Here is a 57,671-nt window from a genome sequence, read left to right as displayed (position 1 = left end):
ATTTCTCCAAACAGTTTCCCTTCAGACGGCATTCCTGTAGGTACATCAACACTTACCTTAACTCCAGAAATTGCATTAAGTTTCTGCACCAAAGCAGCAAACTCACCTTCCAATGCTCTCTTAAGTCCTATACCGAGTATAGCATCTATAATAATATCGCTTTCTTTAAAGCTAATATCATCTGCACTTTTGAGGTAAAACAGACTGATCTCTTGCTCCTGCAAAGCAATAAGATTCTCATCAAACTCAGGAGTAGACTTTTCTGCAAAATCGACAACAACAACTTGTAAATTCTCGTAATGATCCTGCCACAATAATCTTGCTATGGCCAAACCATCACCTCCATTATTTCCTTTTCCACAGAAAATAGTGATATCAAGCTTTTTATCCTGATACCGTTCTGTAAATGTTTTTACAAAAACCGAGGATGCCCGCTCCATTAATTCTATGGAAGGAATAGGTTCGTTTTCTATTGTATATTGGTCTGCAAGTTTAGTTTGCGCTGCATTGATCAATTTAAGCATACCTGTTTTTCATCTGATGTTTAGTGTCCAAAATATCTTCAATGAGTTGGACAATATTAAGTTATAAAATATTTATTAAGAAATAAATAGATTTTGATGAATATTATATGCTGTGAGGTATGATTTAGTATCTACTATTTCTGCTTAATTTATAAGCACAGTCTGGTTAACTGATCTTAAAAAATAGATAAAACTAATAATCAAAGAGGTCTTTTAAAGGAATATCTAAGGCTTTTGCTATCGCCGTAGCTGTAATTAATGTTATATTTACTTCACCTCGCTCTATATTTCCAACCTGATTTTTAGAAATATCCGCAGCAACTTCCAATTGCCATTGCGATAACTTCCTATCCTTTCTTAGATTCCTAAGATGAGTACCAAATCTTTTCAGAACATTTATATCTCTATTACTAATCACATATCTAATATGCCTTTCGTTTAAACATTTTATAACCAAATACATTGGGTATTTTGTTTTATTATTAATATCTTAGTTTGAAAATCAATTACTAACTATTAATTAAACCTTAAAAACAATGAAAAAAAGATTACTCATTTTATTATTCACACTAGCTTTCATCGGGAGTTATGCGGCCGAAAATGTAATAAAAATTGTTGTATTAGGCTCCTCTACAGCAGCGGGGTCTGGAGCAACTTCTGGTCAGGGATGGGTTTCAAGATATACAGCCTATCTAAAAAATTTACATCCCCACAATGAAGTTGTTAATTTAGCTGTAGGCGGATATACAACCTATGATATAATGCCTGATAATTATTCAGTTCCTCCCGACAGACGTCAACCTAAAACAAACAATAATATAACTAAAGCCCTCAGTTATAATCCCGACGTAATTATTGTTAATATGCCTAGTAATGATGTTGGGAATGGATATCCTACCAACGAAATAATGAGCAATTACACTGTATTAAAATCCCTAGCAGATGCACAAAATATTCCTATTTATTTTACATCTACACAGCCCAGGAATTTTACAGATAATGCAAAAAGACAGCAACAGGTAGAGATCAAAAATGCTACCCAAATTAATTATCCTGACACCTATATTGATTTTTGGACAGAAATTGCTGAAACGGACGGAAGGATTAAAGCAGAATACGATTCAAGCGATGGAGTCCATTTAAATAATGCAGGCCATGAAATATTGTACAACAAAGTCATAAGTACTACTAGTATTTTAACTTATGCAAAACCATATATCCCTTCCTCTTATTCATCTGCAGGAAAAATAATGATTGATTTTGGCACAAGTACAAACTCTACTACTTCTACAACGGATAATTACTGGAATAATATCACCAGTGTATCTTCGGGCTTTGCTTCTCCTTTACAGAACCAAAATGGAGAAATCACTCCATTTACAATACATGTCCATGCACCATTTACAAACACCAATATTAATGGAACGCTCTCAGGACCAGTAGACTATCCAGAAAACGCAATAAAAGACAGTTTTTACGGATATACAACAGGTGTTTTTTCTGGAGGTTCATCATACGAAAAATCAGGAGTCACCTTAAGTAATCTGGATACCGATAAATCTTATTCATTAACATTTTATGCCAGTAGAATTGCTACGGCTTCGGACAACAGAGAAACCAAATATACTGTCAAAGGAAAAACTGAACAATCGGTAATACTGAACATTCTGAATAACACTTCCAATATTGTTTCAGTACACAATATGGAGCCTGATAATAATGGTAATATTATTATTGAGGTAACCGCAAGTGACAACAACACCCATGTTAATAGATTTTATTACTTAGGAATACTCGATATAGAATACAAGCCAAAAACAGTTTTACCTGCTACAGGGCAAATACTGATTGATTTTGGCTCAAGCGCAAACTCCACTATTTCTACAGCCAATAATCACTGGAATAATATTAATAGTGTATCCTCAACAGCGGCAACTCCTTTGCAGAATAAGACTGGAGAATCCACTCCTTATACTATTAATATCCATGCTCCATTTTCAGGCACTAATAATAATGGAGATCAAAACGGAACAACGGATTACCCTGCAAATGCAACAAAAGATAGCTTTTACGGTTTTACAACAGGTACATTTGGTACTAATACTAGATATGACAAATCGGGTATTACATTAAATAATCTGGATACTGACAATTATTATTCATTGACTTTTTATGCTAGTAGAATAGACAACAATGCCAGCGACAATAGAGAAACTAAATATACTATTAAGGGAAAAACCGAGCAATCTGTAATATTAAACATACTAAACAACACGTTTGGTACAGTAGCAGTACAAAACATAGAACCTGATAATGAGGGCAAAATTATTATAGAAGTAACTGCTAGTGATAATAATACCCATACCAACAAATTTTATTATTTAGGGGTATTGGATATAGAGTACAAACCAAAAACAACACCGGTTACATTGGTTGATTACACATTAGTTAAACATTTAGATTATATAGATGTCAATTGGTCAACATTATCAGAAAATAGAAACTCACATTTTGAAATATATCGAGCTGGCTCTGATCACCAATTTCTCTTACTTTCGACCATTCCTGCGGTGACTTATACCGGATTCAAGACTTATAATTACCAAGATAATGATCCATTAACGGGAATTAACTATTACTTTTTACGACAAGTAGATACAGATGGTAAATATAAAGATTACGCTCCAAAATCTATAAATTTCAGCTCTAACACTAATAATGAGTTTAATGTTTATGTCTTGACAGAAAGTGAGGATATTATCGTGAATGCTTACGAAGAAAAGGAAAACAAAAAAGCAGAAATAAGCATATATAATTCTAACGGACGTTTATTAACAAAAAAAGAAACTATTCTAAAAAAAGGGAATAATCAAATTAATGTCGGCAAGATAAATCACACTGGAGTTTATATTGCCATTTTGAAAAAAGAAAATAAGATGCTTTCATGTAAATTCTTGATAAATTTTTAATAAAAAACACCAAGAGGGTGTCTAAAAAGCTAGTATTACCGTCGTCGTATGTTCGCTGAGCTTTTTAGATTCTGTGTTAATAAACAAGACAATTTTATGTTTTTTTTTTGTAATTTTGAGTTTTAGGCGGTCTTGTACCAGCCTGTTTAGGGTAGTCCTTGTTGACTGCCCTAATTTCTTTGTATAGTATGACTTTGCTTTTGGACACCCCTTTTCCAATACTATTCGCAATTACTATTATCTGTGACATTCAATATTGGATCTGTACAAAATCTTTCTCACTTAACCTCTAAGTAATTCTATGATTATATCTCTTTCTCTCCACCAAATTACTTTCGTACAGGCAGTTGTTCGCCTCCCATAAGCGGATCTGTGATACTCGGACCTCCTGTTTCTATATGTCCTGCATACCTATAAACAAAACCTGGATTATCTTTAGACCGGATTTCAAAGTCGTACCACCCACCAGATTTTTTCAATTCCCATACCTGTTTCTCTGCTTTTCCTGTGTTAAAAACCCGCATTTCATATCCATAGGATTTATCTTCTATTAACAATGTAACATCTTTTGATATTTTATCTAAAACAAATCCCCGTTTTCCATCGCCTGTATCGACCTGGATATGTATACCAACATTTTTATCGCCCACAAAAGACCTGTAAAATCCATTAGGCCCATATACTTCCAAATCGTAATTCCCTTGAAACTGATGGATGGCCCAGGTATATACCAGAGGCTCGCCCTGCTTAACCGTAAAATTCCATGTTCGACCTGCTTGTACATCATTACCATAAACACTTCTTGCTTGCACCATAAAGGGAACGCCTATTACTTTGGTTTTGGGTAAATTTCCTCCAATTTCAAAACGTATCAGCAATTCTCCTTTATCTTTATCCAGAACTGCGTTTACATTTAGATCATAAGGCAGGGCACAGGCTTCTTTTATTCCTTTTTCCTGATGAGGAATCCACTCTTTAAAATCATTACCGGGAATCGCATTTTTTATAAGCTGGTAATTCCCGGGCAGGCCCTTCGATTTTGCACTATAAATACGTTTAATGTCTTCATTCCGGTTAACAAAATCCAGCTGAGGTTTGGTATTGTTTTCTACCGGTCTAAATATAGAGGTTAAATTACCACAGACAAGCCTTCTCCACGGACTTATATTTTCTTCGACAATCTTTTTCCCTGTTTTCTTTTCTAAAAAATGCTCCAGAAATTGCAGACTTGATGTATGATCGAACACTTCCGAGTTTACCCACCCTCCTTTTGTCCACGGGGAGGCGACAACCATAGGCACCCTAAATCCTAATCCTATGGGGCTATCTAAAGTTGCCTCTGGATTATTAGTTCTGATCTTTTCCTGTTCTGCTGTTACATATTCTGCTGCTGTATCCATTCCTTCAGGTAATTTCCCTGTATCTGGACGGGAACTATGCGCAGGCACAAATGGGAGTACATGATCAAAATAACCATCATTTTCATCATAGGTAAGAATAAAAATGGTTTTCTTCCATACTTCTGGATTGGCGGTTAAAATATCTAATGTTTCTGAGACATACCACGCACCATACCAGGGAGACCCCGGATGGTCTGAAAAACGGCATGGTGCCACTAACCAGGAAACAGTTGGTAGTTGACCTGCCTGTACATCTTTTCTAAACTGGTAAAATATATCTCCCTTCGGAACTTTGATAATTTGGTCCTTACCACCTTCGGTATAAGGCATATCTTCTAATGTGTGATAGTCCGGATCTCCTATATTGGTGGTAAACGCCCGTTTATGGATTTCTTTATCAAACTCACTTAATGTATTAAAGTTTTCTTCCGGATACTTTTCATCTTCCTTTCGTAAACGCAATAACTCATTTTCCAATTTTCCCCGCTGCTCATCTTCTTGTGTCATTGTCTTCAGTTTAACTTCTATTTCGCCTATGCGTTTGCGAATATACTTTCTGTGTGCAGGGTGAAATCTAACGTTATATTGTTTATAAAACTCCAGATTATTATCTGTAAAATTTGCCAACCAATCGTCTTCTTCAGAGGTAAGACCTACAGGGACACTCAGTTCGTTCTGATAAACTCTCCAGTCAATTCCTGCCTTCTGTAATCGTTCGGGAAATGTTTTCCATGAAAGATCTTTGTAATTTATTTGCCAGTTATCTACATGTGCAATGGACTCCGGATGATGCGGGTTTTCCCTTATAGCTCCCGACCAAAAGTAGGAGCGATTGGCACTGGTACCGGTGAGCGATGAACAGAAATGCTGATCGCAAACGGTAAAGGCATCAGCAAATGCATAATAAAATGGTAAATCCCTACGATCATAATACCCCATGGTTAAAGGCATATGCTGATACTCTTTTTTAGGTTTCTTAGCTTCTAACCAGGTATTCATTTTCCCCTCGTTTCTGGCCAAAACCATATCTTTCCAGGTATGGGGCAGAGAGCCCATCCATGTTGCTTTCGTATTTTCTATATCTAAATGGAAAGGTGCATAATGTTCGCCCTTTTTATTTGATTGTATCCACACAGGCAACCCACCAGGTTGTATTATCCGTCTGGGATCATTAAAGCCCCGCACTCCTTTCAGCATGCCAAAGCAATGGTCAAACGAACGATTTTCCTGCATTAAAAACACAACATGCTCTGCATCTAAGTAGGTTGAGCCTGCCGGGGCATTAATAGCCAATGCTCTTTGGATTGACTCGGGTAGTATTTGAAATGCAGCAGTTGTTCCTGCCAATAATGAAGCTTTTTTAAGAAATTCCCTTCGTGTGTCCATCATGTTTTGGATTTGAAGGTTAAGATAAGCATACTTCAAATATATTCTGATATGAAATATATACAGATATGCTAACTAAGGAATCTTCCAACCATAAATCTATATCATTAGTTGTTCTATAATAACCCTAGCTACACCGCCAATCATAATGTATTTAACATCGTTATCATTCCGGCATTTCCAGAATCCAAGAAGTTCTTCGTCAAAAACATCCATTAAATTTCATCTGAATAGGAAATAGTTTTATGGGTAACTTTTGCTTTTCTGAACATCATATCCATTCTCATCAATCGGGTCATGATTAGGAAACGTTCTGTATAAGACCTTTTCAAGGCTTTTCTAAGTAAATCCAATTCTGCTTTTTCATAATCAGCATCGGAATCATTCGATATACTTATTTTTTGCCTTTCATGGTTATAAAAATTCAAATAATTTTCATGAGTACATCAATACAATCATTATGCATAACTACTGATTATTAGGCTAACGAGCTATATCAACCATCTCTTTCTTCAGAAATTTTCCGGTAAAGCTATCTTTACAATTAGCCAAACCTTCCGGAGTACCGGTAAACACTATATTTCCACCTCCAGAACCTCCTTCAGGGCCTAAATCAATAACATAATCTGCTACTTTAATAACGTCCAGATTGTGTTCTATAATTAAGACTGTATTTCCTTTATCTACCAAGAGGTTAATTACGCCCAACAGCACATTAATATCTTCGAAATGCAAACCTGTAGTGGGCTCATCCAGGATATAAAACGTATTTCCGGTGTCTTTTTTAGACAATTCAGTAGCCAGTTTTACACGTTGTGCCTCGCCTCCCGATAAAGTTGTGGATGACTGACCTAAAGTGATATAACCTAAACCAACATCTTTTAAGGTTTTTATCTTACGATAGATGGACGGTATGTTTTCAAAAAAATTAACCGCATCATCAATACTCATATCCAGTACATCAGAAATAGATTTGCCTCTATACCTTACTTCCAGAGTTTCTCTGTTATAACGCTTACCACCACACTCTTCACAAGGCACCTGCACATCCGGCAAGAAATTCATTTCGATCACTTTCATTCCAGCACCCTGACAAGTTTCGCACCTTCCTCCTTTTACGTTAAATGAAAAACGCCCGGGCTTATACCCTCTAATCTGCGATTCGGGCAAGGCTACAAAAAGATTTCTGATATCAGAAAATACTCCTGTATAAGTAGATGGGTTAGATCGTGGCGTACGACCAATCGGAGTTTGATCAATCTCAATAACCTTATCTATATGTTCCAAACCTTCTATTTTTTGATAAGGCAGGGGTTGCTTTTTTGCTCTAAAGAAATGCTTATTTAATATAGGGTACAGGGTTTCACCAATCAACGTTGACTTACCGCTTCCAGAAACTCCGGTTACACAAATCAATTTTCCTAAAGGAAAATCAACACTTACATCTTTCAGGTTATTTGCCGTTGCCCCTTTTAAGGTTAATATCTTACCATTTCCTTCCCTCCTTTTTTCAGGAATCTCAATTCCTTTTTCTCCGTTCAGATAAGACGCTGTAAGTGTATGTGTTTGCAAAATCTCTTGAGGACTTCCCTGTGCCACTACTTTTCCTCCCTGTACACCGGCAGATGGCCCCATGTCTATTACATAATCTGCTTCCAGAATCATGTCTTTATCATGTTCTACCACTAAAACGGTATTACTCAAGTCACGTAAATCTTTTAATGCTTTAATTAACCTGTCGTTATCACGTTGATGGAGACCAATAGAAGGTTCATCTAAAATATACATGACATTCATTAGCTGGGAGCCAATCTGTGTAGCTAAGCGAATACGCTGTGCCTCGCCACCTGAAAGAGTCTTTGCCGTTCTGTCCAAAGTAAGATACTCTAATCCCACATCCAGTAAAAACCCAATTCTTGATCTGATCTCTTTCAGAATTTCTTTAGCTATGATATTCTGTCTTTCACTTAATCTATCTTCAATATTTTCAAACCAACTGTACAGATTTTTAATATCCATAGAAGATAGTTCAAAAATATTTTTCTGATCGACTTTGAAATGCAACGATTCTTTTTTCAACCTGGCACCTTCACATACAGGACAGGTTTTTACTACTCTAAAACCATCTAAATCGGAACCAGATTCTTCTTTTTTCTCACTCTGTTCTTCCAATAGCTTAATAATACCATCAAACTCTATCTGGTAGTTTTCTACATTCCATTTATTATAAGCCACTGGAACAGTAATCAGTTCATCCGTTCCATGTAATAAAATCCGGATAGCTTCTTCACTCAACTTTTCTATAGGTTGAGACATGGAGAAATTATATTTTTTAGAAAGTGCTTTGATAACCTGAAATATCCATGTTTCCCGATATTCGCCCAAAGGTGCCAAACCACCATTTAAAATACTTAATTTTTTATTAGGGATAACAGATTCTTCATCTATATCAAATACATACCCCAATCCATCGCATTCCGGACAGGCACCGTAAGGTGAATTGAATGAAAATGTATTCGGTTGAGGCTCGTCATAAGATATTCCTGTAGAAGGACACATCAAAAATCTGGAGAAATGGAAAACGTTATTTTCTTTATCTGAGATTTTGATTACTCCTTTTGCTATTTTGAGTGCCTGTTGTATAGACGAGTATATCCTCTTTTTATCATCCTGAGATACTATCAGACGATCTACAACGGTTTCAATATCGTGTATCTTATACCTGTCTACCTGCATCTTCGGTACCACATCCATAATCTCTCCATCTACACGCACTTTTAAAAACCCCTGTTTTCTGATTTGCTCAAAAAGCTCCCGATAATGTCCTTTACGACCTTTTACCACCGGAGCTAAAACATTAATGGGCTTGCCATCAAATTGTTCTAATATCTGATTAAGAATCTGATCTTCTGACATCTTAACCATTTTCTCTCCTGTATTATAAGAATAAGCATCTGCTACACGGGCGTATAACAAACGCATAAAATCATAAATCTCTGTAATGGTCCCCACAGTTGAACGTGGGTTCTTCGAAGTAGTTTTCTGCTCTATAGCTATTACAGGACTCAGTCCTGATATTTTATCCACATCCGGCCGCTCTAATCCGCCCATAAACTGTCGCGAATAGGCAGAAAAGGTTTCCATATACCGACGCTGTCCCTCAGCATAAATAGTATCAAAGGCTAATGAGGATTTTCCCGAACCACTTAATCCGGTAACTACAACCAATTGGTTCCTGGGGAAGGAAATATCAATATTTTTTAAGTTGTGAACCCTCGCACCATAAACTTCCACATCTTTTTGTTCTCCTAAATCAATTGGTTTCTTACTCATATAAGCCTAATACCTTTATAAATAGCGACGTCTAAAATTAAGCTGCAAAATTAACAAAAAAGACCTTAGCATTTTTATGTATCCCATTGATTTTATGTCATCTTATCCACACCGCTTAAATCCTGACCATTTCGCATTTTTTAAGGTAAAACTCATCTATATCAGCACCAATACCGGGCAAATCATCTATATCCAAATTATAATTTTGATAACGGGCTCCGCCTATAACCGGATCTTCCAAATGCCCAATTAAACAGGTATCTAAATCATAATACTTTACATTCTGATGAGCGTATGCAAAATGCAGCTTGGCACTTAAAGCCAGTCTGGTTTCTAACATACCACCTATCATACAAGGTATATTAGCTTGCTTTGCTACATCGTGAATGCGAATAGCTTCGGCTATCCCTCCTGATTTTACCAGCTTAATATTAATACTATCACAAGCTTGTGCAGCAATTAGTCTTCGGGCATCATGATGATTATAACAACTCTCATCTGCCATAATTTTTATAGAAGTCTGCTTTCTCAGTTCTGGCAAAAAATCATCATTCCATGTACGCATAGGTTGCTCACAAAATTGAATATTGTAATCTTCCATTCTTTTCAGTGCAAAAACAGCATCTTCAAAATTCCATCCCTGATTAGCGTCTAAGCGGATTAATATGTTATGGCCTACGGTTTCCCTTATTTTCTCTACACGTTTTATATCCTCTTTGGCATCTTTTCCCAATTTTATCTTCAGGCACCTGGCACCGCTTTCACAGAAATCCCATGCTTTATCCACCATAGCTGCAACCGTATCAATACCAATAGTTATATCGGTTTCTATTTCTCTTTTATTCCCTCCTAAATATTTATACAAAGGCTGGTTTACTCGTTTGGCATTTAAATCGTAAAGAGCCATATCAAAGGCACTTTTAATAGTTGTATTACCGGCAATCGCCTTATCCAGTTCTTGTAACCGGGCGCTAATATCTAAGACATCTTTCCCTTTCCATAATTCAGCGAAATCTTTAGCAACGGATATACAGGTGTCCTGGGTTTCACCTACAATAAACGGAAATGCAGAACATTCGCCAACTCCATAAATCCCCTCATCACTATATAAACGGATATAAACATTCTGCGCATAGTCCATGGTGCCCGTAGCAATGGCAAAAGGCTCCATTTTAACACTTAATCTATAAATCTCGGTATGTGTAATTTTCATGTATAAATTGGCTCTAAGAGTATTTCTTACAACACAAGATACATAAATATGCAGATTATTTTAGGTGGTATTAGTTTCTCGGAATTAATAAATCTGGAGACGAGAAACCGAAGGTTGACCGTCCATGATCAACAGTTCTACGTTTAACCGTTCATCATTCATAATAGAAGTCAGGAAACCAAAGGCAGATAGGCTATCTCCCTCACTGGGTCACATGAGCTTGTCGAAATATAATGCGCTGGGTGAATAAATTCTGTAAAACCCACTTATTCAATTTCAGGTAGCGGCAACAAGATTCGGGTAAAAAAAAGGGACCGTCTCAAAAAGACAATCCCTTTTCCTTACATTCTTAATTTGGCTGATAAGCCAATAACTTTCTTGGTGCATTAATCTTATAACCATATTTGGCGGGCTTTTCTATTACTTCTTTCATAGAAACCAAACTATAAACGTACGCTGCCGTTTCTCTGTTTAATTTCAGGTGGAAGTAATTATCTTTTTTTTGGCTAAAAATAGATTTTTTTAAACTGCCTTCACCAACATTATAAGCTGCTGCAACCAATGTCCAGTTATTGAATATCTTGTACAAATCTCTTAAATACTTTGCCGCAGCAATAGTAGAAAGACGCAAATTATTTCTTTGGTCTTCTGCTGAATTAACCTTAAGTCCGTACAATCTTGCTGTTTGCGGCATAAACTGCCAAACCCCTGTAGCTCCTCTGGGCGAAACGAGACCATGTCTTAACTCCGTTTCTACCAATGGAATGTACTTGAAGTCTTCAGGAATCCCATATTCTTCCAATATAGGTTCTATTATAGGGAAGTACTTCTGCGCTCTGTAATGCAATTTCAGGGTTTGTCTCTTTGAAAAAGAGTTTGCTTTGAGCGCCCGGCTTAACCGGTATTCTATTTTCTTATCTCCCAAGGGGAGCATTTCTTCTGCGAAACTAAACAGGTCTTCTTCATCTTCCTTAACCTGCGTTTCTACATCTTCAATATGCGTTTTTTGTTCCTTATTGAAGTCTGTGGAGTAGCTGTAACCTAACATTTTCATCACGATACACACAATCAACATCAAGCTACAAGTAACTACGCTTTTTTTAATCATAATTCTTGTTTTTAACACCACTTAGCCAAAAAAGTCTGCAAGTATACCAACTATACTTCACATTATCAAATAGTTATAAAATTGTGACATTTCAAACTTCTTTTATGAGTCCTTTAAAACATGAATATTACATGCCTGTAAAACTTAAAAACCCGGTATTTTTAGTACCTTTGCAAATCACAAAAAAGCATAAAAAACTGTAAGATGCCATTCAATAACAACAGGAAAAGTCGAGAGGACAAGTCCGGAAAAGAAGACAAGAAACCTTTCAAAAAATTTAGTTCAGATAAGTCAGGTTCTCCAAAAAAGACAGGATTCAGTAAAGACGACAAAAGCTTTGGTAAGAGAAGATTTGACAATGATTCTGATTCTTCATCTTCTAACAGGCGACGCAATGATTGGGACTCTGAGAAAAAGGGTAACAGATATGGTAATGAAAACACCACATTTGGTTCTGACAGAAAAACAGACAAGCCTTTCAGAGAAAAATCAGACGATTACAGAAAAAGAAAACAGGATAGCCCACGAGGCAAAAGACCCCCTTCTGAAAGAGCTCCTATACAGGACGAACAGGTAAAACTAAGACCTAAAAAGCAAAGCTTTGACAAAAAAGAGTCCGAACTGATTAGACTCAACAGATATATAGCCAATTCCGGAATATGCTCCAGAAGAAAAGCAGATGAATTGATTACTTCTGGAGAAGTTAAAGTTAACGGTATAGTTGTTTCTGAACTTGGCGCAAAAGTTAATCCCGCAAAAGACGAGGTAAAATACAACGGAAAAGTCCTGAAAAGAGAGAAAATGGTTTATGTTTTACTAAACAAACCTAAGGATTTTATAACCACTACAGAAGACCCGCAAGAACGCAAAACGGTAATGGAACTGGTTAAAGACGCTACCAACGAAAGAATTTATCCCGTTGGTCGTCTGGATAGAAACACAACTGGTTTATTATTATTGACCAATGATGGCGAATTAGCGGAAAAACTGTCTCACCCCAGAAATAATATCACTAAAATTTATAATGTAGAGCTAAGCAAAAACCTGACACAAGGTGATTTTAATAAAATTGCTTTCGGGGTTGAGCTTGAAGATGGCTTTATAAAACCAGACTCCCTGAGCTATGTTGCAGGAGCTTCAAAGAAAGAAATCGGAATTCAAATCCATAGTGGAAAAAATAGGATTGTAAGAAGAATTTTCGAAAGTCTTGACTATGAGGTAGTGAAACTTGACCGGGTTATATACGCTAATTTAACCAAGAAAGATTTACCAAGGGGAAGATGGAGGCATCTTACTGATTTCGAAATCGTTAAACTCAAACATTTCACAAAATAACATTACTTCATCTATCAATAAAAAAAGCGATTTTATATAAAATCGCTTTTTTTATGCCTTTATTTCCCTTCTTAAATTTTAGACTGTTTTTAAATATGTTCTAAATTCTTTAACCAGACACTCTAAATCCGTTTTTTACCCCTAAAAAAAACACAAACAACCTATTGTTTATCAAACATTTACAAGCTAAATTTACAGCAATTCAACCTCAATCAAAAAAATACAATTATGAAAAAACTCTTACCTAAAAAACTTCTGTTTTTTACTATTATTTATGCTCTGTGTTCTTTGGGAGCTAGAGCACAGATTTATGTTGATGCAAGTCGTTCTGACGATACGGGAAATGGCGACACTCCTGGAACAGCAAAAAAAACCATTCAGGCTGCAGTTGATATAGCTTCGCCGAATACCTCCATTATTATAGCCAAAGGCACTTACAACGAAAACATTATCATTAATAAAAATGGCATATCCTTAATTGGCGCAGGATCTGGAGCCAATGGAAATGCAGTACCCGGTATGTTCGATCCGGCAAATCATACGATAATCTCGGGAGGCGGAAACATTGGTGTTTCTATTCAGGGAGCAGTAACAAGCATTTCTATTAAAGATCTTGTTATAACAGGGTTTGTAAAATATGGCGTACAATTCCTAACATCAGGCACTAAAGACATCACAATATCCGGAGTACAATTTCAAAATAATGGTTCTACCGATACTGATGCTGGAATTTATATAAATGGCGGCACAGAAAATGTAAGCATTACAAACTGTAGTTTTGTAGGCAACAAACCGCGTAGTATAACCATTTGGAATGGTTTTAAAAAGGGTATAATTTTAGAAAACAATTACATAGAAATGTCTAATGCAGGCGCATTAGTAGGTATTGATTTACAAAATGGCACTGCATCAGGCGTAAAAGTAAGAAACAACACCATCATCGGAACTGATTATGGTGACAGTGCTATTGGCTTAATTGGCCTCAAATCTGGAGCAGGAGCCAATGTTATATCCAATAATACAATCAACATCGCTAAAAGATTTGGTATTGAAGTAAAAAACCCTGCGGGCACCGGAGAAGATGATGAAAATAGCGATGGTGCTATTATTGTGTCAAATAATAATATAACAAGAAGTGGGAACCTAGGTCCCGAAGCAAGAGATTTAGCAGGCATAGCCGTATTTAGAAGAAGCATTTTACCCAATAACACGGATGAAAATATAGATGTACCTTCCGGTGTAGTTATTAAGGGGAACAATATTAATGGTTTTGTACAAACAAATGGAGGTGCCACCGAAGAAGGATTTGGTATTGTTGCAGAAGGGGTAAGAATAACCATTAAGAATAACAAAGTTTCTGATTGCGATGTTGCAATACAAAGACAAGGAGGCAATCCATCAAACTATTATAAAAATGGTATCGGGCAAGCCGATGCAAATGCTGGCGAAGCAAACCAATCTGCCACTGATAACTATTTCAACAGAGGTAATTCACCTTTTTCTAGTGCTATTGTTATTGCTGAAAACACAACAAATGATGGATTTACCCCTATAACATTTAGAGAACAGTTCCCTATAGCAGGCACTTATTTAAATGATTATCAATACGTATTCAACACCAATTTACGAACAAACTATGCATCAATAGGTCTAGCTGTAGAGGCCGCTGAAGCGGGAAACACCCTACAATTATCCGAAAACACTTTTGATGAATTAGTGACAATTAATAAACCCTTAACCATTGACGGTTTGGATAATACAAAAGCAAAAGTCACTTATACAGGTCCAGCTATAACTACTAATGGTAATGGTATCCCTACTATATTTACCGTAAAAGCTAAAAATGTAACTATAAAAAACATCAGCTTTACCGTCAACTTAGATAAATTACATTCGGCTATTCATTCTTATGATGATGTTAGCGGCATAAACATAATTAATAATAATTTTATAGCTGCAGCCACCGGTCTATTAGTAAGTGGAAAATTAGGATATACCAGACGTAATGCCATAGGAATCAACATAGACCCATATAATAATGAAATAGATTACAAAAACATCAGTGCCGGTATTACAGATATCACCATACAACATAATACCGTACAAGGTTTTATTGATGGGGATATTAGTAAGGGAGGTTTCAGAGGAGGATTTCAGGTCGACAGAGCCAAAAATGTACTGATTGAGGACAATACCGCTCAAACTATTAATCATGATATCATTTGCCGCTTTTTTACAGATGGTGATGTAACTGTTAAAAATAACAAACTCAATGGCGGCGGATTAGAAATGTCAAGTACCAATAGCACCAGCGGCACAGTAACTATTGAAAACAATCAATTTGATGGATCCGCATCTAATGGATATACCTCTCAGGCTCGTTTCCAAACTAATACGAACAACAAAACATTTATCTTAAAGAACAACCAGTTTACCAATACAAAATGGGGAGTTAGTCTGGAGAACTTTAGAAATATCACTATTGATAACAACGAGTTTACACCTTCTGAAGACAATTTCAGATTGATTACAGTAAATACAAAAATGCTTTTATCTATAGATAACGGACAAATTCTTCCAATGGACTTGTATATCAAGTCTAATACATTTAACGGATTAAACACTGCAACTAACGGTAAAGCTATTGCATTTTACAATCATAAGTATGATGCGGCCAACAACTATCTGAACAGCAATATAATACTAGGAGAGCCACAAGCTAAAAACATTTTCAGCAACAATATACCTACGTACATTTACATAGATAATAACAATGGCAGCCTTACAAAAGACGGCAGTAATGTAGGTATGACGGGTTATCCTGAGTACGGAGATAATATTGCAGTAACCACAACTGGCTACTGGACTAAAAATATCAGAGCAGATCAGAACGAGTTTTATGTGGATGGCCAGCTTAGAGTACCTTTTGAAATGACAGCCAGCCAAAGAACCGAACTGGATGGTAAAATATTTGACAAAAAAGATGATGCTAATATAGGCGAAGTCCAATATTATTTACCGGTAAAAAATATAACCACAGACCTTAACTATGCTACAATACAAGATGCTATTGATGCTGCTGTTGACGGAGAAGAGATAAAGGCATTACCAGGCACTTACGCAGAAAAAATCACCGTAAACAAACGATTAACCATTAAGGGGCCTAATGCAGGTATTGAAGGTAAAGGTAGCAGAAGTGCAGAGGCTAAAATTGTACCGAACGCTACAGATTTAGGAGTAAACTCAACCGCAATAGTATCTTTTACAGCTGGAGCTGAAAATAGTACTTTCGATGGTTTTGAAATAAATGGAGACAATTCCACTATTACAAACAACATATTCCCAATAACTTCTGGTGGCGTAAATATTGATGCCGCCTATGGCCTTTCTATAACAGACGTTGGTTCAATTGTCATTAAAAACAATATTATCCAGAATTTTGGAAGTAGCGAAAGTACACCTTCTGCCTATCTTATTGGTGCAAAAACTACTACCCTACCATTATCCGGAATATTAATTACCAATAATTTATTAAAAAACTTAAATCAATCGACTGCTTTTGCATCCATGGATGCTATCTCCTTAGAGAATGATGTATATGCACAGATTATTGCCAACAAATTCACTGATGTAAGAGGCGCCATTCAGTTTGTAAATGCATACCGACCTAATCCGTTAATGGGAACTTTTGATGCTAAAATAGCAGATAATGATATTACATCCTACCGTTTAGGTCTTTATTACAACCTTCAGTACCAAAATGCCTCACCATGGCTGGTACAAAACAACACATTTACCTCTTCTACACCTATAGGAGGAAATACCAGGTATGAAGCAATACGCGTAGAGTCCATACAAAATAAAGTAAATGGTAATATAATTGGCAACACGATTAATGCTGGCAGAATTGATAGAGAAAGCGAAGACAATACATTTTCTACTTATGGTATATCATTTTTTAACAATGTAAATACTACTGGTACTTTTTTAGTAAAAGACAATGATATTACGAATGCCAAATTTGGGGTAGCGTATGGTATTAATGATAATACAACATCATTAACAAGCAATATTAGATTTATTGGAGGTAATATTCATAATGTCACAAATTATATTGCTTATGAAACCTCAGAAATCACTCCCCTTTTCGCAGACATAGACTTACCCAGCACACAATTAGATAGTAAAACAGGAGAAGAGCATTATGATCTAAATGGGAATTTAAATGCTATTTATGCCAAAATCATCGACAAAGATGACAATCCATCGTTAGGTAAAGTAAATCTTATCTTTCCTATTAAGAATACTACACAGGCAACAGCATTCACAACTGTGCAAAAAGCAATAGATGACATACTTACTGTTGATGCCGATGCTATATCAATAAAAAACGATCCAACAGTATATGAGAGTTTGGGTAATGTTAACATCTCCAAGGGGCTTTCATTCGAAGTATCCAACAACACTAATGCTGTTTTAAAATTCAATGATTTCACCACCAATGCACCAGGCAAAGAAATCACCTTTAACAACCCTGTTGATATAGCCGGAGCATTTACACTAACCGCAGGAAAAATAACGCCATCTTCAACAGGGCTTACCCTTAATGGTAGTCTTAATACCGTATCCGGCATCGGCAATTTCGTTAACGGCAAAGTCACTGTAAACAATGTTAGTTCTGATATTCTGCTTCCAGTAGGAAAAAATGATAAAGCGGCATATATTGAATTAGTTGGAGCTAGTGGAACCACATCTTCTTTTACAACCGAATACGCTGCTATAAGCTATAGCGACCTTACCGAGAATGACGATGATTTAGAAAGTGTAAGCGGTAAAGAATACTGGAAATTAGACCGAAATAGTGGAAATATTAACGCCAAAGTAAGACTATACAGCTTTGACTTAACCGCCAGCGGATTAAATACCGCAACCTGGAGCGATATTGTAGTAGCCCATGTAAACCCTACCCTAACTACCTGGGAAAGCTTAAAAAATGATGCTGATATAAATAGCGTATCGAAATATGTAACCACCGAAGCAGCTATTTCCGAATATGGGTATTTTACTTTTGGTGCTATAACCAGAGTACTCCCTGTACAAATAGTTTTCTTTACTGCCAAAGCAGACCATGCAGGAGCCGTATTAAACTGGACTACAAGTTCTGAAACAGCCAATCAGAAGTTTATTATAGAGAAAAGCCTGAATGGTCAATCTTTCTTTAAGCTAACAGAAGTACCAGCCAAAGGAGCAGGAAATTATACTTTTACAGACGCCACATTTGCAAATGCGGCTTATTATAGATTAAGTCAGGTAGATGCAAACGGTAAAACTACCGTATACGATAACCTGATAAAATTTGTCAGTGTTAATAATCCAATGATTACACTGTATCCTAACCCTACAACTTCTTATGTTACCGTATCCTTACCTCAACATGCAAATGTACAGGTAAATGTTACTAACGCCGTTGGTCAGCAAATATTGAGCAAAACAATTTCAGACACCAATTCTTTAACGGTGGATCTATCTAAAGAAAAACCTGGCGTGTACTTTATTCGTTTGAACACGCAGGAAGGCATTACTTATCATAAAGTAATCAAACAGTAGGTTAAAATTTCTATCTAAAAACACAGAGGGCTTCAAGTGAAGCCCTTTGTGTTTTATTATCATTTACTTAATGCTATAACTTTCTGATAATACTTCTCATAAAGAGGAAGAATCAAACTCAGATCAAACTCTTTGGCTCGTTTTAAGGCATTATCCTTAAATTGGTTTAATATATCGTCATCTTTCAGCAGGCTGATCGATTTTTGAGCCATATCTTCTACATCTCCCACATTACTCATATAACCGGTTACCCCATTAATATTTAATTCTGGTAAACCTCCGGCATTGGAAGAAACTACCGGCACCTTACAAGCCATAGCTTCCAGAGCTGCGAGACCAAAACTTTCAGACTCAGACGGCATCAGAAAAAGATCTGAAACGGAAAGAATTTCCTCTATAGCCTCTTGCTTCCCTAAAAAACGAGTATGTTCACAGGTGCCTAAATCACGACTTAAAACTTCGCAATTTACCCGCTCTGGTCCATCACCCACCATTAAAAGCTTTGCGGGGACCTTCTCTAATATTTTCTTAAAAATATAGATAACATCCTGCGTTCTCTTCACCTTTCTGAAATTAGAAGTATGGATAAGTATCCGCTCACCAAACGGGGCAATTGCTTTTTTAAAATGATCTTTGGGTTGCAAACTAAACCTATTGAGATCTATAAAGTTAGGAATAACCTCAATATCTTTGGTAATATCAAAATGACTATAGGTAGACTCTTTTAAATCTTCCGAAACAGCTGTTACACCATCAGACTGGTTAATAGAAAAAGTCACCACCGGTTTATAGGTCAGATCTTTTCCCACCAGCGTAATATCCGTTCCATGAAGGGTGGTTACTACAGGTATTGTTATTCCAAAGGTAGCTAGAATCTGTTTAGCCATAAATGCCGCAGATGCATGTGGTATAGCGTAATGTACATGAAGAATATCTAATTTTTCGAACCTTACCACATCTACCATTTTACTTGATAAGGCTAATTCATAGGGCGCATAATCAAACAAAGGGTAATTGGTTACTGCTACTTCGTGGTAAAAGAGGTTTTCCGAAAAGAAATCAAGACGGGCCGGCTGTCGGTAGGTAATAAAATGCACTTCGTGACCATTATCGGCCAGTGCCTTCCCTAGCTCGGTTGCAACTACTCCACTTCCTCCAAAAGTAGGATAACAAACTATTCCAATCTTCATGAATATCTTTATTGGGTAAAAGCCAAATGTAAATTATATAAAATCGAATTTCAAAACATAAAAGTCAAAAACACAAACGGCTGACATATTGTAGCAAGTTGTATGTTATGAATAGTAAGTTATAAGTTTTGAAACATGAGCTAAAAGCAGATATTATAATGCATTCAGATATTGCAATAGTTTTTCCATTGCTCTGCCTCTGTGGCTAATTTTATTTTTTTCATCAATACTCATTTGTGCAAAAGTCGTCTCAAAACCATCCGGTTTAAATATAGGATCGTAACCAAAACCCTGACTACCTGCTCTTTCCTCTGTTATAGTTCCGTTAACAATACCTTCAAACAACTTTTCTTCACCATCAATAATCAACGAAATAACGGTTCTAAACCGAGCTTTTCTATTCTCTGCTCCTTTAAGCTTTTCTAAAACCAGGTCTATATTTTTTTCAGGATCCCGTCCTCCGGTATACCTTGCAGAATACACTCCAGGTTCGTTATTCAGCGCTTCTATTTCTAAGCCCGTATCATCGCCAAAGCAGTTTTTATTATAGTTTTTATAAACGTAATTACTTTTGATAGATGCATTAGCCTCCAATGTATCCCCATCCTCTACAATATCTTCATGGCAGTTGATTTGATCCAAGCTAATCACCGTAAACTTATCAGTTATTTTAGCCTGTACCTCGTCCGCCTTATTTTGGTTATGGGTAGCAAACACTAATTGGGTTTTCATATAATTACGTGAAATTTAAATATAAAAAGGATATAAACAACTATTAACCAGGGCTTATTTAAAAAGATTTAAGCACCTGCCAATAGGTTCTTTTCTTGTTATCGTCGTTAACCATTTGCCTTAAAGACCATGTCCCTAAAAACTTAACTCCCTCATGTTCCTGTTCTATATTTGATTTCAGACCATGCACATTGAGTATTGCCGGGTTAATACCAAAAGTCAGCATTTTACTGCAAGCAAAAAACGCTCTCAGACTATCAAAATCATAACGATCGTGTCTGGCAATATTCATAATTGCAATATCTTTCAGCTCCAGTTTCTTGGCTGCCAATATTTTAAGCAGAAAAATCAGGTCGGTCTGATTCAAATGTTCCGTTTCAGGATCGTTTACAATCACCAATACATATTGATTATTTTCGCCCATATATTTAAAATCCGGAGCTCCACGCTCTGCAACCTGTTCTGCAGCTACAGAGTTGTCTTCTTGTGGCTGTGGTGCAGCATCAATGGCTTTAGGATGAACGTCTTTATCAAAAACATATATTTCTTCATCAAGCAAAAGACTTAACGCAATGGGGTTATTTGTATTTAAAGCGTCCATAGCTACAAATTTACAGATTATATCAAAGATAGCTGAATTAAAACCATGTGTTTTCTCCAATTACTTCGTAAATAATGGTGCATTTCATGTCTAAATATTGTGTTAAAATAGGTTAAAACGTTGATGTTAAAATAAAAAACAATTTAATTCGCTAAAAATGCCATATTTTAGACTGATTATCTCAGATCTGTGTATAAATAAATGATGCTTTATCGCTTTAGATACTTTTTTTGGACATTAGGTTTTATCCTGAGCTTTAGTTCTTGTAACTACTTCAAGTCATCAGAAAAGCCGCTGGCCAGAGCTTACGACCAATATTTGTATGCTAAAGACCTGGAAGGTATTGTACCAGATAACATACATGGAAACGATAGTGCTGCCATTGTAAAAAACTTTATAGAGCAATGGCAAAAAGACATCACCTTACAAAAGAAGGCCGAAAAGAATGTTGAAATAGACGAACAACATATACAGCAACAGCTGGAGAGTTATAAAAAATCGCTTATCAGGTTCCAGTACGAGCAAGAGCTTATACAACAAAAACTGGACACCAACGTTCTTGAGAAAGAAATCAACGAGTTTTACAGTGAACACAAAGATATTTTTTCACTTAAAAAGCCTATATTAAAGATTTCTTATATTAAATTGCCTTCTCATACGCCCAAACTGGAAATGGTTAAAAAACTAATGGTATCTAAAGATATACGCGATAGAGATTTGCTTGAAAAATACTGTTTCAAATACTCGCCATCGTTTTCACTGGCCGATACCAGCTGGCATTATGCAGATGACCTGGCAAAAATACTCCCCATGAGCAAGCTTGGAGAACATAATTACCAGAGTTTGAACCGTATTTTTCAAATTTCTGAAAATAATACATTATATCTCCTAATTTTGCGAGACTCTAAATTTAAGGATAGCATGTCTCCTCTAACGTTTGAACGAGAGAACATTAAAAGCTTAATCTTAAACCAGAGAAAATTAAAGTTAATAAGCCAGATGGAAAGAGAAGTTTTTCAGGAGGCACAAACAAAGAACGAACTAGAAGTATATCAAAACAATAAATGAAAAAATACTTATTCATAGCATTATTGCTTTTTAGTGGAAGCTTGTTAGCCCAACATATTGTTGTTGACAAGGTGGTTGCGGTTGTTGGTGATAATATTATTCTCAAATCCGAAATAGATCAGCAATATGCACAGTATATATTGCAGGGAACAAAACCTGACCCCTCGATCAAATGTTACCTGATGCAAACCATGCTGAGCCAGAAGTTGCTAACCAAGCAAGCCGCCATAGACTCTATTGTAGTTAACGACGAGGATGTAGACGGTGAGGTAGACAGAAGAATGCGTACCATGATATCCAGAGCAGGTGGCGAAGAAAGATTGGAAGAGTTTTTGGGCCGTCCTGTTATCCTGTACAAGGACGAAATCAGACCAGACATAAGAGAGCAACTGGTTGCACAGAAAATGCAGGCAAAAATTACAGAGAAAGTAGAAGCAACTCCTTTAGATGTAAAAAGATTTTTTGAAGCAATTCCTAAAGATTCGCTTCCTACTTACAATACAGAGGTTGAGGTGGGTGAGATTGTAGTGTACCCTAAATTGACTAAAGCAGAAAAGGAAACCTACAAAGACAAACTGGAAGCCTTAAGATTAAGGATTAAAAACGGAGATAGCTTTGCTACATTAGCCAGGTTATACTCTCAGGATCCGGGATCGGCCAGAGACGGTGGTGAGCTGCCTTTTTTTGACAGACACACTATGGCTAAAGAGTTTACTTCTTGGGCATTTAAATTAAAACCCGGAGAGCTTTCGCCTGTGTTTGAAACAGAATTTGGTTTCCATTTCCTTGAAGTACTCGAACGAAGAGGCGAAAATGTTAGAGCAAGACATATTTTAATAATCCCTGACAGCCCTCCGGCATCGTTGGAAAGAGCTAAAGTAGAAATTGATTCTGTATACCAGCAGGTAGTAGCTAAAAAGCTGGACTTCTCTAATGCCGCTTCATTGTACTCTGGTAATAACGACACCAAATACAATGGTGGAATGATATTAAACTACGAAAGTGCTAACAGAACGACTTATATACCTACAGATAAATTAGAGCCATCTGTTTTCTTAACTGTAGACACTATGAAAGTGGGTACATACTCTAAACCAGATGTTTTTACTGATAACAGAGGTAAAAAAGGTTATAGGTTTTTATACCTGAGATCAAAAATACCGCCTCATACCGCTAATCTGGAACAAGATCTGCCTAAAATAAAAGAAGCAGCATACGAAGATAAAATAAACAAGGTGATAAGCGATTGGTTCGAAAAAAGAAGAAAGGCTACTTATATTAAAATCGACAAGGATTTTTATAGCTGTGATGCGCTTAAAGACTGGTTTACTGAAGACATGAAAGTAACTGCCACTAATAATGACTAAATACACATCTGAAGTAGAAGGTATACAAGCACTGGGACAGGCTTACCAGGATATCAAAAAAGAGATATCCAAAGTCATCGTTGGACAAGACGAGGTGGTTAAATTTGTACTGATCTCTATTTTCAGTAATGGTCATTGTTTATTAATGGGTGTACCCGGTCTGGCTAAAACCTTACTGGTACAAACAGTTTCAAAAGTACTGGATTTAAGCTTTAACAGAATCCAGTTTACCCCAGACTTAATGCCTTCCGACATTATAGGAAGCGAAATTTTAGGCGAAGACAGAAACTTTAAATTCATTAAAGGTCCTGTCTTCGCAAATATTATCCTAGCCGACGAAATCAACAGAACGCCCCCAAAAACACAGGCAGCCTTACTGGAAGCCATGCAGGAAAAATGCGTTACAGCTGCCGGAGTTACCCATCCATTACCTAAACCTTTTTTTGTACTGGCAACACAAAACCCTATTGAGCAGGAAGGAACCTACCCTTTACCAGAAGCACAACTAGATAGGTTTATGTTTAATGTACATTTAGGCTACCCTAGTTTCGAAGAAGAATTAGCCATTGTAAAAAGCACTACTGGTAATCAGGTAGAGCAATTGCAAAAGATAATACATGCAGACGAGATTACCTATTTCCAATCACTGGTAAGAAATATTCCCGTTGCAGAAAATGTAATTGAATATGCCGTACGTTTAGCAGCAAAAACAAGACCTCATACCCCTCTAGCTACAGATTACATTAATAAATACTTAAGTTGGGGTGCCGGCCCCAGGGCCTCTCAAAATCTCGTAATAGGTGCCAAGTGCCACGCAGCTATACATGGAAAATTCTCTCCGGATATAGAAGACGTTCAGGCGGTAGCCACCACCATATTAAGACACCGCCTGGTTAAAAACTACAAAGCAGAAGCCGACGGAATTAGCATAGAAGAGATTATTAAACAGATATTGTAAGACATTACAATATAGTTGGGTCCAATTCTTTTACTTTAATAATGTATTAATATACTCAAAACTAGGTATTGCATACTTCAGATGATAATCAGTAAGTTTGCCTGTTCGTGAAGTACATAAAGCATGTTCATAAAAAAGATATTCTACTTTTTAATCTTTTTACTTAGCCTCTTTTATAATTGTGTTCTTGCCCAGGAAAAGTTTCTGATAAAAGGTCTTATTTTAGATAAACACACTAAAGCACCTATTTCAGGGGCAGTTATTCAGTTCAATGAAAAAGATCAGATTATAGCTAAAAACACTGGCTACTACCATTATAACAGTGCTTCGGAAATTAAATCAATCAAAGTTTATAATTTAGGTTATGATACGTTAAACCTAAGAATCAATATTAAACAAGATTCTGTCTTAGATTTATATTTGAATCCTTTTATAACAACTATGGATGCAGTGCTTGTCACTGCCGCTGGTAAAAAGGAGATTCTTAATGATAACAGGGCCAACTTTCAAACTTTAAATAAAAAAGAGTTATCGCTTACCACAGGGTTTTTAGGGCAAAAAGATGTTTTCAAAGCTATTCGCAGTTTACCGGGAGTGGCCAATGGCGGAGAAGGAAACTCGGGTTTATTTGTAAGAGGAGGAACCGGAGGTCAAAACCTAACTTTATTTAATGATGCCATAATCTATAACCCCATGCATATGTTAGGATTGTTTTCTGTTTTCAATCCTTCCATTACAGAAGACGTCACCCTCTATAAATCCGGAGTACCTTCGGAGCATCCTGGGCGACTATCCGCATTAGTTGACGTAAAGAGCGATAAATCAATCACTAATTCCCCTAAATTCGAAGCAGATGTCAGCCCATTTTCAATAAATACAGGAACCACATTACCTATAACTGATTATTGGAATATAGGGGTTTGGGGCCGAAAAACGTTTATGAATCAAACCGTTTGGCCTGTGATAAATGAACTAAGTAAAAGTTTGTTCCTTAATAAAATGAAATATGACTTTTATGATGTTAATATTTTCTCTAACCTGCGGTTAGGCACAAAAGACGTCATTTATTTTTCAGCATATTCAGGTGGAGATGACTTTGGTTTTGGTATAGGCCATTTTAATATTAATAACTATATCAATTGGGTAAATACGGCGACTTCGTTAAACTGGGTTAAAACTATCAATAATAAAATCACCTTAAATACAACAGGTACATATAGTGGCTATAACTTTAAGTTTGGAATATCGCAGGAACAATATAATGCCAGTATCAAGTCTCATATTCGTGATTTAAGTTATAAAAGCTATTTGAATATCAATTTAAATAGACATCAGTTAAAAGCCGGAGTATATTTAGCAGACCATAAGTATATCCCTAATACCCCATCTGTTCAATCTGCCGATACAGAGATGGATTACGGGACGAAAAATATATATTATGCAGATGAGGGAGCTATATATATTATAGACGATTTTAAATGGAACTCAAAAATAGGTTTAAATGTAGGAATGCGTCTAAATTATTTCAGACACAAGGGACCTTATTCTATTGTAGAAAAAAGTGGGGGAACATTAAATTTCGGAAGAAACGAAACTATAACAGACTATCTTTTTCTAGACCCATCCATATCACTTAATTATCAATTGAATGAAAAGTCGGCACTAAAACTCTCATTCAACAGGAATACACAACCTTTACATTTAATATCAGTTACAGCAGTAAACTTTCCGGCAGATTTCTGGATGCCATCGGTGGGAAATCTTCAACCTGCAAAAGGATATCAGGGAAGTATAGGTTACTATAAAGATATCAACAATAAAAAATACAGTACTTCTTTGTCTATCTTTTACAAGAAGATGTATGGCTTAGCTGAGTTCTCCGGCGGCATTATGAATCTAATAGATAATATGAAGATTGAGGACAATCTTTATTACGGAAACGGAGACTCCTGGGGCACAGAGCTTTTTATAAAAAAGACTAAAGGAAGATTCGGTGGCTGGCTATCTTATACTTTTGCTGTGGCAAACCGACAATTCGATAAAATTAACGAAGGGAAAAGGTTTCCTTTCAAATATGACAGAAGGCATGATATCTCATTAACATGTAATTATAAAATAAACAGATTATGGAGTGCATCTGCTTTATTCACCTTTGCCAGTGGTAACGCATATACAAAACCGGTAAGCAGGTACATGGTGGGAGGTAATTTAGTAAATGAATATGGTTCTTTTAATGGCAGCCGTATGCCTGCTTATCATCGAATGGATATTTCAGCAGGCAGAAAGTTAAAATCATATAAAAGACTGGAAACAGAGCTTTCTATCTCTGTATACAATATATACAACAGACAAAACCCTATGTATATGTTTTATATAGCAGAAGGAGATTTAGCTAAATACACAGTATCTGTACAAGCTAAATCAATAGCACTTTTACCTGTATTGCCCGCTATTAACTATAAAATCTATCTGAAGTAATATGTTGAATCTAAGATTCCTGTATATATTAATATTATTAACACTCCTTCAAGGGTGTAAACAAGAGGATGAAAACAACCTTGCAGACTATAAACCCAAATTTGTTGTTGAGGGCTGGATTGAAGAAGATGGATACCCTTATGTTATTTTAACACATAATCTGCCCTTTTTCGTAACACTAGACTCAGCCCAACTTAGTCAGGCAATAATAAGATGGGCTAAAGTTACGGTTAGTGACGGGATAACTACAGAGATACTTACATCACGAAAGGATGATCGATATTCACCTCCTTATTTATATAAAGGCAATGAAATTAAAGGCGAAAGAAAAAAGAAATACACCCTTAAAGTAGAATATGCCGGAAATATCTTAACAGCAGAAACCAGTATTCCTACTTCAGTAGAAGTAGATGCAATATGGTTTACAGATAAGGAAAATCACAAAAAGCAACTGAATATACGTTTTAACGACCCACCTGAAGAGAAGAATTACTATCGGGTTTATACACGAACACAAAACGACAAGATATTTTACCCTACCTTATTGTCTGTACAGGATGACAAATATTTTAATGGGAAATCGCTTACCTTAAATATTAATAGAGGGATGAAAAACAACTTAACAGTTAAACATGAACCTTATTTTACCAAAGGAGATACAGTATACATTAAGTTTGCAACTATACCCAAAGAAGGCTTTGATTTTTGGAGTAGTTTTAACGATGAAGTTATTAATGCCTCAAACCCATTAATTGGCACTACGGGTAAAATAAGTCATAATATAAATGGGCCGGGAATAGGAATATGGTGTGGTTATGCACCTAAAGTGTATCGTGTTATTGCACAATAAGCAGGTAATGAATTAAGAAGTAAAGCATCAGTTTTATCTCCTTTTGGTTGAGTACCGAAGATTTCTTGTATGATTCAAACATCTTTCAACTCTCCCGTAGTAAAGTTGGGAGAGTTGAAGGATGAAAATTCCGATTGCTGACACAATCCGTTTTCGTCTATAATCTATACTATGATAAAAACGATATTAATCAAATCTTTCGATCAGGCTTTCTAATTCATCTATAATCTTGTTGAATCCATTTTCCACAAAAGCATCTATACTTTGTTTAGACCCATCTTTAAAAACCAACAATGGCTCAACCGATGAATCATCCCAACAATATTCCTGAACTACATATTTATTTTGATTATTATCCCAAATTGAATATGGATAACAATTTCTGTCATCAGACCCTTGAAATTCTACTTTAGCAATTAAAGAGTTATCTCTGGTATTTATAGCAACAAACTGAGCATGTTTATTCCATACCGCAGCTTCTTTCTTTCCTGCACCACTTCCTGAAATACCGTTTATTTCTTTAATGATTTCTTTAATATTAGCTTGTCCCTGAAACTTGTAGTTCATTATTTCAAAAGACGCATTTCCATTCTTTATCAGATTTTCAATATCATCTTCATTATTAAAGTTAGTTACAGTTGCTGTAGACTCGCCAGAAAGGCTTGCGGCTAATAACTGCTTAGCTCCTTTTTTAAGAGCAAAACCAGAATGTACGTTGCTACCATTATTAGTTGTATTGCTTGTTAAAACAAAAGAACCAATAGTTATGCTTACGTTAGCTTTAGTTGGCGTACCATCTGCTTTATACTCATGAGAAGTAGTCCATGTCAATTCGCTTTTTCCATCTACTGTAAGCGTAGCTGTCGAAGTTTTAGGAAACTCCACTCGCTCATCATTAATGGTATAATCTTTATCTTTTACATAAGACAGAGTCAATATAGCATTATTGGTGTTTTTATTTTCGGCAGAAGGGAAACGGAATTCCAACTTACTTGTAGAAGATTCCTCATCCCAATCTGATTTACTGGCATTCCACTTATAAATACCATAAAAATCACTCAACTTATTAACGTCATTATTATTAACTGTAGCTAAAATACCCGCTACATTCTTATTAGCAGCATGGTTACTTATTGCTAAAACATTGCTTAAGCTTTTTATTTCGTTATCAAAAGAGAAACCCAATGTGCTTAAATAATTAAGTGCTTTTATAGAGGGTTCTTCAGGTAAACCATTAAACTCTCTTACAAACTCAAGGCCTGCCTGTTCAAGGTCTTTCTTATGTTCTTCTGTAGTTAAATTAGAGTATCCTAATTCAAAAGGATTATCGTCTTTTTCGTCTTCTTTAGAGCTTTTTTTGCAAGAGGAAATACCTGCTACAAGCATGACTAGTGCTACTAATAATAGTTTTCTCATAAAACAATTTATATTAATTAATGGTAAAGCGCAAAAGTCTTTATTTAGCCTCGCACATACAATACCCATTATAGGGTATTTTACATAAACTTCACTATAATATTGCATTAATACAGGCAGTTATTTTAGGAGAGAAAAGGCTAATTAGTCTATGGTTTATAGTCAATAGTCCATGGCTAATAGTCTATATCCCATAGCCTAACACTAATAGTTGGCTAACAATACCGCTAACATTAAGCTTGTCGAAATGTAGCGTGTTGGGTTAATAAAAGAATAATGAACTATAAACTGTTTAGGATATTGAATTTTTAATACTCAATGTTTGAAACGATGGACTATAGTCTATCGACTACGGACTATAAAACGATAAGCTATAAACAATCAACCAAACATCAATCTATATACATATCTATAATTACATTCCATTTTCCGGTACCTTCTTCTTGCTGCCACACTCTTACATAGTCGTAGTTTTTATCTTTTATGCTTGCTTTGCCATAAGTAAAGGCCAGGTCGCCGCTAAATGCCCGGGTTACACCCTGCGGGTAAGACTTAAAGTCGAGTTTGTTTTTAACAATAAAGTTCAGGCTTTCTTCTAACCCTTGCGTAGGGTACTTTCCGGGTAAGTACATCCTTACGGTAGCATCGTAAAATTCACTAAGATAACTATTGCCATTTTTAGCAGAGAGGCGCTTTCCAAAAAGTTCGTCTGTACTGAAAACGATATCGTCTCTCATCTGTATTTTCTGCGGACCTATCAGCTTGTAATACTCGTTATTCTTAGGTTCGAAGTAATCGAACTTTGTTTCTCTGACTAACTGTGGTTGAAAGGTTTTGGCATGATAGGCTAATTTCCATTTGTCGTAAACGTTTCGCCAAACGTTAAGATAAACTCCATAGCTTTTTTTGCCGTTGGCTATTTGCTCAAACCTGCCACTGGTAAACCCTAAATCTCCCTTTTTTGAAATGCGGGCATATTCGGGTTTCCATTCTAACTGGTAGTTTTCTACTTTAGTCTTTGTCTTTTTATAAACCTCTGCTACAGGCTTGGGGGCCGGATTAAATATAATGGTTTTATCGTCAGAGAATTTAAGAAAGGCGTGATCTGCTCCTTTCTTAAACAACTGGTAATTCATTTTCTCGTCAACTTCGATTAAAGACTTAACACTACCATTTGCTTTTTGTGCAAATGATGAAAAGGAGAACAGCATCAAGAAAATTATATTGAAAAGCTTCTTCTGTTTCATAGCTATCATAGGAGTGTTTATTACAGTGTACAACAAAAAGTACGGAGACCTGTTTTAAGCAGGTCTGTCTGTACAAATATCTTTAAGGTTGCTGTTTTTGTTTTCAATGTGTTCCCCACTATGATTTGGACCAGGTTGTACCTTCTTTACTGTCTTTTAACTGGTATCCTATCTCTTGCAGTCCTATCCTTATTTTGTCTGAAGTTGCGTAATCTTTATTGTCTTTTGCTTCTTTCCTAATATTGATTAAAAACTGGATCAATGGTTCTATATCATTAGATTGTGCTAACTCGTCTTGCAGTCCTAAAACATCAAACACATAAGTATTAACTAGTTTTTTGAGTTGCTCTAAGGCTTCTTGATTTATTTTAAGCTTAGCATCGTACACCGAGTTAATTACTTTTACAGCGTCAAACAGTTCGGCTATTAATATAGGAGAGTTAAAATCATCGTTCATTGCTGCAGCAAACTTCTGCTCCAATGCATCTACTTCTACCTCATTAGTATCAGATACTTTTAACTTATCTAAAAGAGATACTGCTGCCATTAAACGTTTAAAGCCTTTTTCGCTGGCATCTAATGCTTCGTTAGAAAAATCAAGGGTACTTCTATAGTGCGCTTGTAACATAAAGAAACGTACTACCATAGGACTATAGCCTTTGTTTAACAGACTGTGGTTTCCTGTAAACAATTCATGGGGCAAAAAGCTATTGCCTAATGACTTTGACATCTTTTGTCCGTTTACGGTAAGCATATTGGTATGTATCCAATAGTTTGCCGGGTGTTTACCGCATGCAGCAATGTTTTGTGCAATTTCGTTGGTATGGTGCGTTGGCGCAAGATCCATCCCCCCACCGTGTATATCAAACTGCTCTCCTAAATATTTATTGCTCATAGCAGAACACTCGAGGTGCCAACCTGGAAATCCCATCCCCCATGGTGATGGCCATTGCATTAAATGTTCTGGCTTTGCTTTTATCCAAAGGGCAAAATCAAGCTTGCCTCTTTTCTCTTCCTGTCCGCCTAAATCCCTGGTATTGTTTAAAAGGTCTTCTAATTTTCTACCGTTTAATATACCATAATCATGTGCTGCGTTATATTTCTCTACATCAAAATATACCGATCCGTTTACTTCATAGGCCAGTCCCTTATCTAAAATGGTTTTCACCATTTCAATCTGCTCTATAATATGACCTGTTGCTGTTGGCTCTATACTCGGCGGCAAAACGTTAAAAACCTTCATCATATCATGAAAACCATTGGTATAGGTTTGCACTATCTCCATAGGTTCTAATGATGCCAGCTTTGCCTTTTTTGATATTTTGTCTTCTCCTACATCTCCATCGCCCTCTAAATGTCCGGCATCAGTAATATTACGAACGTATCTTACTTTATAACCTAAATGCTCCAGGTAACGGTATATCAAATCAAAAGAAATAAATGTACGGCAGTTCCCTAAATGCACATCACTGTAAACCGTTGGCCCACACACATACATACCAACGTACGGAGGGTTTATTGCTTTAAACTCTTCTTTCTTTCTGGAAAGTGTATTGTAAATGAAAAGACTGTTATACATGGTGGCAAATCTACAAAAAATGTCGAAGCATCTTATGATGAATGATGAACTGTTATGAACTATGAATGAATGTTAATGTAGGCGTGTTGTCTTTCGTTTATCATTTGTATAACTATCGAATAACGACTATTAAACTAACTGACTTCTTCAAACTACGGACTATCATTTATCTAAACGGACATCTACTTTTACCGGGTAATGGTCTGAATATACTGCTTTAAGAATTTTATAGGAGTTAATGGTAAACTGCGGACTGGTAAAAACATAGTCGATCTGGAAGTTTGGGAATTCTCCATTATAGGTAATACCAATACCGCTTCCTTTTTCTTTAAAGCTATTTTTGAGCTCCTTGCCTATCTGATGAACGCTATAAGAGACCGGGGTGTCGTTAAAGTCGCCCATAATCACATAAGGTGTAGTACAACTGTCTGTATAGTTTTTAAGGACTTTTACCTGTTGGGCCCTTCTTACAAAAGCTGATTTGAGTCTGGAAGCTATCTTTTTACCATGGACAAGATCTTCATTCTCGGTATTCATTTTCGATAAACGGCTGAAATAATAATAGTCTGTTGGAGAAAACGCTATAGACGCCAGATGGACGGTATACACCCGCAGAACCTGATCGTCTTTTTGTACATCTATCCAAAGGCCGTTATTAGCTCCTTTGGGGTCCAGCTCAGTAAGATTCCCTTGTCTGATAATGGGTAACTTACTGAATATGGCAATACCCATAGACTCGTAATCGTTACCACTGGTACAATAAAAATGGTAATGCCGGGTATTTAATATATCCTTTATGGTATTCTCGCTCTTAAACTTTCCTTTTTTGCGGGTATAAAACTCTTGGATGGCTATAATATCAGGTTGCTCTTTCTCTATAAGATTAAAGATATTATTTCTGGCACTAGTATCCACTTCTGTCCCTAGTAATTTAAAGTGATGTACATTGTAGGTCATCAGTCTGATATTACTGGAATCGGGGGGCACAATACTCTTTTTGGAGGAGTTAAACCCAATTGTACTACTGAGGTGCTGAAACCCTACCAGTACGGTTATTACCGACAAAAGCATGTAACGCTTTTTCTTGAACAGCCAGAATATGATGCAGAGGAGGTTAGCAACCAACAAAAATGGATAGGACAAACCCAGAAAGGCAAATATCCAGTATTTTTCGGGACTGATTACTGTGGCAAGATAACTGCCCAGCAGCCCTAAAATCAACAATATATTGATTGTCAATACAACCTTTTGGAAAAAGCTTTTTTTATTAGTCCTCTTCATTACCTCCGCTCGCCCTAAAAAGGATGTTCTTTTCTTTTTTACTTAACGAATCGTAACCTGATTGTGATATCTTATCTAAAATAGCATCTATAGTTTCTTGATCGGGCTTCTGATTGCTATAAGCAATTTCTGTATCATAGTTTTTAGAAACCACTTTCAGCTTTTTCTTTTGAGGGACTTTCAGTTTTTCAAAGAAAAGACTCCAGTCATTCCCTCTTTTTAAAGACACGATATATAGAAAGCCGAATAAGGCTCCTCCTAAATGCGCCAGATGTCCTCCTGCATTACCTCCACTCAAACTAAGCACATCTAACATCACATATATTAATGCTATCCATTTTAACTTTACGGATCCCAACAGTAGCAACTGTATACTATAATTAGGCAGTAAAGTAGCTGTAGCAATTACAACAGCGCTTACCGCTGCCGATGCTCCTACGGCTATGGCTCCTCCATCTTTAAAGTATGGAATAAGATTGTAACAAATAATAAAGAAGGCCGCTCCTGCAATTCCACCAAATAAATAAAGGAAGGTTAGTTTCTTAGGATTCTGAAAACTCTCGAATATACGTCCAAACCAGAATAACCATAGCATGTTAAACAAGATGTGTAATATACCATCATGTACAAACATATAGCTGATAGGTGTCCAAAAACGACGTAAAAGGACATCTATTTTGGAAGGTACTCCTAAATATTCATAAGTTAATGCCGAAAACCCTCCGTTCTTCAGAAACAGAAGGTTAACCAGACCTATTAATCCCAGTACTATAAACACGATAACATTTAAGCCAATAAACAGATTTACCCTGCTGCCAGAGTTAAAAACTTTATACTTTAATTCGTTATACGTATTCATATATCTGTTTCTATAGCTTGACTACATCAAAAAGTCTCCGGGTCGTCTTATTTTCCACACTTTTATCAGAATATAACCAAATAACATACCACCAAGGTGCGCAAAGTGAGCCACATTATCTGCCGGGTTATTGGCTATACCACTAAATAGCTCAAACAAACCATACAAAATTACAAAGTACTTGGCTTTGATAGGTAGAAAAAAGTACAGATAAATCATAGCGTTAGGGAAAAACATTCCAAACGCCAGCAGTAAACCAAAGACCGCCCCCGAAGCACCAACCGTAGGGTAAAACAGAGCCGCTGTATAAGCAGCAGCATCCGGGTCTGTATAATTCATTCCTCTATTTACAATACTAGCTCCGTTAGTCAACACCTCATTTATAGTTGCTGCAGATAAATGTTGTTTTAAAGACTGCACCTCAACAAACTGAACTCCTAAATGTAACAACGCTGCACCTAATCCGGTTATTATATAATATTGCAGAAACCGTTTTGATCCGAAGTAGTTTTCCAGTACTGCTCCAAACATCCACAATGCCAACATATTTGAAAATATATGTGCAAAGTTGCCATGCATAAACAAATGGGTAAAAAACTGCCATACTCTAAAGTTGGGCGACTCGAAATAATAAAGGCCTAACCATTTGTTTAAATCCAGTCCTAAACTGTCTCCAAATACGTTGGAGGCCAAAAACATAATACCGTTTATAATAAGCAGGTTCTTTACTACCGGTGGAAACATTGTATTTCCTAAGGGTCTGTATTCTCTCATATCTAGCTTTTATTAAAGCGTTCTGTTAATTCTTCTAATGTAATTTTAATAATAATTTGCTTTCCATTGATGGATACCCCAGGAATATTACATGCAAACAACTGATCTATTAGATTGTTCATTTCTTCCTGACTTAAAACGGCACCCGCCTTTATGGCTGCGTTTTTAGCTAATGTTCTTGCTAAATTATCTCTTTTATCTAATTTAAGTACACTATGGTTGTTTTTAAATCCTTCTATCAACTCTTCTAGCATTAAGGCCAAGTTGTTATTTTCCGGAATATCTGCCGGCACTCCTTCTATCACCAACGTGTTCTTCCCAAATTCCCTGATCTGAAACCCCAATGCATTAAAAGCAGGTAACAACTCACCCACCAATGCATAATCTGTTGCATTCAGAGTGATGGTTTGCGGAAACAGACTTTGCTGACTTAACCCTTTATGATTTTCAAGCTGTTCTAAAAAACGTTCGTATAAAATACGTTCATGCGCTGCTTGTTGATCTATGAGCATAAATCCAGATTTAATCTGTGAGATAATATAGCGCTGATGGATCTGAAAAAGATTTCTGCTATCTGTAACAGATGATTCCACCTCATCTGCCTGTCCTATGGCTACGGTTTTATGATTGCCTAAATCCAAAGGCAGCTGCGACTCTTTTTCCTGCTCTTGTGTAATCTCGTATAAAGTAGACCAGTTACTGGGAATACCTCCGCTCCTTTCCGTTATGGCTCTAAAATTGTCTGATTTTTCGCGTACAGTTTTAGTTGATGGTGTGCCAAATGGATTAAAGTTTGGATTAAAGCTTATTTGAGGCGGATTTATCTCATCAAGAGGTTTATGGGTAATCATTCGCTCGAATCCACTTTCCTGATCAAAGTCCAATGTTGGGGTAATATTATATTTTCCCAAAGACCGTTTTACGGCTGACCTTATAATGGCATAAATAGCTTTATCGTCCTGATATTTAATCTCTGTTTTTGTAGGATGTACGTTAATATCTATACGGGACGGATCTATGTCTATAAACAGCACATACAACGGAAAACTATCATCTGTAAGCATTTCCTCATAGGCAGTCATTACAGCATGGTTCAGGTAAGGATCTTTGATAAATCTGTTGTTCACAAAGAAAAACTGTTCGCCACGTGTCTTTTTAGCAAATGATGGTTTACCTACAAAACCTTTAAGCTTAATGATGGTGGTATCTTCATCTACAGGCACTAATCTCTCATTATAATTATTCCCTAACAGATGTACAATTCTTTGTTTAAGCGAGGTTTGCGGCAAGTGATAAATCTCCTGCCCATCATGATGGAGTGTAAAATGTATTTCGGGATGTGCTAACGCCACCCGCTGAAACTCATCGATGATATGCCGCATCTCTACAGCATTGCTTTTCAAAAAATTTCTTCTTGCCGGTATATTATAGAAAAGGTTTTTTATGGAAATAGAGGTTCCCGCTGGACAGGCACAAGGTTCCTGTGAAGTTACTTCAGAACCTTCTACAACTATCAGAGAACCCAGCTCATCTTCATGCTTTCGGGTTTTGATTTCCATTTGTGCAATAGCAGCGATAGAAGCCATTGCCTCTCCCCTAAAACCCATTGTCCTTATGGCAAATAAATCCTCTGCTTTTCTGATTTTGGAAGTCGCATGTCTCTCAAGGCACATTCTGGCATCAGTAGCACTCATTCCGCAGCCATTATCTATGACTTGTAAAAGAGTTTTACCTGCCTCTTTAACTATCAGTTGTATCTTATCTGCACCCGCATCAATTGAGTTCTCTATCAACTCTTTAACTGCAGACGCAGGTCTTTGAACCACTTCACCAGCGGCAATCTGATTAGCTACAGAATCAGGTAAAAGTTGTATAATATCTGGCATAAGAGCCGCTAATTTAAGAAAATTTTCAGCTCGGTTCTATCATCTTAAAATCCGGAAATACAAACTCGGATAAAACTTTCACTACAGCTTACTGAAAAGCAAAGACTTCAGACCTCTAAAATCTGTTAATATAACATAACTTCGATTACTCCAAATGGAGTATACACTCCATCATTTACAGTCTTTTTTGAGAAACTTACTGATTTTATACTGCTGGGGCTTATGTTGGTAAATGAAGACAATGCTACAATTTTACCATCAATAGCGATGGGGCGTTTTACCAAAGGATAATCTAAAGATCTTATCAAGGCTATTTTATTGGTAAACAACCTGCTTTCTATTTGATATTCAATATCGGTTTTATCGCTTTCTATAATCATTAATGGTTTTGGGTACAGATTTAATTTGAGTAATTCTGACCTATCTGCAATCACCTTTATAGACTTATAAGATTGAACATGAAAATCATCGGAAACCAATACGCCATTATATACTCTTGTAAAAGTAGTGTCATTGGGGTTTGCATTAACAACCTCTACTTCTTGCGCTTTGCAGGTAAAGCCACAGAAAATCAATAGGATTACGATTATAATTGGTTGTATTTTCATAAACAACTCCCCGTTACAAAATAGTTACAAACCAATATACGCATAAAATTGTATACTTTTTATGATTTTTTCTTTTAATTAGTTGTATGATAAGGAAAACGATTTGGGCAAGTATTTTGTTTGCGGCTTATGTATTACAAGCCTGTGGGCAAGCACATCAAAGAAATAAAAATTGGTTAGAGGATATTGAGAAACTAGAAAAACAGATGGTTGTTCTAAACAATCAGCAGAATGATATTCCTTTGAAGGCACTGAACACAAAAAATATTGCAAGCATAAATCTTGGTTTTGACCATGCTTCGATATTTGATAGCTTACTCAACAAATATGATGTAGTCCGCAGTTTCTCTTCGTTCAACAATGACCTGAACGCGATACAAGACGATCTTAACTTTTACAATCAGGTTATTGTTACTTTAACAGACTCGGCATTGTACAACTCAGATAATCTTAACTTTATTAAAAGCATCCAAAAAAAGAAGAAGCTGGTTATTGCTTTATTCGGAAATGGCAGTTCTTTACCCTTATTAAATGATGTAGAGGCCCCAATTGTATGGAACAGTGAAAGAAGTACAATAGCCGCCAGCTTGTCGGCTCAGGTTATATTTGGCGGAAGGGAAATCACCAACAAACTAACTCAGGATTACTCTGCAAAATACACTAAAGGTTCTGGATATAATATTCCGGCAATCCGTCTGGCCTACTCTGTACCTGAAGAAGTAGGTTTAAACAGTAACGATTTCTCTGAAATAGACAAAATTGTACAACAGGCAATTACAGAAAGGGCCACGCCGGGTGCAGTGGTTTTAGTTGCTCAAAAAGGTAAGGTAATATTTAATAAAGCCTATGGCAAACATACCTATGAAAGTGACGATCTGGTTAAAACAGACGATATTTATGATTTAGCTTCTGTAACCAAAATTACCGCCACTACAATAGCTGCGATGAAATTATTTGAAGAAGGTAAGTTTAAACTAAGTGATTCTATCTCCCAATATATTAAAAGAACAAAAGGCACAGATAAAGCCAACATTACAATAAAGGATATTTTATTACATCAGGCAGGCTTTATTCCTTACATTCCTTTCTATAAAGATCTAAAACCTACTGATTTCCAACGAGACTCTTCTGAAAATTATAGCGTAAAAGTTGCAGACAGTTTCTTTCTAAAAAACAACTACTATAAAGATGTAATGTGGAAAAGAATGCTGGAGGCCCCGTTAAGAACTCCGGGCAAATATGTTTACAGCGATTTAAGCATGTATTATATGAAAGAGGTTGTTGAAGGAATTACCGGCGAAAAATTGCCTTTATACCTGGAAGATAATTTCTATAAACCTCTGGGAATGAAATCAACACTTTTTAATCCACGCAATAAGTTTGAAAAGAAAAGAATTGTACCTACTGAATTAGATGGATATTTCAGAAACATTTTGGTTTGGGGCTACGTACACGACCAGGGAGCAGCAATGGCGGGTGGAGTTGCCGGGCATGCGGGACTTTTCTCTGATGCAACGGATTTAGCTACTATAAGCCAGATGCTGTTAAACAAAGGCAGCTATGGTGATGTTGTATATTTTAAACCCCAAACTGTTGAGCTATTTACGTCAAAGCAGTCTGACATTAGTCGCAGAGGGTTGGGTTTTGACAGGTGGGATCAAGATAAAACAAAGAAATATCCTTCAGAATTTGCATCTTCGCAGACTTATGGACATACAGGATATACAGGAACGTGTTTATGGATAGATCCGGCTCGTGAATTGATTTATATTTTTTTATCTAACCGGGTTTATCCTAAGGTAACAAATAAGATTTTAGAATTAAATACACGTTCGAGAATACAGGATGTCATATATAAAGCAATAGAAAAACAAAACAACAAAACAGATTAATCGTTTAACAAAAACAAATTTTAACACTATGAAGAAATATTTAGGCTACTTAGTTCTTGCGTTTATGGTTGGAGCATGCTCACCTAAAACGAAAAATCCGGAAATACAAAAACTGGAAGACAGAAAATCGTTATTACAACAAACTACTAAGTTGAATGACTTGAAATTGAAGTTGGAAAAAGAAACCCAAAATGCATCAAAGTTCGATGCACAGGTAAGAAAAGCTAACGAAAAATCTGCTAAGGCCGCTAAGGATGCGAAATCTTTATCAGACAAATTAAAATCGAATCCCGGAGATCCTAAGTTGGCTTCTAAGGCAAATAAAGCTTCAAAAAAAGCTGCCAGCAGTGCTAGAAGTGCTAATAAATTGAATACTAAGTTGGGTAAATCAAACAACAAAATTAAGTCTCTTCAGAAAGACATTCATAAATTAGAAGGAAGTATTTCTGGTTTGGAGAAAAAAGTAGAATTCGCTCCAAATAACCAATAAGAATTTGTTGGAATAAATTATAAAAGACAAGCTGTCTAAAAAGTAAAAACATTGTCATTGCCATACTTCGGTTAGCTAAAAATGACAGTAAACTTTTTAGACAGCTCTTTTTGTATAGAAACGTCTCTTAATTTATTCTTCTTATACAACCAATCTCTCTCAAAAACCAAACAGGGCAAAAAATACGGGATAAGACACTTTTCCAAAAATCACCTTATACCCTTTCTTCTGCAATTACTTTGAATAAAACTGCTCCCGCCCCCTTCAACCTTAGTGTATTATTCTGGCAGCAGAAGTACTTTCAGTCTAAGACCAAACAACCTCTAAAATCAGTTTAATCTAAGCCCACTAAAGTCTTATTATCTGCCTTATTACACGTTTACAAGCTGTTTTTCTCTAAAAAGCAAAACTACCAACGGAGTGAGATGCTTTATAGATGTGTATGAGATGCCTTTGAGATGTGTTGAACATGTATGAATATGACAACTAAATAAAATAGTAGCTTAGTGTATAAAAACAGATAATCAACTCATATACCTGTTATTATAACAACTTGTTCTACCCCACCTTAATGTAAGCTACTACCCCTCATTACTTTTCCCGGAATCAGTCTCTTTCTTTGGTACAGTTAGTTGAGGTTTTGGAGCCGCTTTAGGCTGAGGTTTCTCTTTTGTTTTCACCGGAGTTTTATTCTTATTATTAACAACAGCCTTCGGTTTTGCTATAAGCTCTTCTTTAGACCGAGGTCGCTCTTTGGGTTTCCAGCTAAAATTCGGTAATGTTTTAAGTTCTTCTGTCAGTTGTCCAATAGGATAATATGTCATCTCCGGCTTTCGTAAAAATAGGATACTCATTAAACTATCATTACTGAAATTTATACGCATTCTGGCAGCCAGAGTTCTTATCATACCCTGATTGGTAGTATCTTCCGGAAAATAAATACTTTCAGCATTTCCATCTACAAAAATCCTATCCAGCTTCTCGTTCACAAAATACCCTTTCATATTCTTCCCTGCTACCTGATTAAAGTTAACGGAATCTTTATTTGTACTTACCACAATGGCATTCCTAATCATATCCATGTTATCCATTTTCCCTTTAACCATTTGCATATACATGGTATCGGCCACTATCTGGCTTCCCTGCGACCAAACTATTGGAGCTTTATAAAGCCTTAATGTCGAATCTCCGTAACTAAAAAAGGCAGAATCTGATTTGGACTGTAAATCACTTTTAAATACTTTAACATTTCTCCACGCACTAATTACCCGTACTTTTGCTGTATCGGCTCTTAGCAACTGGATACTGTCTTTTCTTAAACTGTCGGACACAAATAGCTTTCTGTTCAACGCGGCAATCTCTAAAGAATCTGCCAAACCGGGAGGAACCTTCTTCGGTATTTTTTCCTTTTCTGTTTCGTTTTTACCTGCAACGGCAGTTACGGCTAGTTGTTTTTCTTTTTTCTTCGCAGATTTCTTCAACTTTCGTTGTTCTTTCTTCGAGAGTTCTGCGGGAGGTTTTTCCTTAGCAATAACTGTTGATAAACTATCTGTACTCATTTGTACAGAATCTGCTGATAGATTTTGTTTTAAAGAATCTGTTGCGAGTGTATTTTGTTGGTTAAGGCTGTCCTTTTTGAAAGAAAGACTATCCTGCACTTCACCTACGTCTTTCTTTAAAGAATCTACCAATTCTTTTTCTAAGGGAGGTGGAGTTATATTTGCCGCATTTCGCTTTTCCCTCAACTTATACAACTCTCCTTTGGTGGTGACACTACTGTAGAGCGTATCCGCAGCTAAATAGGTACTGTCTTTTGAAAGCGAATCTTTTTCTGTTTCAAAAACTACATAGGCATTTTTGGTAACTTCTATACTTTCATCCTTTTTCAGATAGTACCCTAAATCGCCATGCAACTCTACTTTTTGCGCAGTATCTCTAAATATAATGTTCTTTACCGCTTTTCCATAACCTGCAACCCTATCGTAAAAAAGACTATCTCCGGTTAAGGTTTTGGTGTTTTGCCTGTACAGATTGTTTTTACCAAAAGCAGCCTGATCTGTTGCTGTATTATAAGTTCCGTTCTCGGTATATAAAGTATCGTCTTTACTATAAATATTAGTGGGACCATAGAAATAGGCTATCTTACTAACAGAATTATATCTTAAAGTATCTGATAAAATTAGCACTTCGGGGGTTTTCACTCTTACATCATACCTAAAATAGGCATCGCTGGAATTAGAAAAATAAAACCCGCTTTTACTGGTAAGTGTATTGGCTCCGTTAACAATTTTACCTCCATTTTTATATTCGCCAACTTTAGAAGCCATGTTATAAACCAGGTTGTTGGTAGTTAAAACCGAGGTACGATCTACCATTCTCACGTTATTGGTTAAAATAGCGATTTTTGTATTTCCATTATAATTAAGCAGGTCTGAAAAAATATTTATCGTATCTGCCTGGTTAATATGAACATGTCCGAACGCATCAAAACTGTTTTTCTCGATATAGAAATATGCACTATCGCAGGTAAGCGTAGAATTATCTTGTTGAAAAACAGGTTTAATAACTTTATTTGCATTTTCCCCGTTTCTTTTCATTCCCACAAAAGACTCGGACTGCAACAGTTCTACACGTGTTATCTTCTGCCCGAATACACCGACAGAGATCATCAAGAAAGCAATAAAAACGAAATACTTCTTCACGCTGCAAAATTAGTTTTTTGGAACGATTTTAAACGTTTAATTTTGACTGATGTTATCACAATTGCAAACTTTCAAAAATTATATTGATAAATACGAGTTATTTAACAAAGATGCGACTATTTTGCTTGCCGTTAGTGGCGGAAAAGATTCTGTAGTGATGGCACACTTGTTTAAACTGGCTGGATTTAATTTTGCTATTGCCCATTGCAACTTCCACCTCAGGGCAGCTGAGTCTAACAGAGATGAACAATTTGTAAAAAACCTTGCCTTATTGCTCAATGTACCTATCCATATTATCCATTTTGATACCGAAGCTTATGCTAACGAGCATAAAATAAGTATTCAGATGGCGGCAAGAGATCTTCGTTATGATTTTTTCGATGACTTATGTCAGGAATTTCGGTACGAAAAAGTAGCTGTTGCCCAACATCAGAACGATGCTATGGAAACTGTTATTCTGAATCTTATCAGAGGTACCGGTATAGCAGGCTTACATGGCATTAAAAATAGCAGGGAAAATATCATCAGGCCTTTAATGTGTTTTACCCGAGAAAACATTGAAGATATTATAACATCTCAATCTTACAACTTTGTGGAAGACAGCTCTAATGCCTCTGCAAAATATGCAAGAAACAAAATCCGCTTGAATATTATTCCCGAAATGCGGGAGATAAACCCGTCATTGGAAGAAACGTTTCAGAAAAACATAGAATATTTCTCTGCGTTGGAACAATTTATCAACCAGGAAATAGAAGACTACAGACATTATCTGATAGAATCTTCTGTCAGTGGATTTAAAATAGAAATTGCAAAAATCAGAAAGCTAAGATCTAAATCGTTTGTATTATCGGAATTGCTATTTTCTTATGGTTTTAACAAAGCAACGGTATCTGATTTAATTAATGCGTTGGAAGGGATACCTGGAAAAATATTCCGTTCAGAAAAATTTGAGATACAGATAGACCGAGATTATATTTTTCTTTATCCTATCACCCCACAGGATCACCACAAGCAATTGGAGTTTGGCCAAACAGAAGACCTGATTTTATTTGATCATCATACTCTGAGGGTCATCCAACAACATGTGGATGAAATAGATTTTAGTAATCAGCACAAATGCTATGTTCCTACTCATAAATTAATATTCCCTCTAAAAATAAGATATTGGAAAGAAGGCGATAAGTTTACCCCTTTCGGGATGAAAGGCATGAAGAAAATCAGCGATTTCTTTATTCAGGAAAAAGTTCCTTTGTCTTTAAAAGGGAGTATCCCTATTCTGATTAACGGAGATGATAAAATTATCTGGATTGCGGGATACCGTTCAGATAACCGCTTTAAAATTGAAAATGATACTAAAAAAATAACTACCTTCGAAATCAAAAGCGAAAGAGCATGACAGAGGAATATACTTTTCACGAAAAACAATATCTGGGTAGAGATTATATCTTTATAAGCATACGTTTAGTAATGGCCTTTTTCTGTTTTATTGCTTACTACTGGACCGAAAACAAGGACATGAACGGCGAACTTTTACTATTGGTTGGCTGTGCTATTTTACTTGCCAGTGTAATTATGCTATTTATATTACATTTCAGAACAGTTGTAAAAAACAAAGCTGTGCTACTGGATGGTTTATGGACTACCAGACTGGTTAAAATAGACCTAAATAGTGTAGTGAAAGTAGAAAAAACCGAATACAGTTCTTTTTTCATCAATAACCCTGTTTATAATCTCCACAAAAAAGGTACTATTAGATTTTACGCAGGTGGAAAAGACGCTGTAAAACTTACCGACAGGGGTGGATTGGTATATGTTATTGGCAGTCAAAAGGCCGGAGAACTATACTCCGCAATCATGAATGAGATGAAATCTTGATTCAATATTGACAAGCTGCTATATTTTAAAAAGCACAAACTCATTTCTTTATTATTATCAATATCTTCCAGTATATTCACCTTAACCGACGGTTTCCTCTCAATAAAAAATAATTAGTATCTTTGAATGCTATGCAAAAGCAAGATATAAAAAAAGAAACAATTATAAAATCAGTATCTAAAATGGCTGCTGACAAGGAAATTGTGCGCTCATACATCAAGGGAAAAACCTCTATCCAAACATTAACTGAGAAAGGTATTAAATTTGCAAAACCATTATAACTTCGTCTTCGATGATATAACCAACACCTATAATTCGTAACTAAAAACAACATTTTATATAGAGTTGCTTTTATTGTTGACGAAACATTTTCAACCATTTCCGGTGAAAAAATCCCCAATATCTTCCAATTGATTATTGAAAAAGCAAGTAATAATCTTGAGCCTTATGACGCCAAAGTCTCAAAAACAATTGAATATATTATTGAACAATTCTTTCATAAAATTGAAAATTCTCTAATTTATGTTTGTTCTGATGATCACAATAAAGCACTAACAAGGTATAAAGTTTTTGACAGATGGTACAAAAATTCAAAATATAGAGAGGTAATTGTAAAGATAGATAACACTATAACTATCCACATTAACAAATTAGAAGTACAAAAAATCCACACCTCGTTTTTATTCCATAAACAAAATTCAAATTACAAAAGGTTAATTGAGATTTACGAACAGATAGAAAAGGCTCTTAACGAAGAAAAGTAATTTATTTATCTTTCCTGAATACATCTTTCGCTACAATCACCCAATACTACACATTGATATCTTGATATTAAGTCTACATTTTTAAACCTATTTCTCTTAATCGTTCGTCTAAATACTCTCCTGCAGTAATACTTTCATAAAGTTTAGGGTGTTGCTCATCCACACATGAATTTAAACATGTTAAGTCCATATTTGCTTTTGGATGCAGAAAAAATGGCACTGAGTATCTGGAAGTTTTCATCAATTCTCTTGGTGGATTTACAACCCGGTGTGTGGTAGATTTCAACTTGTTATTAGTTAGCCTTTGCAACATATCTCCTACATTTACCACAATATCTTCCCCCTGCGCCTTAATAGGAAACCAATTCCCTTCTCTTGTTAAAACTTCCAATCCATCGGCACTCGCTCCAATCAATAACGTAATCAGATTGATATCTTCATGTGCACCCGCCCTAACTGCATCTGCAGGTAAACTGTCGGGGTTTAAAATAGGGAAATAATGTATGGCCCTTAAAATGGAGTTTCCATTGTGTACTTTATCTTCAAAATAATTTTCTGGTAAGTTCAAATAAACAGCAATAGCATTTAGAATATGTTTTCCCGCTTTTTCCAGTTTTTTATAAGTCTCTTTGGTTATATCATTGAAATCGGAGATCTCTTCCACCATCAAATTATCCGGATAATTAGCTTTGTCTATATTATCTTCACCTTCTAAATACTGACCAGTCTGCCAAAACTCCTTCAAGTCCGGTGTTTTAGCATCTTTTGCTTTCTCTCTTCCTTTAGTCGTGTAACCACGCTGCCCCGCCAACTCTACTTTCTGGTATTTCAGTTTAGTTTCCTCCGGTAAATCAAAAAATGCCTTAACCTGTTTGTACAGTTGTTCTATTAACTGCGCACTTAAACCATGATTGGTAATGGTTACAAAACCGGTTTCATTAAAAGCTTTCCCTATATCATTAGAAAACTGTGTCTTCTCTTCAGGAGTGCCTTGTATGTATTTTGAAAGGTCTAAACGAGGAATATTTACTGTGCTCATAAACTATTTGCTATCGGTAAAACTTTGGTTCAAATTATTGATAATATTATTAATGAGCAAAATTATCTGCTAACCAAAATTAAACAGTAAAATACAACGATGTGTAAACTGAAGATTAACAATAAAATTTGATAAGGATTTTATAAACAGCGCCCCATTGTATTCATCATAATTCCGTCATATATCTGTGGTTTTCTGACAAAAGGTAAAATTTCATTTACTTCCTGACGCCCCTACTGGACAAATAGTTTTTTAATGGCTTTATTTGCCCCAAATTTTAGAGTGATGAGTTTAGTATTAACACAAAAGGATCTGAAAGAGGTTTACAGTACTTCTGTCATTCAGCAAACAGCTTTTTGGTCTGAAGTAAAAAAGCAACAAGGCTTTACGTCCAAAGCTTTTGAGTTTAAAACCGAAAACAGCTTTATTTTTGATGAAACTAAAAGATACACTTATACCAATGGTGATTTTTTAATACTGATACAACCCATCAATAAAACAGATTATATTGCTTATTTACCTTATGGTCCTGAAATTGAACCATACGAAGAAAATCAAGGGAAGTTTTTAGAAGAGCTCTCTGAAATTTTACGCTCTCATTTACCTAAAGGCTGTATACTTATCCGTTACGATCTTGCCTGGAGATCGCATTGGGCAAAAGAAGAGGATCATTTTGACGAACATGGACAATGGATAGGTCCACCCGAAAAAAAGTACCAGGAATTCAGGTTAAACTTTGACACTAACAACTGGAACCTGAGAAAGGCAAATTCTGATATTTTACCTTCAAACACGATATTTCTTGACTTGAAATCTGACAATACAAATTTGTTAGGTTCTATGAAACCCAAAACCAGATACAACATTAACCTTTCTTTTAGAAAAGGAGTAACTATCCAAAGGGCTGGTTTGGACAAACTGGATATCTGGTACGCACTTTACCAGGATACAGCGGTAAGAAACAAAATAACTATTAACGGTATAGAATATTTCAGAAGCGTACTGAATGCTCGAGCTGAAGACACCAGCTCACCCGCTGATGTAGAATTGTTGATTGCAGAATACGATGGTCTGCCCCTTGCCGCGATGTTTCTGGTAATTTCCGGAAATAGAGGCACTTATCTTTACGGCGCATCTTCTTCTGCTAACCGTAATTTAATGGCTACTTACGCTTTACAATGGGAAGCTATTAATTTAGCCAGAAGTAAAGGATGTACAGAATATGATTTTTTCGGCGTTGCGCCTAAAGCAGATATTTCGCATCCATTATACGGCTTATACAAGTTTAAAACTGGTTTTGGAGGAAAAATACACCATAATTTAGGATGTTGGGATTATCCTTTAGACCCGGAAAAATATAACCGTTTGCTGGCTACTGAAATGCATAGCCAGGGTTATCATTTATAAAAAGTATGGTATTAGAAAAGATGAAGTAAATATCCCAAAAGTTGGAGTTGTCACATTGAGGCTGAATATATTGTAATATAAATCAATATAAAATGACTTTTGAATTGTATTTCGGTAATCAAGCTAAAGCAGGTTCAACCGTTCTGCTTAAATTCCGCATCAGCACAATTCGGTTGGCAGAGGTTAAGCCTAAGTAGAATCTTTCAAAGAATTGGGCATAGCGGAGAGTTTTTGGTTCCTTTTTGAGGGAACATGCGAAGCATTCATGAATACTTTTTAAAAAACAAATAAAAACCATGAATAAAAGGAACTTGACCTGGCCGGTCAAGAGGCCGGAGAGGTAAGAACCAAAATGCTTGATTGTGAGATTTTTGTAAATAACGTCAATGGTAGCAAGATCGAAATGTTCGCCTAAGTAACACTCATGATCTCAATCAGTAAATTTCGGACACGCTCTTCATCTTTTCAAATCATCTCAATACCACCTTATAGATAGTTTTCGAATAGAATTTATCTCCTGCTTTTAATATCGTTGAAGGAAATTCCAATCTGTTAGGTGAATCCGGATGATGTTGGGTCTCAAAGCAGAAACCGCTTCTGTCTTTATAAGTTACTTTTCCTTTACCTACATCTCCACTTCCCAGATAATTACCTGTATAAAACTGCATGGCTGGTTCAGTAGTATAAACCTCTAATGCAATACCAGAAATATCTCCTTTTGCCGATGCTACAAAAATTAAATCGGCATTATTATCATCTTTAAAATGAAAAGAATGATCGTAACCTTTCCCTATGGTCAACTGTTCATCTTCTGCATTAATATCTCTGGATATAGCTTTCTCTTCTCTAAAATCAAATGGTGTTTTACTTACCTCTCTAAGCTCTCCGGTTGGGATACAATCGCCATCAACCACGGCAAATTTGTGAGCATTTATTTTTATAAGATGATCCGTAATATTATTTTTTTCGGCACCATTTAGATTAAAGTAAGCATGGTTGGTTAAATTTAGCGGTGTATCATATTTACTCTCCGCAAAATATTCGATAGTCAGATCGTTGTCCTCGCCTAACGTATATTTCACTTTTACAGTCAGTCCACCAGGAAATCCTTCTTCTCCCTCTTCGGTTAGCAAACTTAAAGTAACAGCGTTTTTAGTTTGCTCTTCCACATTCCAGAACCTATTATGAAAACCAATGTTTCCTCCATGTAAACAGTTTGTTCCGTTATTCTGGATTAAAGTATATTCTTTTCCATTAAGATTGAATTTCCCATTCGCTATTCTATTAGCGTAAGGTCCAACACTTACTCCATGATATTTTTCCTTAGCGTTGAAATAATCTTCCAGTTTATCAAACCCTAGTACAATATCTACCGGATCCTCTTCTGTATTTACAACAAAATGTGTAATTCTTGCACCATAATCGCTAATACCTATTTGCGTACGAGCTTTATTTTCCAGCACTATAAAGTGACAACTATCTTTATAATCTAGCGGAACAAAAAAGTTTCTGACACTATTAAGATCTCTCATTACAAACTTATTTTAACAACAAAAGCCAATATAAAAGTAATAAACGTTTTACATTGGCTTTTGATATTTCTGGTTTTTATTTTACCGAAAACTTATAAACGGTTGTGGTTTTATAGGTTTCACCTGGCTTTAACTCTGTTGACGGAAAGTCCGGATGGTTAGGTGAATCTGGAAAATGTTGCGTTTCTAAACAAAATGCAGAACGTAACGGATAAGCTTTTTTTCCTTTAGCATTGTGCTCTTTCCCTGTCAGGAAATTACCACTATAAAACTGCAGACCAGGCTCCTCGGTAATCACATCCATCTGGATTCCCGTTTTTGGTGCATAAACAGATGCAACGGTCTGCAATCCTTTTTCCTTTTTCAATACCCAGTTGTGGTCGTATCCTTTTCCGTATTTCAATTGTTGATTGTCCTGATCTATTCTTTCGCCAATCAAAGTTGGTTTATTAAAATCGAAAGGAGTACCTGCTACATCCATCAATTCTCCGGTAGGAATTAAAGTTTCATTTACCGGAGTAATTTTATCCGCCTGTATAGTCAGTTCATGATCAAGAATAGTTGAATCTCCTTCTCCATTAAGATTGAAATAAGCGTGATTTGTTAGATTTACAACCGTATTTTTATCGGTAGTTGCCTCGTAAACTATTTTCAGCGAATTATCATCTTCCAGAGAATACACTACTTTTGTTTTCAGGTTACCGGGATATCCCGCTTCACCATCTTGAGAAAGATAAGTTAATGTTATAGCATTTTCAGTCACCTGATCTACATCCCAAACTTTAGCATAAAAACCATTTACGCCACCATGTAAGCTATTATTTCCATCGTTAGCTTCTAACTGGTAAGTTTTTCCGTCTAAAACAAACATAGACTTCCCTATTCTGTTTCCGTAACGTCCAATTAATGCACCGAAAAAACCATCTCCGGTTTTAGCATATTCTTCCAATTTATCGTATCCCAAAGACACATCAGTAAATCCACCTTCTTTATTAGGTACCACTATACTAATTATCCGTCCGCCATAATTGGTTATGGATACCGACATGTTATTTTTATTTTTCAAGGTGTACAACCCCACTTTCTTACCTTCTATGGTAGATTCAAAGCTTGCTTCGTCAAGCTCTACAATCCCTGCATGGGTTTGAGTGGAGTCTGTTGTTTGTGATTTTTTCTGGTTATTGTTACAAGATGCAGCTGAAAGAATAATCACTGCAGTAAACAAATTCAAAAATAGTTTCTTCATGATGATATATTTGGTTTGGTATTAAGCAACTTTTTACAAACAAAATCTAAATGTAAAACAAATACACGACAATTAAACGTATTAAAAACACTTAATTTGAGGTTTTTCGTGATTTTTGATTTTAATTTGCACATAACTTTTTAAAAACAAAAAGCTACTTTTATTTTTAACGTATTATTTGGCACTTCACGTATAATGAGAAAATATTCTAAGCAAACCCGCATCTTAGTTGCCGTAGATTGTACTATTTTTGGTTTTGATGGTGAACATTTAAAGGTCCTGTTGATTAAAAGAGGTTTTGAACCAGAGAAAGATAAATGGAGTGTAATGGGTGGTTTTGTACAGCCTGAAGAAACTCCATCTGAAGCTGCTACAAGAGTTTTATTTGAGCTTACCGGCTTAGAAAACATTTACATGGAGCAAACTGAGGTTTTTGGAGATGTTGGACGCGACCCTATTGAACGTACTATCAGTATTGGTTACTATGCTTTTATTGATATTAATAAATATCAAACCCAGATTTCTGATTTATACCACGCGGAATGGATTGATATTAAGGAAATTCCTGATTTAATATTCGACCATACCAAAATGATAGAGATTGCTTTGGAAAAGCTACGCTATAAAGCGGCATTGCACCCTATATTATTTGAATTGTTACCAAGTAAATTCACCATTCCTCAGATACAGACTCTTTACGAAAAAGTATACGACTCTGAACTGGACAAGCGTAATTTCAGCAGAAAACTAATGTCTACAGGTTTACTTATTAAACTACAGGAAAAGGATAAACTCAACTCCAAAAAAGGAGCTTTCTTTTACAAACTGAACGAAGATGCTTACAAAAACAATTTTGAAAAGTTTTTAAACTTTATTCCCAATCCCCAGGCTTTGATACAAGATTAATTTTCCCTAAAAAATTAAAGGCCTAAGGCTACAACCTTTCCAATCACAATTAATGCGGGATGAGTAAGCTGGTTATCTTCTATAAGCTTCACCAAATCTTTGACTGCTCCTTTTACCGATTTTTTATGTGGTAAAGACGCATTTTGCACTACGGCTACAGCAGTATCTCCTCTGCCTTCTGCAATATACGTTTCTGCAATCTGAACCGCTTTTTTCATTCCCATATAAATAATAACCGTTGCTTTGCTCTGCATGGCCAGTTTAAGATCATCAGATAAAGCACCGTCTTTTTTAGTGCCGGTTACTACCCAAATACTTTCACTTACAGAACGATGGGTAAGAGGAATATCTTCAAATCCTAAAGCCTGCATAGAACTTATGCCAGGAATAAAATGTGTTTCTATTCCTTGTTCTCTTGCATACAGGATTTCTTCAAATCCACGTCCAAAAATAAATGGATCGCCACCTTTTAAACGAACAACATTTCCTTTTTCAAAGGCTTTTGTTTTGATCAAAGTCAGAATTTCTTCCTGAGGGGTATATTCCCCATAAGGTTTTTTTCCTACGTATATTTTCTCACAGCTTTCTGATGCAATATTCAAAAGCTCTTTACTTGCCAAATTATCATATAAAATAGCATCGGCTTTTTGTAAAGCCTTTTGTGCCTTTACGGTTATTAATTCGGGATCACCGGGGCCGGCTCCTATTACATATAAAACAGGATGAATTTTACTCATGTCTACAAATCTGAGTAATTTTCTGCTGATAAAATCTATTCTTTCAATATTTTTTCTAATCCTTCGAATTAAAAGTAATTTTGAGATAATGAAACCAGCTATACAAATAGAATATTGCCCTAAATGTGGATGGATGTTAAGAGCCGCTTATATGGCGCAAGAACTGTTAAACACTTTTACAGACGATATCCATAGTGTTATGTTGGTGCCAAGCCAAATAAATGGCAGATACACCATTAGTATTGATGACAACATTGTTTTTGACCGTAAAAGAGAAGGACGCTTTCCGGAAATAAAGGAGCTTAAACAATTGGTAAGAGATATTGTAAATCCGGAAAAATCACTGGGCCATTCTGATAAAAAGTAGTTTTACTGATTGAGTACAACTACTTTTCAGAGATTTTACGAAGAGCTCCTTTTATGCCAATTACTTTGCCATTCTGATCTTTTATAGGATAAGTTCTTTTTCTTTTCCATTTCTCGCGGTCTGTTTTTGGATCATAGATCTTCAAATCTATATCTACTGGTTTACCCGTTTCAATCACACTTAAATAATGTTCTTTAAACAAGCGGGCAGAAAAGGGCACATAAAAACCAATAAGTTCTTTTAGGTCTACCTGATTTTGTTCATTAACAATATAAAATACTTCCTCTGTCCATTCCGTTGCCCCTGTGGGTAAATAAATCTCCCAGCTTCCCACCCTTGCTTCCAATGCAATTTCCAATTCTTCATTTGGCATATCAGATTCAGACTCAAGAGAGCTATTTTGCTTTAGATAGGAGAATAGGAAATCTAATCTTTCCCCCCATCCTCCTAACAAACCTATTATTATGAATAGTATTAAGCCTCCTATTATAACCGCTATACTTAATGAATAACCTGTAGCAATCATGACTTATATAGTTAAAATAGGAGGTTTATTTTTTAAAATTCAAGTATAGTAAATTCTGTGCGTCTGTTCTCCTGATGCTCGGCAACAGAACAAGGCACTCCGTTTGCACAACGATTTAACAAACGGGTTTCGCCATAACCTTTAGCCACCAATCTTTCTCTGGCAATGCCCCTGCTCACTATATAATTAACCGCTGATTGTGCTCTTCTTTGAGACAAATCCTGATTGTAAGCATCGCTTCCTCTACTATCTGTATGTGATGCCAATTCAATTTTTAAAGTAGGGTTATCTCTTAAAGTGCGAACCAACTCATTCAGAATTTTAGCTGCATCAGCACGGATATTGTCTTTATCAAAATCATAATGGATATTTTCTAACCTAATGGTTTTTCCTTTTTCCAATAGCGGATCTAATCTTAACGTAATTTTCAGGGTATCAGAACCTGTAATCCCTTTGGTACTTATCATAACAGAATCTGCATAAAACTTTTCTTTTTGCCCCAATACAGTATAATCTGTATCTGGCGCAAGTTCAAAGTAAAAAGTTCCGTCATCTTTACTTGATTTCTTAGCTTTAAGCTCGTTGTTTCCTGAAATTAAACTAACAGCTGCCATAGCTAATTCTTCTGAAGTTTTCTTGTTGTATACTGTTCCCTGTAATGCTAAAATTATTTTTGATTTGATAATACTGAACGAATAAATATCATCATCTCCCGCTCCTCCTTTCCTGTTAGAGGATAAATACCCCATTCCATTATCTCCAATAAGTACATACGAAAAATCGTCATTTGCCGAGTTTACCGGATACCTCATATTCCTAACCGATGCCCATTTACCTTTTTCGCCTTTAGCTGTAAAAACATCCAATCCTCCCATTCCCGGCAACCCGTTTGTAGAGTAATAAAATGTTCCGTCTGTTGCTACCACAGGAAACATTTCGTCCCCCTCTGTATTAATTTGTGATCCTGCATTTTTAGGCTCTCCCCAGCTGCCGTCTGTTTGCTGCTCACAATACCAAATATCCGTTCCGCCTAAACCTCCCGGCATATCAGAAACAAAATATAATGTCTTTTCGTCCGGGCTTAACGCCGCATGACCTACTGAAAATTCTTTGACTTTATTATACTTAAATGGTTGCACATCCCAGCCATTTCCATTATGGATATAGATATAAAGTTCCAGATTACTGGTTTTATATTTCTTACCTTCTTCTTGTGTCTGTGCCCTTTTCTTTCCTGAATAGGTGCGGGTAATGTAATAAACAGTTCCTGCTTTATTCCCTGTAATAGGTCCCACGTGTAAGGGCTCTCTGTTAAATACCTGATTATGGTCAAACAAAGGAGTATTTAATGTATTATTAGCATTACGTTTTGCAGAATATATACGCAAGAAACTATTGCCGGTACGTCCATCTATAGAACGCAAAAGAGCTTCGTCTGGTTGCGCCGCATAATAAACGCCATCTTTATGTGCAAAAACACCAAATTCGGCCCGGGACGTATTTATTTCTGTCTCATTTTTTATCTGATGCCTGGTAGGATTAGCCATCCAAACAATGGCAGAATCACACCCCGCAATTTCATTGGCAACACTCTTTGTATTTCCGGTCTTAGATGCGTACTCTTTCAATATGGCTTTAGCTTCGGCATAACGTCCATTATTTTTTAATACTGAACCATAATCCAGAAGATTCTCGGTTGCACTTTTCGGATCCTGAACCACTCTGGAGTACCATGTTTCTGCAGCTTCATAATCATTCATTTTATGATAACAATCTGCCAGTCTTTCCAGGTCAGTCAATTTTGGTTTATTTTTATCTGCCAACTTTTGATAGATTATAGCTGCAGAAGCATAATTATATTCTTTATAAAGCTTGTTAGCTTTTTCTCGCAGTCCTAATTGTTCCTGGGCAAAAAGTGTGGTACCAGCGGTTAGTATAGATGCGATCAGAAAAGTTATTGATATATTTTTCACTTTCATTTTTTCAATTTTTAACATACCCTGGATTAGAAATAACGTGGATTTATGATTCTGTTGGCACCTTTAGAAAAAGTATAACCAATCGTAATTTCATGTGACCCATTTTGATGGCCTCTTAACCCGTTAAGCATATAGTCGTATGAATAACCTACCCTTAATTTCTCTGTCACATAAAACTGCGCTATAGCAGCCATAGCAGTTGCTTGTGACAAGTCCTGATTTTTATCATAATCTTTTTTCCATAAATCTAAACTGGTTCTGTAAGATCCTCCTAACCAAAATTTATCATTAAAAATAAACATGGCATTAACATCTGTAGTTGTTGGTCCTTTAAACTCTTCTTTCAGTAACAACCCCGGACGCAACCTGATCTGATCCGAAAGGTTACATAAGAAACCGGTAATCAGGTAAAGATGTCTTTTACGTTTAATATTTGTTGCTGTTCCGTCTTCCCATCTGAAAAGGCTATTGGATTTATCTCCTGATAAAAGGTCCATCATAGAAGCCCCGATATACCATGTTGGATTATAATAGTAAACACCAAGTCTTACATCGGGAATAAAGTTTCCTATTTTCCCTAATGGCAGTGCATTATCTAAATCATCAATAGGTGTTAATAATGTTCCGTCAAGTCCATACTGTGTAACCCCTGCTCCAATCCCAAAACTTAAACGCTGTGTATCTTCACTGTTTAATCTTAAACGATACGCAAGATTTGCATAAGCCGATGTTGCCGTCTGAGAGGCCAATTTATCTGCACTTACCTGTACTCCCACTCCCAAATTTTTACGATACGGATCAACTACTCCGTCTACAGAAAGTTGACCTGTTTTGGGCGCTCCATCTATACCTACCCACTGATTGCGAAGTGCCGTTTGAGCAAACCACTCTTCTTTATATCCTGCATAAGCGGGGTTTACACTTAGCGAATTAAACATATACTGTGTAAACTGTATATTCTGCTGCGCTTTGGCTGGCGACAACATCGTCATCACCAATCCAAGTGCAAGTAGTATCTTTTTTATATTATGCTTGTCCATATTCTGATTTATTAGAATAACCGATAATCTGCTTCTGTACATTTCTATCTCTTTATCAATACCCAACCTTTTTTAACAACGTCATCTTTCCCTACCTTTCTCAATTTGAGAATATAGTAGTAGGTTCCTTCATTAAGGCCTCCGCCATCCCAGGTATTTTTATAGTCAACGTCCTTAAATACTTCATTTCCCCAACGGTTAAATACAATCAGTTCGGCACTGTCATAATCTCCTAAACCTACAACTACGAAGGTGTCGTTTTTACCATCTCCATTTGGAGTAAAGACATTGGGAATACGGAAACCGGTAACAGTTATGGTTACTGTAGCTATATTGGTATAATTACCATTCTGGTCTTTAACACGATAGGTGAATGTATCTGTACCTGTAAAGCCACTATTTGGTTTATAGGTTACCGTTCCATCGCTATTAACTACTACGGTTCCGCCTGCAGGCAAAGTAACAATCTCAACACTTGTTAAATCAAATGGAGAACCATCAGGTTGGTCGTTAGCTACTATATTAATTTTAACTTCTTTATTAAAATCTGTGGTGGCAGAATCGTCATTGGCTACAGGAACATTCGGAGATACAACTATTTCTGTTGGATCATCATTGGTAGTAGCTGTTCCTGATGTATCTTCCACATTATTATTGGATGGGTTTTTAGCGATCACCTTAGCTGTGTTCACCACTTTTCCCGCAACTAAATCCGCTTGTTTTATAGTATAAGTCGCTGTATAAGTCCATTCGCCGCCCGGAACTAAATCTGTACCAGTACCCACTGTACGAACAACTGAACTTAACCCCGCCATATTGTCGGTCAGGTCAATAGTTTTTAACGTTACAGTCCCCTCATTTTTTAGTTTAAATGTATAAGTTATGACATCACCTACTTTAAAACCTCCTGCTGGCGCAGCACTTGCCGTTTTCACCAACGTAATTTTACTGGTTTGTACAACAGGGGTTTCTGTTGGATCATCATTGGTTGTTGCTGTTCCTGATTTATCTTCTACATCATTATTCAACGGATCTTTTGCTATTACCTTTGCCGTGTTTACTGCCTTGCCTGCGTCTACATCTGTCTGCTGAATGGTATAGGTTGCGGTATAGGTCCATTCTTCATTGGGGNGGCTGCGACAAACACAGGAGTGATTCCCACAATATCATCTGTTAAAGAAACATTACTTAACGTGACGGTACCTTCATTTTTAACCTTAAAAGTATAGGTTATAACATCGCCCAGTTTAAAACCTCCTGTTGGCGCAACACTTGCCGTTTTCACCAACGTAATTTTACTGGTTTGTACAACAGGAGTTTCTGTTGGATCATCATTGGTTGTCGCCGTTCCTGATTTATCTTCTACATCATTATTTAACGGATCTTTTGCTATTACCTTT

The 57,671-nt window shown here is 36.2% G+C and carries 45 protein-coding genes (1 of these 45 running past the window's edge); 17 read left to right on the top strand and 28 right to left on the bottom strand.

Annotated elements, in window-relative coordinates; genetic code table 11:
* Positions 1-524: the 5' portion of an NAD(P)H-hydrate dehydratase gene (locus ACFSAH_RS05215; RefSeq protein ID WP_379661649.1), read on the bottom strand. Its footprint begins 967 nt before the window's first position; 524 of the gene's 1,491 nt are visible here — the first part of the coding sequence; the start codon lies at positions 522-524; the stop codon falls past the left edge of the window.
* A gap of 193 nt (positions 525-717) precedes the next feature.
* Positions 718-987 carry a helix-turn-helix domain-containing protein gene (locus ACFSAH_RS05210; protein WP_379661648.1) on the bottom strand — a complete coding sequence of 90 codons (270 nt, stop codon included), beginning with the start codon at positions 985-987 and terminating at the stop codon, positions 718-720.
* 73 nt (positions 988-1,060) lie between these two features.
* Here ACFSAH_RS05210 and ACFSAH_RS05205 point away from each other — a divergent pair, with 73 nt between their 5' ends.
* Positions 1,061-3,493: an SGNH/GDSL hydrolase family protein gene (locus ACFSAH_RS05205; RefSeq protein ID WP_379661647.1), complete on the top strand. Its 2,433-nt coding sequence runs from the start codon at positions 1,061-1,063 to the stop codon at positions 3,491-3,493.
* A 329-nt stretch (positions 3,494-3,822) separates the two neighbouring features.
* Here the strand turns inward: ACFSAH_RS05205 and ACFSAH_RS05200 are convergent, their stop codons facing one another.
* The 5 genes from ACFSAH_RS05200 to ACFSAH_RS05180 all read right to left on the bottom strand — a co-directional run bounded on the left by ACFSAH_RS05200 (position 3,823) and on the right by ACFSAH_RS05180 (position 11,933).
* Entirely contained in the window at positions 3,823-6,282 is a 2,460-nt protein-coding gene (locus ACFSAH_RS05200) for a phosphocholine-specific phospholipase C (protein ID WP_379661646.1), read from the bottom strand.
* Between the two features lie 212 nt (positions 6,283-6,494).
* Entirely contained in the window at positions 6,495-6,707 is a 213-nt protein-coding gene (locus ACFSAH_RS05195; RefSeq protein ID WP_379661645.1) for a hypothetical protein, read from the bottom strand.
* 55 nt (positions 6,708-6,762) lie between these two features.
* Entirely contained in the window at positions 6,763-9,612 is a 2,850-nt protein-coding gene (uvrA, locus tag ACFSAH_RS05190) for an excinuclease ABC subunit UvrA (RefSeq protein WP_379661644.1), read from the bottom strand.
* A gap of 115 nt (positions 9,613-9,727) precedes the next feature.
* Positions 9,728-10,825, bottom strand: coding sequence for a mandelate racemase/muconate lactonizing enzyme family protein (locus tag ACFSAH_RS05185; protein ID WP_379661643.1), 1,098 nt, complete (start codon positions 10,823-10,825; stop codon positions 9,728-9,730).
* A gap of 349 nt (positions 10,826-11,174) precedes the next feature.
* A complete protein-coding gene (locus tag ACFSAH_RS05180) occupies positions 11,175-11,933 on the bottom strand; it encodes a lytic transglycosylase domain-containing protein (protein WP_379661642.1) in 759 nt (252 codons plus the stop codon).
* Between the two features lie 204 nt (positions 11,934-12,137).
* Here ACFSAH_RS05180 and ACFSAH_RS05175 point away from each other — a divergent pair, with 204 nt between their 5' ends.
* Positions 12,138-13,268, top strand: coding sequence for a pseudouridine synthase (locus ACFSAH_RS05175; RefSeq protein WP_379661641.1), 1,131 nt, complete (start codon positions 12,138-12,140; stop codon positions 13,266-13,268).
* Positions 13,269-13,496: 228 nt separating this feature from the next.
* The gene (locus tag ACFSAH_RS05170; protein WP_379661640.1) at positions 13,497-18,875 is read left to right on the top strand and encodes a T9SS type A sorting domain-containing protein; all 5,379 of its coding nucleotides are present in this window, start codon (positions 13,497-13,499) and stop codon (positions 18,873-18,875) included.
* A 59-nt stretch (positions 18,876-18,934) separates the two neighbouring features.
* On the opposite strand, the gene bshA is transcribed toward ACFSAH_RS05170, so the two are convergent.
* The 3 genes from bshA to ACFSAH_RS05155 all read right to left on the bottom strand — a co-directional run bounded on the left by bshA (position 18,935) and on the right by ACFSAH_RS05155 (position 21,398).
* Positions 18,935-20,065: an N-acetyl-alpha-D-glucosaminyl L-malate synthase BshA gene (gene bshA, locus ACFSAH_RS05165; RefSeq protein WP_379661639.1), complete on the bottom strand. Its 1,131-nt coding sequence runs from the start codon at positions 20,063-20,065 to the stop codon at positions 18,935-18,937.
* Positions 20,066-20,218: 153 nt separating this feature from the next.
* Positions 20,219-20,797: a non-canonical purine NTP diphosphatase gene (locus ACFSAH_RS05160; protein ID WP_379661638.1), complete on the bottom strand. Its 579-nt coding sequence runs from the start codon at positions 20,795-20,797 to the stop codon at positions 20,219-20,221.
* A gap of 58 nt (positions 20,798-20,855) precedes the next feature.
* Entirely contained in the window at positions 20,856-21,398 is a 543-nt protein-coding gene (locus tag ACFSAH_RS05155; protein ID WP_379661637.1) for a hypothetical protein, read from the bottom strand.
* Between the two features lie 201 nt (positions 21,399-21,599).
* Here ACFSAH_RS05155 and ACFSAH_RS05150 point away from each other — a divergent pair, with 201 nt between their 5' ends.
* The 5 genes from ACFSAH_RS05150 to ACFSAH_RS05130 all read left to right on the top strand — a co-directional run bounded on the left by ACFSAH_RS05150 (position 21,600) and on the right by ACFSAH_RS05130 (position 28,119).
* Entirely contained in the window at positions 21,600-22,466 is an 867-nt protein-coding gene (locus ACFSAH_RS05150; RefSeq protein WP_379661636.1) for a hypothetical protein, read from the top strand.
* Positions 22,463-23,833, top strand: coding sequence for a peptidylprolyl isomerase (locus ACFSAH_RS05145; protein ID WP_379661635.1), 1,371 nt, complete (start codon positions 22,463-22,465; stop codon positions 23,831-23,833). Before ACFSAH_RS05150 ends, ACFSAH_RS05145 begins: the two co-directional genes overlap by 4 nt.
* Positions 23,826-24,791 carry an AAA family ATPase gene (locus ACFSAH_RS05140; protein ID WP_379661634.1) on the top strand — a complete coding sequence of 322 codons (966 nt, stop codon included), beginning with the start codon at positions 23,826-23,828 and terminating at the stop codon, positions 24,789-24,791. The genes ACFSAH_RS05145 and ACFSAH_RS05140 overlap by 8 nt, the downstream gene beginning before the upstream one ends.
* A gap of 123 nt (positions 24,792-24,914) precedes the next feature.
* Positions 24,915-27,269, top strand: coding sequence for a TonB-dependent receptor plug domain-containing protein (locus ACFSAH_RS05135; RefSeq protein WP_379661633.1), 2,355 nt, complete (start codon positions 24,915-24,917; stop codon positions 27,267-27,269).
* 1 nt (position 27,270) lies between these two features.
* Complete coding sequence (locus tag ACFSAH_RS05130) at positions 27,271-28,119, top strand: DUF4249 family protein (protein WP_379661632.1); 849 nt, start codon at positions 27,271-27,273, stop codon at positions 28,117-28,119.
* 186 nt (positions 28,120-28,305) lie between these two features.
* Here the strand turns inward: ACFSAH_RS05130 and ACFSAH_RS05125 are convergent, their stop codons facing one another.
* The 8 genes from ACFSAH_RS05125 to ACFSAH_RS05090 form a co-directional block, all read right to left on the bottom strand.
* The gene (locus ACFSAH_RS05125) at positions 28,306-29,535 is read right to left on the bottom strand and encodes a hypothetical protein (RefSeq protein ID WP_379661631.1); all 1,230 of its coding nucleotides are present in this window, start codon (positions 29,533-29,535) and stop codon (positions 28,306-28,308) included.
* A 392-nt stretch (positions 29,536-29,927) separates the two neighbouring features.
* Entirely contained in the window at positions 29,928-30,782 is an 855-nt protein-coding gene (locus tag ACFSAH_RS05120; protein WP_379661630.1) for a hypothetical protein, read from the bottom strand.
* Between the two features lie 118 nt (positions 30,783-30,900).
* Positions 30,901-32,361 carry a cysteine--tRNA ligase gene (gene cysS, locus ACFSAH_RS05115; protein WP_379661629.1) on the bottom strand — a complete coding sequence of 487 codons (1,461 nt, stop codon included), beginning with the start codon at positions 32,359-32,361 and terminating at the stop codon, positions 30,901-30,903.
* Positions 32,362-32,523: 162 nt separating this feature from the next.
* Positions 32,524-33,642: an endonuclease/exonuclease/phosphatase family protein gene (locus ACFSAH_RS05110; protein ID WP_379661628.1), complete on the bottom strand. Its 1,119-nt coding sequence runs from the start codon at positions 33,640-33,642 to the stop codon at positions 32,524-32,526.
* Positions 33,629-34,501, bottom strand: coding sequence for a rhomboid family intramembrane serine protease (locus tag ACFSAH_RS05105; RefSeq protein WP_379661627.1), 873 nt, complete (start codon positions 34,499-34,501; stop codon positions 33,629-33,631). The genes ACFSAH_RS05110 and ACFSAH_RS05105 overlap by 14 nt, the downstream gene beginning before the upstream one ends.
* A gap of 21 nt (positions 34,502-34,522) precedes the next feature.
* Positions 34,523-35,275 (bottom strand): rhomboid family intramembrane serine protease, encoded by a 753-nt coding sequence (locus ACFSAH_RS05100; protein ID WP_379661626.1) that lies wholly within the window; start codon positions 35,273-35,275, stop codon positions 34,523-34,525.
* 2 nt (positions 35,276-35,277) lie between these two features.
* On the bottom strand, positions 35,278-37,161 hold the full coding sequence (gene mutL / locus ACFSAH_RS05095; protein ID WP_379661625.1) for a DNA mismatch repair endonuclease MutL: 1,884 nt from the start codon (positions 37,159-37,161) through the stop codon (positions 35,278-35,280).
* Between the two features lie 125 nt (positions 37,162-37,286).
* Positions 37,287-37,769 carry a hypothetical protein gene (locus ACFSAH_RS05090; RefSeq protein WP_379661624.1) on the bottom strand — a complete coding sequence of 161 codons (483 nt, stop codon included), beginning with the start codon at positions 37,767-37,769 and terminating at the stop codon, positions 37,287-37,289.
* An 86-nt stretch (positions 37,770-37,855) separates the two neighbouring features.
* Between ACFSAH_RS05090 and ACFSAH_RS05085 the strand changes: the two genes are divergently transcribed.
* Together ACFSAH_RS05085 and ACFSAH_RS05080 are read left to right on the top strand one after the other, a co-directional pair.
* The gene (locus ACFSAH_RS05085; RefSeq protein ID WP_379661623.1) at positions 37,856-39,661 is read left to right on the top strand and encodes a serine hydrolase; all 1,806 of its coding nucleotides are present in this window, start codon (positions 37,856-37,858) and stop codon (positions 39,659-39,661) included.
* 28 nt (positions 39,662-39,689) lie between these two features.
* Positions 39,690-40,151, top strand: coding sequence for a hypothetical protein (locus ACFSAH_RS05080; RefSeq protein ID WP_379661622.1), 462 nt, complete (start codon positions 39,690-39,692; stop codon positions 40,149-40,151).
* 581 nt (positions 40,152-40,732) lie between these two features.
* On the opposite strand, the gene ACFSAH_RS05075 is transcribed toward ACFSAH_RS05080, so the two are convergent.
* Positions 40,733-42,853, bottom strand: coding sequence for an OstA-like protein (locus ACFSAH_RS05075; protein WP_379661621.1), 2,121 nt, complete (start codon positions 42,851-42,853; stop codon positions 40,733-40,735).
* Positions 42,854-42,902: 49 nt separating this feature from the next.
* Here ACFSAH_RS05075 and tilS point away from each other — a divergent pair, with 49 nt between their 5' ends.
* The 4 genes from tilS to ACFSAH_RS05055 all read left to right on the top strand — a co-directional run bounded on the left by tilS (position 42,903) and on the right by ACFSAH_RS05055 (position 45,492).
* Positions 42,903-44,249, top strand: coding sequence for a tRNA lysidine(34) synthetase TilS (gene tilS / locus ACFSAH_RS05070; RefSeq protein WP_379661620.1), 1,347 nt, complete (start codon positions 42,903-42,905; stop codon positions 44,247-44,249).
* Positions 44,246-44,728 (top strand): hypothetical protein, encoded by a 483-nt coding sequence (locus ACFSAH_RS05065; protein WP_379661619.1) that lies wholly within the window; start codon positions 44,246-44,248, stop codon positions 44,726-44,728. The genes tilS and ACFSAH_RS05065 overlap by 4 nt, the downstream gene beginning before the upstream one ends.
* Positions 44,729-44,859: 131 nt before the next feature.
* Positions 44,860-45,009, top strand: coding sequence for a hypothetical protein (locus ACFSAH_RS05060; RefSeq protein ID WP_379661618.1), 150 nt, complete (start codon positions 44,860-44,862; stop codon positions 45,007-45,009).
* A 129-nt stretch (positions 45,010-45,138) separates the two neighbouring features.
* Positions 45,139-45,492, top strand: a complete 354-nt coding sequence (locus tag ACFSAH_RS05055) for a DUF6169 family protein (RefSeq protein ID WP_379661617.1) — start codon at positions 45,139-45,141, stop codon at positions 45,490-45,492.
* A 73-nt stretch (positions 45,493-45,565) separates the two neighbouring features.
* On the opposite strand, the gene ACFSAH_RS05050 is transcribed toward ACFSAH_RS05055, so the two are convergent.
* Entirely contained in the window at positions 45,566-46,531 is a 966-nt protein-coding gene (locus ACFSAH_RS05050; protein WP_379661616.1) for an isopenicillin N synthase family dioxygenase, read from the bottom strand.
* A gap of 285 nt (positions 46,532-46,816) precedes the next feature.
* On the opposite strand from ACFSAH_RS05050, the gene ACFSAH_RS05045 reads away from it, so the two are divergent.
* On the top strand, positions 46,817-47,938 hold the full coding sequence (locus tag ACFSAH_RS05045; protein WP_379661615.1) for a lipid II:glycine glycyltransferase FemX: 1,122 nt from the start codon (positions 46,817-46,819) through the stop codon (positions 47,936-47,938).
* Positions 47,939-48,408: 470 nt separating this feature from the next.
* Here the strand turns inward: ACFSAH_RS05045 and ACFSAH_RS05040 are convergent, their stop codons facing one another.
* Both ACFSAH_RS05040 and ACFSAH_RS05035 read right to left on the bottom strand, forming a co-directional pair.
* On the bottom strand, positions 48,409-49,470 hold the full coding sequence (locus ACFSAH_RS05040; RefSeq protein ID WP_379661614.1) for an aldose epimerase family protein: 1,062 nt from the start codon (positions 49,468-49,470) through the stop codon (positions 48,409-48,411).
* Positions 49,471-49,546: 76 nt separating this feature from the next.
* Positions 49,547-50,716, bottom strand: coding sequence for an aldose epimerase family protein (locus tag ACFSAH_RS05035; protein ID WP_379661613.1), 1,170 nt, complete (start codon positions 50,714-50,716; stop codon positions 49,547-49,549).
* 195 nt (positions 50,717-50,911) lie between these two features.
* Here ACFSAH_RS05035 and ACFSAH_RS05030 point away from each other — a divergent pair, with 195 nt between their 5' ends.
* Positions 50,912-51,622 (top strand): NUDIX hydrolase, encoded by a 711-nt coding sequence (locus ACFSAH_RS05030; protein ID WP_379661612.1) that lies wholly within the window; start codon positions 50,912-50,914, stop codon positions 51,620-51,622.
* Between the two features lie 14 nt (positions 51,623-51,636).
* Here the strand turns inward: ACFSAH_RS05030 and cobA are convergent, their stop codons facing one another.
* Positions 51,637-52,359: a uroporphyrinogen-III C-methyltransferase gene (cobA, locus tag ACFSAH_RS05025; RefSeq protein ID WP_379661611.1), complete on the bottom strand. Its 723-nt coding sequence runs from the start codon at positions 52,357-52,359 to the stop codon at positions 51,637-51,639.
* A gap of 88 nt (positions 52,360-52,447) precedes the next feature.
* Between cobA and ACFSAH_RS05020 the strand changes: the two genes are divergently transcribed.
* Complete coding sequence (locus ACFSAH_RS05020) at positions 52,448-52,726, top strand: Rdx family protein (protein ID WP_379661610.1); 279 nt, start codon at positions 52,448-52,450, stop codon at positions 52,724-52,726.
* Between the two features lie 19 nt (positions 52,727-52,745).
* Here ACFSAH_RS05020 and ACFSAH_RS05015 read toward each other — a convergent pair whose 3' ends face one another.
* From ACFSAH_RS05015 to ACFSAH_RS19845, 5 genes are read right to left on the bottom strand one after another with little or no spacing between them, the layout of a single operon-like run.
* Entirely contained in the window at positions 52,746-53,252 is a 507-nt protein-coding gene (locus ACFSAH_RS05015; protein WP_379661609.1) for a hypothetical protein, read from the bottom strand.
* 32 nt (positions 53,253-53,284) lie between these two features.
* Positions 53,285-55,231 (bottom strand): OmpA family protein, encoded by a 1,947-nt coding sequence (locus ACFSAH_RS05010; protein WP_379661608.1) that lies wholly within the window; start codon positions 55,229-55,231, stop codon positions 53,285-53,287.
* A gap of 26 nt (positions 55,232-55,257) precedes the next feature.
* Positions 55,258-56,271: a PorP/SprF family type IX secretion system membrane protein gene (locus ACFSAH_RS05005; protein WP_379661607.1), complete on the bottom strand. Its 1,014-nt coding sequence runs from the start codon at positions 56,269-56,271 to the stop codon at positions 55,258-55,260.
* A 44-nt stretch (positions 56,272-56,315) separates the two neighbouring features.
* Complete coding sequence (locus ACFSAH_RS05000) at positions 56,316-57,299, bottom strand: DUF7507 domain-containing protein (protein WP_379661606.1); 984 nt, start codon at positions 57,297-57,299, stop codon at positions 56,316-56,318.
* A 47-nt stretch (positions 57,300-57,346) separates the two neighbouring features.
* Positions 57,347-57,556 carry a DUF7507 domain-containing protein gene (locus ACFSAH_RS19845; protein WP_465269665.1) on the bottom strand — a complete coding sequence of 70 codons (210 nt, stop codon included), beginning with the start codon at positions 57,554-57,556 and terminating at the stop codon, positions 57,347-57,349.
* Between the last annotated feature and the right edge of the window lie 115 nt (positions 57,557-57,671).

This window comes from Pseudopedobacter beijingensis, assembly GCF_042678145.1.
GTDB classification, from domain to species: Bacteria; Bacteroidota; Bacteroidia; order Sphingobacteriales; family Sphingobacteriaceae; genus Pseudopedobacter; species Pseudopedobacter beijingensis.
Note: the sequence above shows the minus strand (reverse complement) of the source record. Positions and strands in the feature narration are given on the sequence as shown.

What these genes read in the sequence shown, in the direction of transcription:
- ACFSAH_RS05210 (WP_379661648.1), bottom strand. Translation starts at nt 987, where the DNA reads ATGTATTTGGTTATAAAATGTTTAAACGAAAGGCATATTAGATATGTG.
- ACFSAH_RS05205 (WP_379661647.1), top strand. Translation starts at nt 1,061, where the DNA reads ATGAAAAAAAGATTACTCATTTTATTATTCACACTAGCTTTCATCGGG.
- ACFSAH_RS05200 (WP_379661646.1), bottom strand. Translation starts at nt 6,282, where the DNA reads ATGATGGACACACGAAGGGAATTTCTTAAAAAAGCTTCATTATTGGCA.
- uvrA (WP_379661644.1), bottom strand. Translation starts at nt 9,612, where the DNA reads ATGAGTAAGAAACCAATTGATTTAGGAGAACAAAAAGATGTGGAAGTT.
- ACFSAH_RS05185 (WP_379661643.1), bottom strand. Translation starts at nt 10,825, where the DNA reads ATGAAAATTACACATACCGAGATTTATAGATTAAGTGTTAAAATGGAG.
- ACFSAH_RS05180 (WP_379661642.1), bottom strand. Translation starts at nt 11,933, where the DNA reads ATGATTAAAAAAAGCGTAGTTACTTGTAGCTTGATGTTGATTGTGTGT.
- ACFSAH_RS05175 (WP_379661641.1), top strand. Translation starts at nt 12,138, where the DNA reads ATGCCATTCAATAACAACAGGAAAAGTCGAGAGGACAAGTCCGGAAAA.
- ACFSAH_RS05170 (WP_379661640.1), top strand. Translation starts at nt 13,497, where the DNA reads ATGAAAAAACTCTTACCTAAAAAACTTCTGTTTTTTACTATTATTTAT.
- bshA (WP_379661639.1), bottom strand. Translation starts at nt 20,065, where the DNA reads ATGAAGATTGGAATAGTTTGTTATCCTACTTTTGGAGGAAGTGGAGTA.
- ACFSAH_RS05160 (WP_379661638.1), bottom strand. Translation starts at nt 20,797, where the DNA reads ATGAAAACCCAATTAGTGTTTGCTACCCATAACCAAAATAAGGCGGAC.
- ACFSAH_RS05155 (WP_379661637.1), bottom strand. Translation starts at nt 21,398, where the DNA reads ATGGACGCTTTAAATACAAATAACCCCATTGCGTTAAGTCTTTTGCTT.
- ACFSAH_RS05150 (WP_379661636.1), top strand. Translation starts at nt 21,600, where the DNA reads ATGATGCTTTATCGCTTTAGATACTTTTTTTGGACATTAGGTTTTATC.
- ACFSAH_RS05145 (WP_379661635.1), top strand. Translation starts at nt 22,463, where the DNA reads ATGAAAAAATACTTATTCATAGCATTATTGCTTTTTAGTGGAAGCTTG.
- ACFSAH_RS05140 (WP_379661634.1), top strand. Translation starts at nt 23,826, where the DNA reads ATGACTAAATACACATCTGAAGTAGAAGGTATACAAGCACTGGGACAG.
- ACFSAH_RS05135 (WP_379661633.1), top strand. Translation starts at nt 24,915, where the DNA reads ATGTTCATAAAAAAGATATTCTACTTTTTAATCTTTTTACTTAGCCTC.
- ACFSAH_RS05130 (WP_379661632.1), top strand. Translation starts at nt 27,271, where the DNA reads ATGTTGAATCTAAGATTCCTGTATATATTAATATTATTAACACTCCTT.
- ACFSAH_RS05125 (WP_379661631.1), bottom strand. Translation starts at nt 29,535, where the DNA reads ATGAGAAAACTATTATTAGTAGCACTAGTCATGCTTGTAGCAGGTATT.
- ACFSAH_RS05120 (WP_379661630.1), bottom strand. Translation starts at nt 30,782, where the DNA reads ATGAAACAGAAGAAGCTTTTCAATATAATTTTCTTGATGCTGTTCTCC.
- cysS (WP_379661629.1), bottom strand. Translation starts at nt 32,361, where the DNA reads ATGTATAACAGTCTTTTCATTTACAATACACTTTCCAGAAAGAAAGAA.
- ACFSAH_RS05110 (WP_379661628.1), bottom strand. Translation starts at nt 33,642, where the DNA reads ATGAAGAGGACTAATAAAAAAAGCTTTTTCCAAAAGGTTGTATTGACA.
- ACFSAH_RS05105 (WP_379661627.1), bottom strand. Translation starts at nt 34,501, where the DNA reads ATGAATACGTATAACGAATTAAAGTATAAAGTTTTTAACTCTGGCAGC.
- ACFSAH_RS05100 (WP_379661626.1), bottom strand. Translation starts at nt 35,275, where the DNA reads ATGAGAGAATACAGACCCTTAGGAAATACAATGTTTCCACCGGTAGTA.
- mutL (WP_379661625.1), bottom strand. Translation starts at nt 37,161, where the DNA reads ATGCCAGATATTATACAACTTTTACCTGATTCTGTAGCTAATCAGATT.
- ACFSAH_RS05090 (WP_379661624.1), bottom strand. Translation starts at nt 37,769, where the DNA reads ATGAAAATACAACCAATTATAATCGTAATCCTATTGATTTTCTGTGGC.
- ACFSAH_RS05085 (WP_379661623.1), top strand. Translation starts at nt 37,856, where the DNA reads ATGATAAGGAAAACGATTTGGGCAAGTATTTTGTTTGCGGCTTATGTA.
- ACFSAH_RS05080 (WP_379661622.1), top strand. Translation starts at nt 39,690, where the DNA reads ATGAAGAAATATTTAGGCTACTTAGTTCTTGCGTTTATGGTTGGAGCA.
- tilS (WP_379661620.1), top strand. Translation starts at nt 42,903, where the DNA reads ATGTTATCACAATTGCAAACTTTCAAAAATTATATTGATAAATACGAG.
- ACFSAH_RS05065 (WP_379661619.1), top strand. Translation starts at nt 44,246, where the DNA reads ATGACAGAGGAATATACTTTTCACGAAAAACAATATCTGGGTAGAGAT.
- ACFSAH_RS05060 (WP_379661618.1), top strand. Translation starts at nt 44,860, where the DNA reads ATGCAAAAGCAAGATATAAAAAAAGAAACAATTATAAAATCAGTATCT.
- ACFSAH_RS05050 (WP_379661616.1), bottom strand. Translation starts at nt 46,531, where the DNA reads ATGAGCACAGTAAATATTCCTCGTTTAGACCTTTCAAAATACATACAA.
- ACFSAH_RS05045 (WP_379661615.1), top strand. Translation starts at nt 46,817, where the DNA reads ATGAGTTTAGTATTAACACAAAAGGATCTGAAAGAGGTTTACAGTACT.
- ACFSAH_RS05040 (WP_379661614.1), bottom strand. Translation starts at nt 49,470, where the DNA reads ATGAGAGATCTTAATAGTGTCAGAAACTTTTTTGTTCCGCTAGATTAT.
- ACFSAH_RS05035 (WP_379661613.1), bottom strand. Translation starts at nt 50,716, where the DNA reads ATGAAGAAACTATTTTTGAATTTGTTTACTGCAGTGATTATTCTTTCA.
- ACFSAH_RS05030 (WP_379661612.1), top strand. Translation starts at nt 50,912, where the DNA reads ATGAGAAAATATTCTAAGCAAACCCGCATCTTAGTTGCCGTAGATTGT.
- cobA (WP_379661611.1), bottom strand. Translation starts at nt 52,359, where the DNA reads ATGAGTAAAATTCATCCTGTTTTATATGTAATAGGAGCCGGCCCCGGT.
- ACFSAH_RS05020 (WP_379661610.1), top strand. Translation starts at nt 52,448, where the DNA reads ATGAAACCAGCTATACAAATAGAATATTGCCCTAAATGTGGATGGATG.
- ACFSAH_RS05015 (WP_379661609.1), bottom strand. Translation starts at nt 53,252, where the DNA reads ATGATTGCTACAGGTTATTCATTAAGTATAGCGGTTATAATAGGAGGC.
- ACFSAH_RS05010 (WP_379661608.1), bottom strand. Translation starts at nt 55,231, where the DNA reads ATGAAAGTGAAAAATATATCAATAACTTTTCTGATCGCATCTATACTA.
- ACFSAH_RS05005 (WP_379661607.1), bottom strand. Translation starts at nt 56,271, where the DNA reads ATGGACAAGCATAATATAAAAAAGATACTACTTGCACTTGGATTGGTG.